The organism is Serratia sp. Sp408 (genome assembly GCF_057180665.1).
Map to the genome: position 1 here is coordinate 1,485,163 of NZ_JBXUFT010000001.1, position 56,736 is coordinate 1,541,898.

At 56.3% G+C, this 56,736-nt stretch carries 53 protein-coding genes (2 of these 53 cut by a window edge); 28 read left to right on the forward strand and 25 right to left on the reverse strand.

The genetic code is table 11. From position 1 onward, the window contains the following. Window positions 1-343, forward strand: partial view of a glycosyltransferase family protein gene (locus tag AC2AXP_RS06975; protein ID WP_004962766.1) — the 3' portion only. Its footprint begins 872 nt before the window's first position; only the last 343 of its 1,215 coding nucleotides appear in the window; its start codon lies off the left edge, out of view; the stop codon is at window positions 341-343. Between the two features lie 2 nt (window positions 344-345). On the opposite strand, the gene AC2AXP_RS06980 is transcribed toward AC2AXP_RS06975, so the two are convergent. After that, window positions 346-1,218 (reverse strand): helix-turn-helix domain-containing protein, encoded by an 873-nt coding sequence (locus tag AC2AXP_RS06980; protein ID WP_004962763.1) that lies wholly within the window; start codon window positions 1,216-1,218, stop codon window positions 346-348. A 168-nt stretch (window positions 1,219-1,386) separates the two neighbouring features. On the opposite strand from AC2AXP_RS06980, the gene AC2AXP_RS06985 reads away from it, so the two are divergent. Together AC2AXP_RS06985 and AC2AXP_RS06990 are read left to right on the forward strand one after the other, a co-directional pair. Beyond that, window positions 1,387-2,289, forward strand: a complete 903-nt coding sequence (locus AC2AXP_RS06985) for a DMT family transporter (protein ID WP_004962761.1) — start codon at window positions 1,387-1,389, stop codon at window positions 2,287-2,289. Between the two features lie 78 nt (window positions 2,290-2,367). Next, complete coding sequence (locus AC2AXP_RS06990; protein WP_198773059.1) at window positions 2,368-3,375, forward strand: alpha/beta fold hydrolase; 1,008 nt, start codon at window positions 2,368-2,370, stop codon at window positions 3,373-3,375. Window positions 3,376-3,389: 14 nt separating this feature from the next. Here AC2AXP_RS06990 and AC2AXP_RS06995 read toward each other — a convergent pair whose 3' ends face one another. Beyond that, window positions 3,390-3,911, reverse strand: coding sequence for a chromate transporter (locus tag AC2AXP_RS06995; protein ID WP_039992090.1), 522 nt, complete (start codon window positions 3,909-3,911; stop codon window positions 3,390-3,392). Further along, window positions 3,908-4,477, reverse strand: coding sequence for a chromate transporter (locus tag AC2AXP_RS07000; protein ID WP_484381521.1), 570 nt, complete (start codon window positions 4,475-4,477; stop codon window positions 3,908-3,910). Before AC2AXP_RS07000 ends, AC2AXP_RS06995 begins: the two co-directional genes overlap by 4 nt. A 100-nt stretch (window positions 4,478-4,577) precedes the next feature. On the opposite strand from AC2AXP_RS07000, the gene AC2AXP_RS07005 reads away from it, so the two are divergent. Both AC2AXP_RS07005 and pbpG read left to right on the forward strand, forming a co-directional pair. Continuing rightward, the gene (locus AC2AXP_RS07005; RefSeq protein ID WP_430299118.1) at window positions 4,578-5,507 is read left to right on the forward strand and encodes a LysR family transcriptional regulator; all 930 of its coding nucleotides are present in this window, start codon (window positions 4,578-4,580) and stop codon (window positions 5,505-5,507) included. 174 nt (window positions 5,508-5,681) lie between these two features. Continuing rightward, window positions 5,682-6,506: a D-alanyl-D-alanine endopeptidase gene (gene pbpG / locus AC2AXP_RS07010; RefSeq protein ID WP_004962749.1), complete on the forward strand. Its 825-nt coding sequence runs from the start codon at window positions 5,682-5,684 to the stop codon at window positions 6,504-6,506. Between the two features lie 37 nt (window positions 6,507-6,543). On the opposite strand, the gene AC2AXP_RS07015 is transcribed toward pbpG, so the two are convergent. Continuing rightward, window positions 6,544-7,845: an aminotransferase class I/II-fold pyridoxal phosphate-dependent enzyme gene (locus tag AC2AXP_RS07015; protein WP_371901625.1), complete on the reverse strand. Its 1,302-nt coding sequence runs from the start codon at window positions 7,843-7,845 to the stop codon at window positions 6,544-6,546. Between the two features lie 68 nt (window positions 7,846-7,913). Here AC2AXP_RS07015 and AC2AXP_RS07020 point away from each other — a divergent pair, with 68 nt between their 5' ends. From AC2AXP_RS07020 to AC2AXP_RS07030, 3 genes are read left to right on the forward strand one after another with little or no spacing between them, the layout of a single operon-like run. After that, window positions 7,914-8,168 carry a hypothetical protein gene (locus AC2AXP_RS07020; RefSeq protein WP_004962744.1) on the forward strand — a complete coding sequence of 85 codons (255 nt, stop codon included), beginning with the start codon at window positions 7,914-7,916 and terminating at the stop codon, window positions 8,166-8,168. Continuing rightward, complete coding sequence (locus AC2AXP_RS07025; RefSeq protein ID WP_088499699.1) at window positions 8,168-8,881, forward strand: glutamine amidotransferase; 714 nt, start codon at window positions 8,168-8,170, stop codon at window positions 8,879-8,881. Before AC2AXP_RS07020 ends, AC2AXP_RS07025 begins: the two co-directional genes overlap by 1 nt. 3 nt (window positions 8,882-8,884) lie before the next feature. Beyond that, window positions 8,885-9,724, forward strand: a complete 840-nt coding sequence (locus AC2AXP_RS07030) for a PfkB family carbohydrate kinase (protein WP_004962738.1) — start codon at window positions 8,885-8,887, stop codon at window positions 9,722-9,724. A 40-nt stretch (window positions 9,725-9,764) separates the two neighbouring features. On the opposite strand, the gene AC2AXP_RS07035 is transcribed toward AC2AXP_RS07030, so the two are convergent. The 3 genes from AC2AXP_RS07035 to olsF form a co-directional block, all read right to left on the reverse strand. Continuing rightward, window positions 9,765-10,481: a flagellar brake protein gene (locus tag AC2AXP_RS07035; protein ID WP_198773053.1), complete on the reverse strand. Its 717-nt coding sequence runs from the start codon at window positions 10,479-10,481 to the stop codon at window positions 9,765-9,767. A gap of 73 nt (window positions 10,482-10,554) precedes the next feature. Further along, window positions 10,555-11,337 carry an N-formylglutamate amidohydrolase gene (locus AC2AXP_RS07040; RefSeq protein ID WP_004962733.1) on the reverse strand — a complete coding sequence of 261 codons (783 nt, stop codon included), beginning with the start codon at window positions 11,335-11,337 and terminating at the stop codon, window positions 10,555-10,557. 93 nt (window positions 11,338-11,430) lie between these two features. After that, window positions 11,431-13,152, reverse strand: a complete 1,722-nt coding sequence (gene olsF, locus AC2AXP_RS07045) for a bifunctional ornithine lipid synthase OlsF (protein ID WP_004962730.1) — start codon at window positions 13,150-13,152, stop codon at window positions 11,431-11,433. Between the two features lie 274 nt (window positions 13,153-13,426). Here olsF and ogt point away from each other — a divergent pair, with 274 nt between their 5' ends. The 3 genes from ogt to uspE all read left to right on the forward strand — a co-directional run bounded on the left by ogt (window position 13,427) and on the right by uspE (window position 16,155). Further along, window positions 13,427-13,951 carry a methylated-DNA--[protein]-cysteine S-methyltransferase gene (gene ogt / locus AC2AXP_RS07050; protein ID WP_004962727.1) on the forward strand — a complete coding sequence of 175 codons (525 nt, stop codon included), beginning with the start codon at window positions 13,427-13,429 and terminating at the stop codon, window positions 13,949-13,951. A gap of 349 nt (window positions 13,952-14,300) precedes the next feature. After that, window positions 14,301-15,065: a fumarate/nitrate reduction transcriptional regulator Fnr gene (locus tag AC2AXP_RS07055; RefSeq protein WP_004962724.1), complete on the forward strand. Its 765-nt coding sequence runs from the start codon at window positions 14,301-14,303 to the stop codon at window positions 15,063-15,065. Between the two features lie 127 nt (window positions 15,066-15,192). After that, the gene (gene uspE / locus AC2AXP_RS07060) at window positions 15,193-16,155 is read left to right on the forward strand and encodes a universal stress protein UspE (protein WP_004962722.1); all 963 of its coding nucleotides are present in this window, start codon (window positions 15,193-15,195) and stop codon (window positions 16,153-16,155) included. Between the two features lie 92 nt (window positions 16,156-16,247). On the opposite strand, the gene fabV is transcribed toward uspE, so the two are convergent. From fabV to pntA, 3 genes are all read right to left on the reverse strand, one after another. Further along, window positions 16,248-17,441 (reverse strand): enoyl-ACP reductase FabV, encoded by a 1,194-nt coding sequence (fabV, locus tag AC2AXP_RS07065; RefSeq protein ID WP_004962719.1) that lies wholly within the window; start codon window positions 17,439-17,441, stop codon window positions 16,248-16,250. 238 nt (window positions 17,442-17,679) lie between these two features. Beyond that, window positions 17,680-19,068, reverse strand: a complete 1,389-nt coding sequence (gene pntB / locus AC2AXP_RS07070) for a Re/Si-specific NAD(P)(+) transhydrogenase subunit beta (protein ID WP_004962716.1) — start codon at window positions 19,066-19,068, stop codon at window positions 17,680-17,682. Between the two features lie 10 nt (window positions 19,069-19,078). Further along, on the reverse strand, window positions 19,079-20,608 hold the full coding sequence (pntA, locus tag AC2AXP_RS07075) for a Re/Si-specific NAD(P)(+) transhydrogenase subunit alpha (protein WP_484381522.1): 1,530 nt from the start codon (window positions 20,606-20,608) through the stop codon (window positions 19,079-19,081). Window positions 20,609-21,140: 532 nt separating this feature from the next. Between pntA and ydgH the strand changes: the two genes are divergently transcribed. Together ydgH and AC2AXP_RS07085 are read left to right on the forward strand one after the other, a co-directional pair. Continuing rightward, on the forward strand, window positions 21,141-22,091 hold the full coding sequence (ydgH, locus tag AC2AXP_RS07080; protein ID WP_004962706.1) for a DUF1471 family protein YdgH: 951 nt from the start codon (window positions 21,141-21,143) through the stop codon (window positions 22,089-22,091). A gap of 242 nt (window positions 22,092-22,333) precedes the next feature. Next, the gene (locus tag AC2AXP_RS07085) at window positions 22,334-23,725 is read left to right on the forward strand and encodes an amino acid permease (RefSeq protein WP_484381523.1); all 1,392 of its coding nucleotides are present in this window, start codon (window positions 22,334-22,336) and stop codon (window positions 23,723-23,725) included. 27 nt (window positions 23,726-23,752) lie between these two features. Here the strand turns inward: AC2AXP_RS07085 and AC2AXP_RS07090 are convergent, their stop codons facing one another. After that, window positions 23,753-24,160 (reverse strand): hypothetical protein, encoded by a 408-nt coding sequence (locus AC2AXP_RS07090; protein ID WP_004962699.1) that lies wholly within the window; start codon window positions 24,158-24,160, stop codon window positions 23,753-23,755. Window positions 24,161-24,291: 131 nt separating this feature from the next. Here AC2AXP_RS07090 and folM point away from each other — a divergent pair, with 131 nt between their 5' ends. From folM to AC2AXP_RS07110, 4 genes are read left to right on the forward strand one after another with little or no spacing between them, the layout of a single operon-like run. Then, window positions 24,292-25,014, forward strand: coding sequence for a dihydromonapterin reductase (folM, locus tag AC2AXP_RS07095; protein WP_004962696.1), 723 nt, complete (start codon window positions 24,292-24,294; stop codon window positions 25,012-25,014). Window positions 25,015-25,070: 56 nt separating this feature from the next. After that, complete coding sequence (gene rstA / locus AC2AXP_RS07100) at window positions 25,071-25,796, forward strand: two-component system response regulator RstA (protein ID WP_039992717.1); 726 nt, start codon at window positions 25,071-25,073, stop codon at window positions 25,794-25,796. Then, on the forward strand, window positions 25,793-27,103 hold the full coding sequence (rstB, locus tag AC2AXP_RS07105; protein WP_004962689.1) for a two-component system sensor histidine kinase RstB: 1,311 nt from the start codon (window positions 25,793-25,795) through the stop codon (window positions 27,101-27,103). The genes rstA and rstB overlap by 4 nt, the downstream gene beginning before the upstream one ends. A gap of 26 nt (window positions 27,104-27,129) precedes the next feature. After that, on the forward strand, window positions 27,130-28,626 hold the full coding sequence (locus AC2AXP_RS07110) for a carboxypeptidase M32 (protein ID WP_484381524.1): 1,497 nt from the start codon (window positions 27,130-27,132) through the stop codon (window positions 28,624-28,626). A 177-nt stretch (window positions 28,627-28,803) separates the two neighbouring features. Here AC2AXP_RS07110 and AC2AXP_RS07115 read toward each other — a convergent pair whose 3' ends face one another. Next, window positions 28,804-29,718: an alpha/beta fold hydrolase gene (locus AC2AXP_RS07115; RefSeq protein WP_198773050.1), complete on the reverse strand. Its 915-nt coding sequence runs from the start codon at window positions 29,716-29,718 to the stop codon at window positions 28,804-28,806. Between the two features lie 164 nt (window positions 29,719-29,882). Between AC2AXP_RS07115 and asr the strand changes: the two genes are divergently transcribed. From asr to AC2AXP_RS07130, 3 genes are all read left to right on the forward strand, one after another. After that, window positions 29,883-30,158 (forward strand): acid resistance repetitive basic protein Asr, encoded by a 276-nt coding sequence (gene asr, locus AC2AXP_RS07120; protein ID WP_088499701.1) that lies wholly within the window; start codon window positions 29,883-29,885, stop codon window positions 30,156-30,158. Window positions 30,159-30,229: 71 nt separating this feature from the next. Next, entirely contained in the window at window positions 30,230-30,310 is an 81-nt protein-coding gene (gene ydgU, locus AC2AXP_RS07125) for a small membrane protein YdgU (protein ID WP_458575476.1), read from the forward strand. Window positions 30,311-30,439: 129 nt separating this feature from the next. Beyond that, window positions 30,440-31,261, forward strand: a complete 822-nt coding sequence (locus tag AC2AXP_RS07130) for a trypsin-like serine peptidase (RefSeq protein ID WP_039992085.1) — start codon at window positions 30,440-30,442, stop codon at window positions 31,259-31,261. Between the two features lie 49 nt (window positions 31,262-31,310). Here the strand turns inward: AC2AXP_RS07130 and hrpA are convergent, their stop codons facing one another. Continuing rightward, entirely contained in the window at window positions 31,311-35,198 is a 3,888-nt protein-coding gene (hrpA, locus tag AC2AXP_RS07135) for an ATP-dependent RNA helicase HrpA (RefSeq protein ID WP_273868327.1), read from the reverse strand. 264 nt (window positions 35,199-35,462) lie between these two features. On the opposite strand from hrpA, the gene AC2AXP_RS07140 reads away from it, so the two are divergent. Then, window positions 35,463-36,068, forward strand: coding sequence for an FMN-dependent NADH-azoreductase (locus AC2AXP_RS07140; protein WP_039992084.1), 606 nt, complete (start codon window positions 35,463-35,465; stop codon window positions 36,066-36,068). Between the two features lie 143 nt (window positions 36,069-36,211). Here the strand turns inward: AC2AXP_RS07140 and AC2AXP_RS07145 are convergent, their stop codons facing one another. The 3 genes from AC2AXP_RS07145 to AC2AXP_RS07155 are packed head-to-tail and all read right to left on the reverse strand — an operon-like array spanning window position 36,212 to window position 39,353. Continuing rightward, complete coding sequence (locus tag AC2AXP_RS07145) at window positions 36,212-36,535, reverse strand: YdbL family probable chaperone protein (RefSeq protein ID WP_004962673.1); 324 nt, start codon at window positions 36,533-36,535, stop codon at window positions 36,212-36,214. 11 nt (window positions 36,536-36,546) lie between these two features. Beyond that, a complete protein-coding gene (locus tag AC2AXP_RS07150) occupies window positions 36,547-36,744 on the reverse strand; it encodes a YnbE family lipoprotein (RefSeq protein WP_004962669.1) in 198 nt (65 codons plus the stop codon). Beyond that, entirely contained in the window at window positions 36,741-39,353 is a 2,613-nt protein-coding gene (locus AC2AXP_RS07155; protein WP_004962667.1) for a YdbH family protein, read from the reverse strand. The genes AC2AXP_RS07150 and AC2AXP_RS07155 overlap by 4 nt, the downstream gene beginning before the upstream one ends. Window positions 39,354-39,872: 519 nt before the next feature. On the opposite strand from AC2AXP_RS07155, the gene AC2AXP_RS07160 reads away from it, so the two are divergent. Both AC2AXP_RS07160 and hslJ read left to right on the forward strand, forming a co-directional pair. Next, window positions 39,873-40,865 (forward strand): 2-hydroxyacid dehydrogenase, encoded by a 993-nt coding sequence (locus AC2AXP_RS07160; RefSeq protein ID WP_004962665.1) that lies wholly within the window; start codon window positions 39,873-39,875, stop codon window positions 40,863-40,865. Window positions 40,866-40,877: 12 nt separating this feature from the next. Then, window positions 40,878-41,321, forward strand: a complete 444-nt coding sequence (hslJ, locus tag AC2AXP_RS07165; protein ID WP_484381525.1) for a heat shock protein HslJ — start codon at window positions 40,878-40,880, stop codon at window positions 41,319-41,321. 35 nt (window positions 41,322-41,356) lie between these two features. On the opposite strand, the gene AC2AXP_RS07170 is transcribed toward hslJ, so the two are convergent. Continuing rightward, on the reverse strand, window positions 41,357-41,617 hold the full coding sequence (locus AC2AXP_RS07170; protein ID WP_004962659.1) for a putative hemolysin: 261 nt from the start codon (window positions 41,615-41,617) through the stop codon (window positions 41,357-41,359). A gap of 339 nt (window positions 41,618-41,956) precedes the next feature. Then, window positions 41,957-42,289 (reverse strand): SMR family transporter, encoded by a 333-nt coding sequence (locus tag AC2AXP_RS07175; protein ID WP_004962655.1) that lies wholly within the window; start codon window positions 42,287-42,289, stop codon window positions 41,957-41,959. A 230-nt stretch (window positions 42,290-42,519) separates the two neighbouring features. Between AC2AXP_RS07175 and nifJ the strand changes: the two genes are divergently transcribed. From nifJ to AC2AXP_RS07190, 3 genes are all read left to right on the forward strand, one after another. Further along, the gene (gene nifJ, locus AC2AXP_RS07180) at window positions 42,520-46,053 is read left to right on the forward strand and encodes a pyruvate:ferredoxin (flavodoxin) oxidoreductase (RefSeq protein WP_371901631.1); all 3,534 of its coding nucleotides are present in this window, start codon (window positions 42,520-42,522) and stop codon (window positions 46,051-46,053) included. Between the two features lie 234 nt (window positions 46,054-46,287). Continuing rightward, complete coding sequence (ttcA, locus tag AC2AXP_RS07185) at window positions 46,288-47,226, forward strand: tRNA 2-thiocytidine(32) synthetase TtcA (protein ID WP_004962649.1); 939 nt, start codon at window positions 46,288-46,290, stop codon at window positions 47,224-47,226. 145 nt (window positions 47,227-47,371) lie between these two features. After that, the gene (locus tag AC2AXP_RS07190) at window positions 47,372-47,770 is read left to right on the forward strand and encodes a VOC family protein (RefSeq protein ID WP_004962647.1); all 399 of its coding nucleotides are present in this window, start codon (window positions 47,372-47,374) and stop codon (window positions 47,768-47,770) included. A gap of 244 nt (window positions 47,771-48,014) precedes the next feature. Here the strand turns inward: AC2AXP_RS07190 and zntB are convergent, their stop codons facing one another. From zntB to AC2AXP_RS07210, 4 genes are all read right to left on the reverse strand, one after another. Then, window positions 48,015-48,998, reverse strand: coding sequence for a zinc transporter ZntB (zntB, locus tag AC2AXP_RS07195; protein ID WP_004962642.1), 984 nt, complete (start codon window positions 48,996-48,998; stop codon window positions 48,015-48,017). Window positions 48,999-49,055: 57 nt separating this feature from the next. After that, a complete protein-coding gene (locus AC2AXP_RS07200) occupies window positions 49,056-50,687 on the reverse strand; it encodes a peptide ABC transporter substrate-binding protein (protein ID WP_039992716.1) in 1,632 nt (543 codons plus the stop codon). Window positions 50,688-50,841: 154 nt separating this feature from the next. Then, window positions 50,842-51,192 (reverse strand): hypothetical protein, encoded by a 351-nt coding sequence (locus tag AC2AXP_RS07205; RefSeq protein WP_004962638.1) that lies wholly within the window; start codon window positions 51,190-51,192, stop codon window positions 50,842-50,844. Between the two features lie 64 nt (window positions 51,193-51,256). Continuing rightward, window positions 51,257-52,207, reverse strand: coding sequence for an NADP-dependent oxidoreductase (locus tag AC2AXP_RS07210; RefSeq protein ID WP_273868340.1), 951 nt, complete (start codon window positions 52,205-52,207; stop codon window positions 51,257-51,259). Window positions 52,208-52,382: 175 nt separating this feature from the next. Between AC2AXP_RS07210 and mpaA the strand changes: the two genes are divergently transcribed. Further along, window positions 52,383-53,090 carry a murein tripeptide amidase MpaA gene (gene mpaA, locus AC2AXP_RS07215; RefSeq protein ID WP_273868342.1) on the forward strand — a complete coding sequence of 236 codons (708 nt, stop codon included), beginning with the start codon at window positions 52,383-52,385 and terminating at the stop codon, window positions 53,088-53,090. Window positions 53,091-53,108: 18 nt separating this feature from the next. Here mpaA and ycjG read toward each other — a convergent pair whose 3' ends face one another. Next, window positions 53,109-54,083 carry an L-Ala-D/L-Glu epimerase gene (ycjG, locus tag AC2AXP_RS07220; protein ID WP_484381526.1) on the reverse strand — a complete coding sequence of 325 codons (975 nt, stop codon included), beginning with the start codon at window positions 54,081-54,083 and terminating at the stop codon, window positions 53,109-53,111. Between the two features lie 209 nt (window positions 54,084-54,292). Between ycjG and tpx the strand changes: the two genes are divergently transcribed. Continuing rightward, window positions 54,293-54,796 carry a thiol peroxidase gene (gene tpx, locus AC2AXP_RS07225; RefSeq protein ID WP_004962627.1) on the forward strand — a complete coding sequence of 168 codons (504 nt, stop codon included), beginning with the start codon at window positions 54,293-54,295 and terminating at the stop codon, window positions 54,794-54,796. A gap of 41 nt (window positions 54,797-54,837) precedes the next feature. On the opposite strand, the gene tyrR is transcribed toward tpx, so the two are convergent. Both tyrR and AC2AXP_RS07235 read right to left on the reverse strand, forming a co-directional pair. Then, entirely contained in the window at window positions 54,838-56,409 is a 1,572-nt protein-coding gene (gene tyrR / locus AC2AXP_RS07230) for a transcriptional regulator TyrR (RefSeq protein WP_039992082.1), read from the reverse strand. A gap of 312 nt (window positions 56,410-56,721) precedes the next feature. Next, window positions 56,722-56,736, reverse strand: partial view of a TIGR01620 family protein gene (locus tag AC2AXP_RS07235; RefSeq protein ID WP_484381527.1) — the 3' portion only. Its footprint extends 1,047 nt past the window's final position; the window shows 15 of its 1,062 coding nt (coding positions 1,048-1,062); its start codon lies off the right edge, out of view — the gene reads right to left on this strand; it ends in the stop codon at window positions 56,722-56,724.

Sequence of the window (56,736 nt, forward strand, 5' to 3'; positions counted from 1 at the left end):
GGCGGCGGATATCACCAAAGCGCTGTATCGCAAATTGGCCATTCAAGGCGTCAACGTAACTGCAGATTCATTCCGCGTGCTGCGCGCCACCTATTACCGCACCGCACTGGATATGATCGACGCCTTTGAACACGATGCCAAAATGAACGGACTTACCTTCGACCGCCATAGCGAAGAGTCGGCGGTCGAGTTGTTTTCGAACGTCATTTCCCATGCCGGTCAGGCATTTACCGAGAATCCCGGCGAGAACAAACCGTTTGTCCCGAGCTGGAACCGGGTACAATCGGCGTTTCCTGATATTCTGCAGCGGCTGTACGCGGCGGTGGAAGAGGATAATGCGTAACGCTAATCGCGTGCTCGGCGCAGCGATTGCGGCGTATGGCCGTAGGCCTGCTTGAAGCGGTTGCTGAAATGACTGGCGGAGCTGAAGCCGCATTCCAGCGCGATCTGTGTTAACGGCAACGGGCTGTGACGCAGCAGCTTTTCTGCCTGCTGCAGCCGCGCCCGCATCACATATTGATGCGGAGCCAGACCGGTATCGTGCTTGAACATCCGGGCGAAATGGAATTCGCTCAAGCCCGCCAGCGCCGCCAGATCGATTAACAGCAACGGTTGCTCCAGATGGCTGGCGATAAAATCGGTCACCCGCTTGAGCACCGCCGGCGCCAACCCGCCGCGCACCGTGGGCAACCGCCATTGCAGGTGGGTGTAATGCTGGATCACATGCGCCATCAGCATGCTGCTGGCGCTACTCAACGCCAGATGATTGGCTCGGTCCTGCCAATCCACATTGAGCAGAAACTGGCGGTACAGCAGCGTAATTTGCGCATCTTCGCCAAAGGCTTTTTGTTCGACGTTGATTGAGGACGGGCTGCGATCCCAGGTTTGTTCAACCAGTTGGCGCAGATGACGATCGGTGCAATAGAGATGCACGAATGACAGATCGCTGCGCACGTCCCAGGTCGATTCATACTGGCGCGGCATAATACAGAAGCGGTCCGGCCCGCCGCCATTGCGCCAACCGCCGGGCACTTTTTGGTAGCATTCATAACCGTCGGCCACGTACAGGCTCAACGTATGGTGATCGGCGCTCTCCTGCGTGATGCGATCGTCGCAATTCGACCAGGCCGCCAGTTCTACCCCTGACCCCAGCAGCAGATGCTGATGCAGCCGGGCCTTGTGTTGCCTTAGCGTTTCAAACGCCTGGTATTTCGACATAATCAGCCCCGCACGCAGTGAAAACCGTGTCAGTTTAAAGGCTGCCGCTCAGGCGCACCAGTCGACGGAGCCAAAAATGCGCAAGAATATGCAAGTGGCGCAACCCGTTGAAAGCCGCGGCCCCGGGCACGGTGGATAATCAGCACTCTTTATCCTGGAGTGTGAAACATGAACGCGTTGCTTTACCTTGCCGTGGTGCTGATCTGGGGCACCACCTGGATTGCCATTACCCTTCAGCAGGAGGGATCGGTCGCCATTGCGCTATCCATCAGCTACCGTTTCCTGCTGGCCGCGTTGACGATGTGGGCAGCGCTGTTGCTGCTGCGCCGGCTGCGTAGCATCAGCGTACGCGACCACCTGTTTTGCCTGCTGCAGGGGTGTTGTGTATTCGGCTTCAACTTTTACTGCTTCTATCAGGCCGCCGGCTACATCAGCAGCGGCTTGGCGTCGGTGATCTTTTCCATGGCGGTGCTGTTCAACGCACTCAACAGCATGATCTTCTTTCGCCAACGCCCCAGTGCGACGCTGCTGCCTGCCGCACTGCTGGGTCTGACCGGCATCATTGCCCTGTTCTGGCACGATCTGGCGGCCAATCAAATGGCGCCGGAACTGCTGAAGGGCATCGGTCTGAGCGCGTTGGGCACCTACGGATTTTCGCTGGGCAATATGATCAGCAGCCGGCACCAACGGCGCGGTCTGGATATACTGTCAACCAATACGTATGCCATGACTTACGGTGCGCTATTGATGGGCGCGGTCGCCGTCGCACAAGGATCATCGCTACAGATTAGCTGGGATATCCGCTACCTGGCTTCGTTATTCTATCTGGCCATCTTTGGCTCGGTAATCGCCTTCGCCGCCTATTTCAGCCTGCTGGGTCGTATCGGCTCCGGTGCCGCGGCCTACAGCACCCTGTTGTTCCCACTGGTGGCATTGACCATTTCCACCCTGTACGAAGGTTATCAATGGCGTCCGAACGCGGTGTTTGGACTGTGTCTGATCCTGCTGGGTAACCTGGTGATGTTTTCAAAACCGCGCCACTTTGCGCTATTGCGGCGAAAAAATGCCTGATAAGCCCTATACCGGCAGACAATCCGCCGTGAGGCATTATACTCAGGGTCTCGTTGGCTTTTTTATAAGGACTTCAGAATGCTGAGAATTTCCCGTTGCGCCCTGCTGTTGGGCGCGTTGATTTCCTTTGGCGCCGCCGCCGATGACGCCGCAAAATACGGTCAGGAGCTGGAAGGCTTCCACTACCCTTATCCGTTGCAAAAATTCACCTTCAGTTCGCAAAACCAATCGTTGAGCATGGGTTATATGGACGTGGCCCCCAGCGGGGAAGCGAACGGTCAGACGGTAGTACTGATGCACGGCAAGAATTTCTGCGGCGCAACCTGGGAAGACACCATCAAGGGGCTAAGCCGTGCTGGCTACCGGGTGATCGCGCCGGATCAGATCGGTTTTTGCACCTCCACCAAGCCTGCGTATTATCAGTACAGCTTCCAGCAACTGGCGCAAAATACCCACGCGCTACTGGAAAAACTGAAAATCGACAAGGTGACGGTGATTGGTCATTCAACGGGCGGCATGCTGGCGACCCGTTACGCACTGATGTACCCGCAAGCCACCCAGCGACTGGTGATGATCAATCCGATTGGGCTGGAAGACTGGAAAGCCAAAGGCGTGCCGTGGCGTAGCATTGACCAGTGGTACCAGCGTGAACTGAAAACCTCGGCCGAAGGCATCAAGCAGTACGAATTGAAAACCTACTACGTTGGCCGCTGGAAGCCGCAGTACGATCGCTGGGTGGATATGCTCGCCGGTCTGAACAACGGTCCGGGCAAACAGCGGGTGGCGTGGAACTCGGCGCTGATCTACGACATGATCTTTACCCAACCGGTCTATTATGAATTCAAGAACCTGCAGACGCCGACCACGCTGATGATTGGCACCGCCGATACCACTGCCATCGGCAGCGATATCGCACCACCGGAGGTCAAGGCGCAGCTCGGCCATTACAACGTGCTGGGCAAACAGGTAGCGCAGCTCATTCCACATGCCACCCTGGTCGAGTTCCCCGGCATGGGGCACGCGCCGCAGATGGAAGAACCGGAGAAATTCAACCAGGCACTGCTGAAGGCGCTGAGCGCCCGCTGACAAAAGCGCCTGGTTCAGGCGAACAGCAAGCCTAACACCGCCCCGCCGGCCAGCACCCACAACGGATGAATGCGTTTGTTGATGCCGGCGGCGGTGGCGATAACGATCAGCAGCGCCAGGTGCCAATCAGTGGCGGACGACTCGGCAATCAATACGCCGCTGGCTGCCACCAGTCCGACGGTCACCGGCACCAGCCCAGCCTGTACGTTGCGCCGCCATGGTCGATCCTTAAAGCGTTTCCAAACCCCCATCACCAGCAGCGTGACGATCGACGACGGGCCGAACTTGGCAATCGACGACACCAGCAGACCGGCCCAGCCGGCAACGTGCCAGCCGATCAGCGGTACAATCATCATATTGGGCCCAGGCGCGGCCTGCGCCATGGCAAACAGGGTGTTAAACTCCTGCGCATCCATCCACTGATGCACTTCGACCACCTGACGCTGCATTTCCGGCAAGATGGTAAAACCGCCGCCGAACGCCATCAGCGAGAGCTCGGTAAAGAGCAACGCCAAAGAAATCAATAGTGGAATCATAGCCATTTTCTCCACGCCAACAGGATGCTGAGCGGCGCCACTACCAGCATGGTCGGCAACAGCGGCAATCTCAGCCAGGCAATGGCCATCAGACAAAGCGCCACCACCGCCAATGCCAGCCAGCGCCCGCGCAGCGGTATCAGCATTTTCAGCGCGGTAGACAACAACAGACCGGCAGCCGCCGCCGCCAGCCCGGCGAACACGTGTTGTACCTCGGCATTATGCTGAAAGCGGCTATAAACCACTCCCAGCCCAACCACTATCGCAGTGGGAGCGCAAATCAGCCCCAACAGCGCACAGCAGGCGCCACGCAGGCCGCGAAACTCCATACCGACCGCCACCGAGAGATTAATGACGTTACCGCCAGGCAAAAACTGACACAGTCCCAGTACTTCAGTGAACTGCTCACCGCTCAGCCAGCGGCGATCGTCTACCAGCATCCGGTGCGCCAGCGGCAAGACGCCGCCAAAGCCGATCAGCCCAAGGGTTAAAAATCCGTAGAAAAGTTCAAGATTGCTCGGTGCTGCAGTTAGCTGACTGTTTTTTAACAGGTTTGATTGGGACATTGTCATTCTCACATCGCTATTTTTTGCTGACTGGTATGATGCGCGCGCACATGACATGATGTCTAATGCATTTCAAACACTATAACGATACCCTGTGAGTATGAATATGATCGAACTGCGCCGGCTGAAAGCGTTTGTTACCGTGATTGAGGAAGGCAATATTACCCGCGCCGCAGAGCGACTGTTTATCCAGCAGCCGCCACTGACCCGGTTATTGCAAGGTTTGGAGCAACAACTGGGCGTGCAGCTATTGCAGCGTTTGCCGCGCGGCGTGCGCCCCACCGAAGCCGGTAATGTGCTGTTCGATGAAGCCCGGACGCTGCTGGCGCGGGCGGAAAAACTCAGCGAGGCGGTACGCCGCGCGGCGCGTGGCGAGCAGGGGCATATCGCCGTCGGCTTCACCAGTTCGGCGGCGCTGCACCCGTTTGTCCCCAATCTGCTGCGCCGCTATCGGGAAATTTTGCCGGGCATTGCTACCGTACTGGAGGAAGCGGGCAGTGGCGAATTGATGGATGCGCTGATTGACCAGCGGCTTGATGCCGCATTCGTACGTTCACCGCTGCGCGATATTCCCGGCCTGAGTATTGAGCCGGTGCTGCAGGAAAACATGCTGGTGGCATTACCGCCCGGGCACCCTCTGGCGCTAGCTGATCCCTCGCCGTTGCCGTTGACGGCGCTGGCCAATGAAGCGTTTATTCTCTATCGACGCCCGGCAGGCCAGGGTTTGTATGATGCGATCCTCGCCGCCTGCCATCGCGCCGGATTCAGCCCGCATATCGTACAGGAAGCCCCGCGCCTACCGGCTACCCTCAGCCTGGTGGCCGCCGGGCTTGGATTGTCGATTGTGCCGGCGTCGATGCGGCGTCTGGGCGGCGATGGCATCGTATATCGCGCCATCAGCGACGCAGATGAACTTTGCGCCCCGCTGTATCTTGCGCTGCGCCATAACCAGCAATCACCGATCGTCAGCCGTTTCCGCGATCTGGTTACCGAGGCGCTCGACGAGGAGCAGCGGCTGGCAGCGCAGTAGGACCACCGGGAGCGGCAGTGCAAAGCCAGCCAGTGACGCAGGCCACTCCGCCACTGGCTGGCGACAGACATGATTTGACACAGAATCTGCCATGGCCGCCGTATTTTCTCCACATTTGCTGTTCAGACTCTTGGCGATAGTTTTTAACCACTTACAGTTGATATTACGGTTGCCATGTCATTGTTGAACGCCCTTTTTCGTCGCCCATTGGTTCTCTTCGCCCTCTTCAGCCAGCTGTGGCTGATTGGCGCTGCCCACGCCTCTGCCCCACAGGCACTGCATTCACGTGCCGTTTTGGTGGTTAATGCCAACAATGGCAAAACGCTATACCAGAAGCAGGCCAACCGTCGTATGCCGATCGCCTCGTTAAGCAAACTGATGACCGCAATGGTGGTGCTGGACAACAAACGCCCGATGGGCAACCGAGTGAAAGTCACCGCCGCAGACCGCGATTTATTGAAGAACACCCATTCGCGGCTAACGGTGGGTTCCACGCTCAGCCGCCGTGATATGCTGCATATCGCCCTGATGTCGTCGGAAAACCGCGCCGCCGCGGCGCTGAGCCGTTATTACCCCGGTGGCCGCAGGGCGTTTGTCGCCAAGATGAATCAGAAAGCCCGCGCCCTCGGCATGGCGCACACCCGCTTTTACGATCCGACCGGTTTAACACCACGCAATGTTTCGACCGCGCGCGATCTGCTGAAAATGGTCAACAATGCCTACCGCTATCAGAGCATTCGACACTTCAGCACCGACAAACAGCAGATCGTACGTCCCGGCCGCGGGCAGTTGGTTTACCGCAGTTCCAACGGTTTGATCAATAACCCAAGCTGGAAAATCCAGTTGCAAAAAACCGGCTTTACCAATGAAGCCGGCCATTGTCTGATAATGAGAACGGTGATCAAAGGCCAGCCGGTGATCATGATCCTGCTCGGTTCGCAACAGCGCTACGGTCACTATAGTGACGCCATTCGTCTGAAACAGTGGCTGGCATCTTGAGCCAACCGCTCACGCAGCGCAGGGATGGCGGCCGCGCTCAATTGACCTGAGCCTGGGCATTGACGGCAGCGCACAGATCCTGCGCCAGCGTATCCAGTTGCTGCTCTGTCACGTTAGCCAGGCTAACGCGGATAGCCGGGCTGCTTTTCAAGCGGAACGGCTCGCCGCTTTGTACCAGCCAGCCACGCTGTGCCATGATCTGGCTGGCGATAGCCTCGGAACGCACCGGCAGCCACAGGTGCAGCCCTTCTCCCTGCGGCAGGCGTAGGCCACAGCGTTGCTGCAACAGGGACGTCAGCCGGTCGCGCCGCCGTTGGTATTCACCCTGAGCGCGCGCCAGTACGCCCTGCACCTGCACCTGCCGCCACAATTTGGCGGCGATTTGCTGCAAGATATGACTCACCCAACGCTCGCGAATGTACTGATCGGCACGCATCGCCTGCAACAGCGTCACATTGCCACAGGCCAGCGCAATGCGCAGATCCGGGCCGAGATACTTGCTCACCGAGTGAATATACAGTCCGTCCTGGCCGTCAAACGGCAGGTGGAGCGGCTGTTGCGACAATGGGCCCCAGAAGTCGTCGACGATCGCCAGGCAATCCGGTTGCCGCGCCAGAAACGCCCGCCATTCGGCGGCTCGTGCCGCACTGAATGCAATGCCGGTGGGATTTTGCGCCCGCGGCGTCAAGATCACCGCGCAACCGCGTTCCGCTGCGGATCCCGGCAGGCAACAGCCCTGTTCGTCGAGCGGCAGTGGCAAGGGTTTCAAACGCAGATGACGCAACAGCGTCAGTAACGGTGGCCAACACGGATCCTCGATCCATACCGACGCACCGGGTGGAGCATGACAGCGCAACGCTTTTTCGATTGCATCCAGCGCGCCGGAAAACACCGCCAAATCGTCGGCCTTCATTCCTTGCCGTTCAATCCATTCCCCGGCTATTTGCAGCAACGCCGGAGAGTCCCCCTGCATGTCATATCCCTGCCGCTGTGGGAAAACCTCTTGCGTTGACAGCGTCAGCGTCGGCAGCAAGGCGGGGTCCAGATTGCCGCTGGCCAGATCCTGCATGCCCGGCGGCACCGCCATCGCCTGACGCACTGCCTGCAACGGCTGTTCCAGCACCACCGTTCCGGCACGTCCGCGGGTGGCTACCAGCCCGGCATCACGCAGTTTGCCATAGCCGCTGGCGACGGTATTGGGGTTTACGCCCAGCTGTTGCGCCAGTTGGCGTACCGGCGGCAGCAAATCCCCCGCTTGCAACGCCCCGGATTTGATGTACCCGGCAATCTGCTCGGCTATCTGGACAGCGTTGCTGCCTTTTGCATACAATAAGCTCATACATAACACCTTTTTGTATTAGTTCAAATCAGGATAGCAGTTTCCGATCATGAGGGTAAGGGGCATCAATGGAAAAACATTTCGTTCTCGATATTCAGCACGCCGGAAAGGCGTTCGCCCAGTTACACCTGATGACGCCGTGGGCCGCCAGTCAGTTACAACAGGCCTGCGCGCTATTCCCCGCAGAGCAAGGCTATCAGGTTCAGATCAATCAGGTTAAGGAACGCCGGATGCTGTATCAAAGCGGTAATCAGGGTATCACTCTGCTTGGCGAATCATTAATCCTGCAACCCTGTGTTGCCACCAGTAAGGTACAACCCTGATGAAAAAAGCCGTTGCTATTCGCCATGTCCATTTTGAAAATCTCGGTATCCTTGGCAATCTGCTTTCGCTGCGTGGGTATCAGATCGACTATTACGACGCCGGGCGCGACAATCTGCAGGCCATCGACAATGAAACCACCGATCTGCTGGTGATCCTCGGCGGGCCCGTTAGCGGCGCCAGCCACTTTGCCGGCCAGCACGATCATGATTTTCTTAATCATGAACTGACGCTGGCCAGCCAACGTTTGCAACAACGGCGGCCGACGCTGGGCGTATGCCTTGGCGCTCAGGTCATGGCCAAGGCGCTGGGCGCAGAGGTGGTGTCGTTGGGTATTAAAGAAATTGGCTATGCCCCACTGTCGCTGGCCAGCGGCGAAGATAACCTGCTGGCACCGCTGGCTGACACGCCGGTGCTGCATTGGCACGGCGATATGTTTATGATCCCTGAGGGGGCGCAATGCCTGGCAAGCACCGCGGCGTGTCGCCACCAGGCATTCAGCTATCAGGATTTCGCGCTTGGTTTACAATTCCATCTGGAAGCAGACCGCCACGATCTGGAGCGCTGGCTGATCGGCCACGCCTGTGAACTGGATCTTGCCGGTATCGCGCCGCAGCATATTCGCGATCAGGCCACACAATACGGTGTCGAACTCGAACGGCGCGCCCAACAGGTATTTACCCGTTGGTTGGATATCATAGAAAAAAGGAAATAACGCATGCAACACGTCTCCAAACTGCGTCCGCCGCTGATTGATGTCATCACCATTCAGTCGCAGGTGATCTATGGCAGCGTCGGCAACGGGATTGCCTATCGCGCCTTGTTGAAAAAAGGTCTGGAGGCGTTGCAGGTGCCCAGCGTGCTCTTCGGTTGCCCACCTTATTACGGTGCACCGAGCGGCGGTGCGATCCCCATCGATTGGTTCAGCGGCTTTCTGGACGATTTGCTTGCTCGCGGCGTCGCTCAACGCGCCAGAGCGGTGATCGTCGGCTATTTGGGTAGCGCCATGCAGTGCCAGGCGCTGGAAAACTGGCTGCTGCGTGTCCGCGAACTTAATCCGGCTATCATGCTGATTATCGACCCGGTGATGGGCGATTATGGTGAAGGGGTGTATGTCGATAAACCACTGGTAGACTGTTATCGCTCGCCGTTCCTGCATTTGGCTAACGGCATTACACCCAACGGTTTTGAACTGGAACAGCTGTGCGGTCAGCCGCTGCACAGCCGCGAACACGCCGTCGCTGCCGCGCAGGGTTTGCTGAACCAGCATACCCGCTGGGTATTGGTGACCAGCGCGCCGGGCATTGCACAACACGATCGCCAAGTGGGTTTGCTGCTGGTCACGCCACAGGAAACCCGCAGTTTTACCCACCCCAAGATCAATGCCAGCGTCAAAGGCACCGGCGATCTGTTCACTGCGTTATTGACCAGTCACCTGTTGGCCGGCGAGAATATAAGCTCCGCAGTGTTGTCAGCCAGCGCCGAGGTCTGCAAAGTGCTGACCGATGCGGCGCTCAACGGCTGGGAGGAAATCGGCAGCCTGCGCGCGCTGCAGTAATGACAGGCAGAGCCGGGCGTTAAAACGGCGCCCTTGCGCCTCAGCGCTTTTTCTTTTTGTTGAAATCCAGCTCAAAGGCGATCACCGCGCTGTGGATCTTGCGCGCGGTGAGAACGCTGATGCCCACAAAGCGGCAAGACAGACGGGTAAAGTGCTTTAGGTCCCCCGTCTCCTCACATTCAACGTTTTCATCACTGGCGGCGATCAGCTCCAGATTCACCTTGAAGTTGCCGTAATCGCCCAAATCCAGCTGCACCTTACTGAACACGAAGCCGGATTCAAGGCATGGCGGCACCGGACCGTCCAGCCGCAGCCCAACGCCCCCAGCGGACAGATCGTGAATGCGTAATTGAAACGGTGAACCATCGGGGTAGCTGCCGCTACACAGGAACTGGCGCCAATAAGGCGTGGTAATGCGGAATTGTCGGCGTCGTTGGATATAAACCAACTCTTTGGGTAAGCGTGCGGAAATAGCCTGCGCCTGCTGATGCTGCGTAATTTCCGCCTGGTCGAGCAAGAATTCTATTTTTGCGTCCTGGCTTTCGATGATTACGCGATATTCACCGGACGCACACAGGCTGTCATTGGCGCAATCAAACACGATGCTGTCAGCGCCAACGCTCAATATCTGGCTGTGGAAGCACTGTTGCTGGTTGGCGACGCGCAACGGGGTCCGTTGTTTATAGATATCGCGCAATATCGCCAGCACTTCAAACCGCTCCTGCTTGATAAACAATCCGTTATCAGTGTGCTCCATTCGTCTCTCCTGACTTGTTCCATTGGCGTTAACGATATCCTGACGGCAATAATCACTGGGAATAATCTTAAAGTCAAATACCCAGGCGTTGGCACGCAATTGGCAACAGGCGACCCAGCCGTTCAGCCCATGCTTGCTGGCCGTAAGCGTCACCGATCAGATCCTGGCGAATCTCAATGCCAACATAGGGTAAACCCCGCTGTTCGGCGTGTACCGGCAAGGTATAGTCGGTTTCATCGGTCATGACATAAGGCTCATTTAACCCAACCAGCAGGTTGCCCTCGTCGTGCAGCACCTCCGCCAACAGTTTGGCAAACACCGGCTGGCGATTATACAGCAGGCCAATTTGCCATTTGCGTGGGATGCCTTTATACACCGGCGTAAAACTGTGCATGGCAATCACAATCGTCGGTTGCTGGCGCGCCAGGCGACTCTCGATAACCTGTTCAATCGCCTGATGATAGGGGAAGAAAAACGCCTGCTGCCGCGCCAGGCTAGCCATCGGATCGAGACGCATATTACCCGGCACCGGCGTCAGCTCGGAAATCTGGGGAATCGAACTCTCCACCGCCGGCGAGCGGTTGCAGTCAATGACCAGCCGTGAATAACGTTGATGAACCAGTGTGGCATCGAGCGCGGCGCTCAGATGGGTTGAAACCCCCAAAGCCCCAATGTCCCAGCCAATATGGCGCTCGATTTCGCCGGGCGGCAGCCCCAGGTCACCCAGGCTATGCGGCAGCGAGTTGCAGGCATGGTCACACAGCAATAGAAACGGCGACGTACCCTGTTGATTGACGATGGCCGCCGGTGGCGGTTCATCGGCGGACAAGATGTTGGGAAAACACGGTTGTGTCATGCAAATCTCCAACGGTGGCAAAACATAAAGCGTAGCGTTTTCCCACCGTTAGCCCCAAATCTCGACTTATAACAAAATAATATAACAAGCCATTCAGGCCCGCGTGGATTCATCGGGTTGATGCACCGCGATATATCGCTGGTAGCGCGCCGGCTTCAAGCGCAGCAGATCCACCAATACCAGACCGTCGATACAGTTGTTGAATGCCGGATCGGTGCCAAAATCGATAAACTGCACGCCGCCCGGTTCGCATAATTCGGAATATTGTTTGTATAGCGTCGGAATTGAACAGCCGATATTGCTCAGCAGGCTTTTCAATCGCACCAGATCCGCCTGGTAATTATCGCCGGAAAATTGCGCCAGCACCTGCGGCAATGACGCCGGATACGGTTGTCGCGACTGTGCCAACGTGCTGTCGGAAGAGAAATACAACCGATAAAAGGCAATCAGCAGATCGCGTGCCGCCACCGGCATACCGCCAGAGATCGATACCGGGCCGAACAGATAGCGATACTGCGGATACGTCGCCAGATAGGCGCCGATCCCCAGCCATAGGTAATCCAGACCGCGCTTGCCCCAGTAGGCGGGTTGAATGAAGCTGCGCCCCAGTTCGATGCCCTGTTCCAGAATCGGCGCCATATCGCGATCGTAATGAAACAGGCTGTTGCTGTAGATGCCTTCCAGTCCCTTGTTCGCCAACTGCTCGGCGGTGGGAATAAAACGGTAGGCGCCAACGATGTCCAGCTCATCTTCATCCCACAGCACCAGGTGGTAATAGTCATCGTCATAACTGTCCAGATCGCGCCGCCGGCCAGAACCTTCACCCACGGCACGAAAGGCAATTTCACGCAGGCGGCCCAGTTCACGCAGGATCGGCGAGCGGGTTTCATCGTGACGGCGATAGAGGAAGATGATTTTACCGTCCGGCGTCTTGCCCAGTCGCTCGCAGGCCGACAGCGCTTTGCGCAGCTCCAGACGATTTTCCGGCAAAGCAATCGGCGATTCGCTGGCAAACAGCCCCGGTTTTCCCTGACCGAGCCGATAGACATGACGGCGGAAACGTTCGGCCAGCTCATGGGCGCTGGTATGGCCATCATGCCAACTGGCAAACGGAATACGCCCACCGATGCGTAGTTTGATGCGCCCCCCCTGCTGCTGAAACATTTCGCGCACCAACAGCAGCGTCGACAGCGGACGGTAAACCAGTGAGGCAAAATAGAACAGATTGCTGTTACGTGCGCTGATATGAATCGGCACGATAGGCGCTCGCGCCTTGGCCGCCAGCCGCACAAAGCCGGTATGCCAGTGGCCATCGCGGATACCCTGCGGGCTGATGCGCGACACTTCACCGGCCGGAAACACGATCAAGACGCCTTGATTATCCAACTGGGCCTGCATGGCTTCGATTTGCCGACGGTTGGTTTTGTATTCCACATTGTCGACCGGCACAAACAGGCTGCGCAGCGGTTCGATATAACTGAGGATTTGGCTGGCGACCACCTTGACGTCACGGCGCACGGCCGCCACCGCACGCAATAGCACCAGGCCGTCAAGCGAACCGATCGGATGATTGGCGACCAGCACCACCGGCCCCTGGCTGGGGATGTTTTCCAGGTCGCCGTCGACCAGTTCACAACTCAACTTGAAGTAATCCACCACTTGCTCAATCAGATCAAAGCCCTTCAGGTGTGGGTACTCGGCGGCAAATTGTTTGAATTCTTTTTCAAAAAGCAGATTTCTCAGCAGGCTACGCTGCCAGGCGGGGGGATTGCGATGTGGAAATGCGTCTTGCAACAAGGTGTCCAAACTAAACATCGTGTTCTCTCCTTGGCCTATTCGCAGAAAACTTAAGCCAGCGGCGTGACTGCGACATGTCAATCAGATGACAGAAAGATTAAACCTCATTGCATGACGTCGTTTGCCGGAGGGCAAAAGCATAAAGACACGATGATTATAGTTAAAGGTGCTGCATACGGCCTGATGTTGGCACATTGACCGGCCGCGCCACGACAGCTTGATGTCCGAAATCCGCCATCCATACGCCACTTTTCATGCAATAATCCGTGCATCAACATGAAGGAGTGATCACATGCAAACATTTTTAATTGACCATATGGCGACGCCGGTCGGTGAGCTGGTGTTGATAGCCGATGAACAGGGTCGCCTGCGCGCCGTTGATTGGACCGAGCATAAAGCGCGCCTGATGAAACTGTTGAATACCCATTACCGCGCCGATCGTTTCCAATTGCAAACCCAGCGCAATCCCGGTGGCCTGACCGATATCATGCAGCGCTACTTCGACGGCGAACTCGACGCGATTAATCAGGTACCGGTGATGACCGCTGGCACCGAGTTTCAGCGAACCGTCTGGCATCAGCTACGCCAGATCCCCTGCGGCGAGATCATCACCTACGGCGAGCTGGCAAAACGCATTGGCCGCCCCACCGCCTCCCGTGCCGTGGGCATGGCCAATGGATCCAACCCGATCAGCATCGTGGTGCCCTGTCACCGGGTGATTGGTTCACAAGGCGCGCTCACCGGCTATGCCGGCGGCGTGCAGCGCAAACAGTGGTTGTTGCAACATGAAGGCTATTTGCCGACGACGCTGCTCTAACCCGTCGACGGTGTCAAGATCGGTAAACCGCCGCCGTTTACTCATGGCCGGAGGGTATGGCGCCAGTTCTCCGGCCATGTCGCCAGAGTAAACGTGGCAACGGCGGATATTGATGCAGAACGCTTATCTCTCTGTCGAGGTTGTGGCAATTCATGCCCACCGCACAACGCCGCAGCGAATAGGCTGAATGACGGATAAATAAGCTTTTTCTTATTTACCTAAGAATAAAAATCGCTGTTTGGCGCTAAAATAGCGACACAATACCCCTATTCTTACTATTGTCACACTTATAACCTGCCGCAAAAGATGTTAAAATTGACGCATATCAATTACTGGATGAGCGTACTCTATGATCCCGGAAAAACGCGCGATACGTCGTATTCAGTCTGGTGGCTGTGCGATCCACTGCCAGGACTGTAGCATTAGCCAACTGTGTATTCCTTTCACTCTCAATGCACACGAGCTCGATCAGCTCGACAACATTATCGAAAGGAAAAAGCCGATTCAAAAAGGCCAAACGCTGTTCAAGGCCGGTGATGAATTGAAATCCCTGTACGCCATCCGCTCCGGAACCATAAAAAGCTACACCATCACCGAGCAAGGTGATGAGCAGATTACCGGTTTCCATCTGGCCGGCGATCTGGTGGGTTTTGATGCCATCGGTGGCTTAAAGCACCCAAGCTTTGCTCAGGCACTGGAAACCTCGATGGTGTGCGAGATCCCGTTCGAGACGCTGGACGATCTGTCAGGCAAAATGCCTAATTTGCGTCAACAAATCATGCGCTTGATGAGCGGCGAGATCAAAGGCGATCAGGACATGATTTTGCTGTTGTCGAAGAAAAACGCCGAAGAACGTCTGGCCGCATTTGTCTATAACCTTTCTCGACGCTTTGCCGAACGTGGATTTTCCCCCCGTGAGTTCCGCCTGACCATGACGCGCGGCGACATTGGCAATTACCTGGGTTTGACGGTTGAAACTATCAGTCGCCTGCTGGGGCGTTTCCAAAAAAGTGAAATCCTTAGCGTGAAAGGTAAATACATCACCATTGAAAACGTCGATGCGCTTTCAGTGCTGGCCGGTACGCCACGAATCAACGTTAGCGTTAGCGCCTAATCTCTCCGCCGGATCAACAATTAACTGAAATTATTGATCCGGCTCATCACTGCCGCTGTTCTGTTTTTCAATGTTGGGTTACTCTGTAAATTAACAGACTGTTAATTTGCAGCTGTAAGGAGGCCCTATGGCGAAGTATCAGAATCTTCTGGTGGCTATTGACCCCAACCAGGATGACCAGCCGGCGTTGCGCCGCGCGGTGTATCTGGTGAAGCGGAATGGCGGGCGGATTAAAGCCTTCCTGCCAATCTATGATTTCTCTTACGAAATGACCACCCTGCTTTCCCCGGATGAACGAACGGCGATGCGGCAAGGCGTCATTAGCCAACGTGCCGCGTGGATAAATGAGCAATGCCGCTTCTATCTCGAAGAAGGCATTCCTATTGAAGTCAAAGTGGTGTGGCATAACCGGCCGTTTGAAGCCATTATTCAGGAAGTGTTAAGCGGACAACATGATTTACTGCTGAAAATGGCACACCAGCACGATCGGCTGGAGTCGGTGATTTTTACCCCGACCGATTGGCATCTGCTGCGCAAATGTCCGTGCCCGGTGTGGATGGTGAAAGACCAGCCCTGGCCGGAGGGCGGTAAAGCGGTGGTGGCGGTTAACCTGTCGAGTGAAGAACCCTACCACGACCCACTTAATCTCAAATTGGTACAGGAAACGGTCGAACTGGCGCAAAACGTCAACCAAACCGAGGTTCATCTGGTCGGCGCCTACCCGGTCACTCCCATCAATATCGCAATCGAACTGCCAGACTTTGATCCCAGCGTCTATAACGACGCCATTCGCGGTCAACATCTGATCGCCATGAAAGCCCTCAGACAGAAATTCGGCATCAACGAAGAATTTACCCACGTAGAAAAAGGCCTGCCGGAAGAGGTTATCCCGGACCTGGCCGAGCATCTGCAAGCCGGCGTGGTGGTGTTGGGTACCCTTGGGCGCACCGGTATTTCCGCCGCCTTTATCGGCAATACGGCTGAACATGTGATCGACCATCTGAAATGTGATTTACTGGTGATCAAACCGGCGGACTTCAACTGCCCCATCGAGGCCGATGAAGACGACGAGCACGATGATGAAGACTGAGCCGCAGGACAGTCATAGCACGCTTCGCCAATAACAATAAAAACAGGGCCGTTAAAGGCCCTGTTTTTTTATTGCTGTTACGACCGGCTGAATTACAGCTCGACTACGTCGAAACGCACGTCCGGATTGACATCCGCGTCGTAATCCACCTCTTCCAGGCCGAAACCGAACAAACGCAGGAATTCCTGTTTGTAGGCGGTGTAGTCGGTCAGCTGGCTGAGGTTTTCCGAGGTGATTAACGGCCACAGATCCTTGCAGGCCTGTTGCACGTCGTCGCGCAGCTCCCAATCATCCATGCGGATACGGGCGTGGTCGTCCAGCGCCAGGTCGTCGCCGTACAGGCGGGTACGCATCATGCGGTAGACCTGTTCCATGCAACCTTCGTGGATCCCCTTTTCCTTCATGATCTTGAAGGCCATCGAGATATACAGCGGCATGACCGGGATTGCAGAAGAAGCCTGAGTTACCACTGACTTCAACACCGCGACGTGTGCAGTGCCGCCTTTGGCTGCCAGATCGCCACGAATGGCGGTAGCGGCGCGATCCAGATCTTCTTTGGCGCGCCCCAGCGTGCCGTGCCAATAGATTGGCCAGGTCAAATCGGTGCCGATATAGGAATATGCTACGGACTTGGCGCCTTCAGACAGCACGTTGGCTTCTTCCAGTGCGGACATCCACAATTCCCAGTCCTGGCCGCCCATCACGGTAATGGTGTTCTGAATTTCTTCTTCGTTGGCAGGCTCAACCGTTGCGGTAACGATTTGGTCTTTATTGGTGTCGATCGCCGTAGTGGTGTACACCTCGCCAATCGGTTTCAGCGCTGAACGCACTACTTCGCCAGTGTCCGGCATTTTACGGACCGGCGATGCCAGGGAATACACCACCAGATCGATCTGGCCGAGATCCTGCTTGATCAGTTCGATAACCTTGGCGCGACATTCGTTGGAGAAAGCATCACCATTGACGCTCTTGGCGTACAGACCTTCTTCTTTGGCTGCTTTATCAAACGCGGCGGAATTGTACCAGCCGGCGGTAGCCGGTTTGCTTTCGGTACCGGCCTTTTCAAAGAATACGCCGATGGTGGCCGCGCCGCTGCCGAAAGCGGCAGCAATACGGGAGGCCAGGCCATAACCGGTAGAAGCACCGATAACCAGCACGCGTTTAGGGCCATTGGCGATGGCGCCCTGTTGCTTGGTATAGGCAATCTGACGACGTACATTGGCTTCACAGCCCACCGGATGTGTGGTGGTGCAGATAAAACCGCGAACCTTAGGTTTGATAATCATAGTGGGTCTAGGATCCGTTAAATGGATGAAATCGGGACATAAGATACCGCATTACGGCTCAAAATTGTCATCTGATGTGTTGGCTTGCATAATTTATAGCCTATTTTGCGTGATATTCCGCACAATTTACCCGGCAGTTGAGGCACCAGCGCTAAAATTACTCAACCAAAAGCAAAATAAAAATGCCGTTCAGCGTTAACTGAACGGCATTGGCGACCCGCGTTGGCAAGCGCGGTGTTTACAACGCGTTCTTGATTGCCTCGACGCTAGCCTTGGCATCGCCAAACAGCATCTGGGTGTTTTCTTTAAAGAACAGCGGATTCTGAACGCCGGCATAGCCGGTATTCATCGAGCGTTTAAAGGCGATCACATTCTGTGCTTTCCATACTTCCAGCACCGGCATGCCGGCAATCGGACTGCGAGGATCTTCCAGCGCCGCCGGGTTGACCGTGTCGTTGGCACCAATCACCAGCACGGTATCGGTATCGGCGAAATCGTCGTTGATTTCGTCCATTTCCAATACCACGTCATACGGCACCTTGGCCTCTGCCAGCAATACGTTCATATGACCCGGCAAGCGCCCGGCCACCGGGTGGATACCAAAGCGCACCTTGATGCCGCGCGCACGCAGTTTTTCGGTAATTTCCGCCACCGGATATTGCGCCTGCGCCACCGCCATGCCATACCCTGGCGTGATGATCACCGAAGAGGAATTGCGCAGCAGCTCGGCCACCTCTTCCGCCGTGGTTTCACGGTATTCTCCCATTTCTTCGGCATCGCCGGTTGAAGAACCGTCAGTGCCGAAACCGCCGGCTATCACGCTGATAAACGAACGGTTCATTGCCTTGCACATGATATAGGACAGGATGGCGCCGGAGGAACCGACCAGCGCGCCGGTGACGATCAGCAGATCGTTGCTCAGCATGAAACCGGCCGCCGCTGCCGCCCAACCGGAGTATGAGTTGAGCATTGACACCACCACCGGCATATCGGCACCGCCGATAGACGCCACCAGATGCCAGCCGAAGGCCAGGGCAATCACCGTCATCAGCAACAAGGCCATGACTTCCAGCCCAAGGCTGTCGGTACGCACGAACACCACCAGCAACAGGAAGGAAATCACCAGCGCCGCCAGGTTCAATTTATGGCGGTTCGGCAGCATCAACGGCTTGGAAGAAATAATGCCGCGCAGTTTGCCAAACGCCACGATCGAGCCGGTAAAGGTGACCGCACCGATGAAGATACCGAGGAACACTTCGGTCAGATGGATATTTTCCATCACCGGATCCATCGCGGTACCATGATCCAGATAGCTGTTGAAGCCAACCAGCACCGCCGCCAGACCGACGAAGCTGTGCAGCATCGCCACCAGTTCTGGCATTTCGGTCATTTCTACCTTTTTCGCCAGATAGATGCCGATCGAGCCGCCGATAATCATCGCAATGATAATCCAGCCAACGTTACCGGAGTCCGGCCCGAGAATGGTCGCGATCAGCGCGATCGCCATACCGGCAACGCCGAACAGGTTGCCCTGCTTCGAGGTTTCATGGCGAGACAGCCCGGCAAGGCTGAAAATAAACAGGATAGCGGCAACAATGTATGCAGCTGTAACCAATCCTCCAGACATGTGTTACCCCTTAGTTTTTACGGAACATCTTCAGCATGCGCTGAGTGACGGTGAATCCACCGAAAATATTGATGCTGGCGATCAGCACGGCGATAAAGGAGAAGAAGCTCACCCAGCCGCCATGGCCAATCTGCAATAACGCACCGACGACGATAATCCCTGAAATCGCGTTGGTGACCGACATCAAAGGGGTATGTAATGCATGGCTGACGTTCCATACCACGTAGTAGCCAACCACGCAGGCCAGCGCAAACACCGTAAAGTGCGACAGGAACTCTTTTGGCGCAGCATCCGCCAGCCAGCCGAACAGGATGATGGCCAGCGCGATCAGGCCGTACTTGAGCCACGGCGACAGCGGTTTTTTCTCTTCTTTAACCATCGGCGCCGCCGGCTGTGCCTGCTTCGGCTGGGCAGAAACCTGGATTGGCGGCGCCGGCCAGGTCACTTCGCCTTCGCGCACCACGGTAACGCCGCGAATGACGGTATCGTCGAAATCGATGTCGATTTCGCCGTTTTTCTCTTTTGACAGCAGTTTAAGCAGGTTAACCAGGTTGGTGCCGTACAACTGCGAGGATTGGGTCGGCAAGCGGCTTGGCAAGTCGGTATAACCGATGATTTTCACGCCGTTGTCGGTCACGGTAACCCGATCGGCCACGGTCAGTTCGCAGTTGCCGCCGGTTTGCGCCGCCAGGTCGACGATTACGCTACCGGGCTTCATGGAGGCCATCATCTCTTTGGTGATCAGCACCGGTGCCGGTTTGCCAGGGATCAGTGCGGTGGTGACGATGATATCAACCTCTTCCGCCTGCGCGGCGAACAGCGCCATTTCCGCCTTGATAAACGCCTCGGACATCACTTTGGCATAGCCATCGCCGCTGCCGGCTTCCTCTTCGAAATCCAGCTCGAGGAATTCGGCACCCATGCTCTGTACCTGCTCCTTGACTTCCGGGCGGGTATCGAAGGCGCGCACGATCGCCCCCAGGCTGCCAGCGGCACCAATAGCCGCCAGGCCGGCCACCCCGGCACCAATGATCATCACCTTGGCCGGCGGTACCTTGCCGGCGGCGGTGATCTGGCCGGTAAAGAAGCGGCCAAATTCGTGTGCCGCTTCGACAATCGCGCGATAGCCGGCAATGTTGGCCATTGAACTCAGCGCGTCCATCGATTGCGCGCGCGAAATACGCGGCACGGAATCCATCGCCAGCGCCGTCACGTTACGCGCCGCGAGTTTTTCGATCAGCTCCGGATTTTGCGCCGGCCAGATAAAGCTTACCAGGGTGCTGCCTTCGCGCATCAGGACGATTTCATCATCCTGCGGTGCGTTGACCTTCAAAATCAGATCCGATTGCCAGACGTCGGCGTTATCGGTAATCGTCGCCCCAGCCGCTTCATAAGCGACGTCGTCAAAGCTTGCCAATTTACCCGCATCGCGTTCAATCGCGACGCTAAAGCCCAGTTTCAGCAACTGCTCTACCGTTTTCGGCGTTGCAGCAACGCGGGCTTCATTGGCCAACCGTTCTCTTGGTACACCAATACGCATAATGTTCCCTTCCGAATTATGTTTTTTTATCGTCCTACCCCATAGCGATAGCGCCGGCCGACAGGGCGTGAGCCGCCGTTGTTGGCAAATAATTGACAGCGCTATCTATAACCTACTGAAAATAGAATCGATGATCCATTGTTGCTTGGGCCAATCCGTCAGTTTTTACATAAAAATTCACTCCAGACCATGACGCACCGCAATTTTTCGTCAGAGACTGCTCTTGAAAGCGTGGAAAATCACATTATTTCTGTTGGCTACGGCTGGCAGAGTTGCGGTAGCCACGCGCCACCGGCGCATAAAAGTTATGGAATTGTGAATAATTAACGCTTATCTCGCTAAACGCTTTATTATCGAAACTTATGGAATTTATTTGCCAAAGCGACCCTGGTGGAGTAAACAGATTTGTCGCACGCTATGACATAAATTGCTGAGACACCTGCCAAGAATACATGTAATAATCAACGGCTGAATGACACATCAACAGTTCAGCACGTTATAAACGTTAATGCGCTAGGCGAAAGGATTTTTTATGAAGCTGAAGACCACGATCATCGCGTCAGCCTTGTTTACACTCACTGCGCTCTCTGCTCATGCGGCGCAAGAGTTGACACCTGAAAAAGCAGCGGCAATCAAGCCGTTTGATCGCATCACGATTACCGGGCGCTTTATTGCCATCAATGAAGCCGCCGACGCAGTATCCCGCCGTGCAGACAAACTGGGCGCCGACGCCTTCTATATTCAAGACATCAACAACGCCAACAATGGCGGCAACTGGCGCGTCACCGCAGACATCTATCATAAAGATGCGCCGGAAGTGAGCAAAGACACCAATTATCGCGAGTTCAACGGCGTTAAAGAACTGCCGAAAGATCAGGCCTATCTGCTGGAACCTTATGATACCGTCAGCGTTAGCGGTTTCTTCCGCAGCCAGCCTGACGTCAACGACGCCATTTCAAAAGCAGCCAGCAAAAAAGGCGCTGCGTCCTTCTTTATCGTACGCCAGGTTGATGCCAACCAGGGCGGCAACCAATACGTCACCGCGTATATCTACAAGGCCGACGCGCCGAAACGCGTGGTACAGAGCCCGGATGCCATTCCTGCCGACTCTGAAGCCGGCAAGGCCGCGCTGGCCGCTGGCGGTGCCGCTGCTGCGCAGGTGGAAATCCCTGGCGTCGCCTCTTCCGGTTCGCCAAGCCGCGACGTGGGCCGTTTCTTTGAAACCCAGTCGTCGACCGGTCAACGCTACACTGTAACGCTGCCTGACGGTACCAAGATTCAGGAAGTGAACAACGTGACTGCCGCGCAAATGCAGCCGTTTGATTCAGTGACCTTTACCGGCCACTTCAACAGCATGACCGACGTTTCGACCGAAGTCGCCAAACGCGCAGCGGCCAAAGGCGCCAAGTACTATCACGTCACGCGCCAATGGCAGAACAAGAGCGGCGGCAATCTGACCGTCAGCGCCGATTTGTTCAAATAATCCGCACGGTATCGAGTCACTACGGGCAGCCATCGCGCTGCCCGCTTTTTTTGCGCTATTTTCAGAATCGACTGAATAATTTTTTGCCAATTACGCATATTCAATCATTGCATCCCGCAGCTTCCATCCGTAAAATTCGCGCCAAATTCAGGGCTATTGTCTCTGTTCGCAATTAATCTCATTGCGTTCTTGCTGTTCAATAGGCGCTCGCCAGCTGTTTATTCTGTATTCGGGAACCGTCATTGGAAAAAAAATTAGGTCTAACCGCGTTAACCGCTCTGGTGCTCAGCTCAATGCTTGGCGCCGGCGTGTTCAGCCTGCCACAGAATATGGCGGAGGTGGCCAGCCCGGCGGCGTTGCTGCTTGGTTGGGGTATCACCGGCGTTGGCATTTTATTCCTGGCTTTCGCCATGCTGCTGCTGACGCGACTGCGTCCCGATCTTGATGGCGGTATTTTTACCTATGCCAAAGAAGGTTTTGGCGAACTGGTGGGCTTCTGTTCCGCCTGGGGTTATTGGCTGTGTGCGGTCATCGCCAACGTTTCCTATCTGGTGATCGTCTTTGCCGCATTGAGCATTTTCACCGATCGCGGCGGTGAGGTGATTCTCGGCGATGGCAACACCTGGCAGGCGCTGATTGGCGAATCGCTATTGCTGTGGGTGGTTCACGCCCTGGTACTGCGTGGGGTACAGACCGCAGCCAGCATCAACCTGGCCGCAACCCTCGCCAAGCTATTACCGCTGGGGCTATTCGCGGTACTGGCGGCAATGGCTTTCAAAATGGATATCTTCACCCTCGACTTCCATGGCATCGCGCTCGGTAAACCAGTATGGGAACAGGTCAAGGACACCATGCTGATTACCCTGTGGGTGTTTATTGGCGTAGAGGGCGCGGTGGTAGTTTCCGCACGGGCGCGGCATAAAAAAGACGTGGGCCTCGCCACCATGCTGGCGGTGGTTTCGGCGTTGGGGGTTTACCTGCTGGTAACCTTGCTGGCGCTCGGCGTGGTGCCGCGCAGCGAGCTGGCGCAGATGCGCAATCCGTCGATGGCAGTGCTGATGGTCGATCTGATCGGCCCCTGGGGTGACGTGATTATCGCCGCCGGCCTGATTATTTCCGTTTGTGGCGCTTACCTGAGCTGGACCATCATGGCGGCGGAAGTGCCACTGCTGGCAGCGCAACACGGTGCGTTTCCAAAAATCTTTTGCAAGCAAAACAAGAACCATGCCCCTTCGGCGTCATTATGGCTGACCAACGGTGCGGTACAGGCGGCGTTGGTGCTGATCTGGCTGACCGGCAGTAATTATAATTCGCTGCTGACCATCGCCTCCGAAATGATCCTGGTCCCCTATTTCCTGGTTGGCGCATTTCTGTTTAAAGTCGCGCTCAAGCGCAATGACAAACGACTGATATTTGCCGCCTGCGGTGCCTGTCTTTATGGGATCTGGTTGCTGTACGCATCGGGGTTGATGCATCTGCTGATGTCGGTATTGCTGTATGCGCCGGGTCTGTTGGTGTTTATCTACGCCCGACGCGGGCATGACGGCGCCAAGCTGTTGAGCAGACTGGAGAAAAGCAGCATTTTCCTGCTGCTGATAGCCACGGTGCCCGCCAGTTGGTTTATGATGCAATAAGATAAAAAAGGCCGGGTGAATACCCGGTCATTTTTTTTGCGCAGCAATGGTAATGCGCTCACCCACCTGCGTCACCACCACCCGTTCGGCGCATTCCTGCTGAATCGCCGCCAGCTGATTTTTGTCTAACGCATACGGCAGCTGGATATCAAATACCGCCAACCCCTGCTGTTGCGCCAGATCGATAAGACGAATGATGTTGGTTTCATCGCTGACCTGCGTGGAAACTACCTGTAAAGCCAGCTCTTTCAAATGCTCTTTGCGCGTCTGCGTGGTGGCCACGCGCGATTTCAATACCATGCCAAAAATAGGCATCACACCATAAATTGCATCTATGAAGCGCCAGTGCTTCTTGCACGATGATGACAGAAAATCCATGTAATCAAAGCAGATTTTCTCACTGTGCGCGACGGATGCAAGGTGGCTGTTGCTCATCCCCTCAATTCCTCTGTTGGCCAGTGTATAACATCCTGAAATGGATAATCGATGCGAAGCTATAACGACTTTCTGCCGTATAATGGCATAATTCCCCTATTGTTTGCCAGCCTGTGCAGGAGCTTTAAACGATGGAACATACACACTCGGCGCCGGTACTGATCACGGGCGGCGCCCGCCGGATTGGTCTGGCGCTGGCCAAATCCTTTTTGCAACGCGATGTGCCGGTGATTATTGCCTACCGTAGCGATTATCCGGCGTTGGCAGAACTGAAGGCGCTGGGAGCGATGTGCATTCAGGGCGATTTTTCCAGCCACGACGGCATTTATCAGTTTGCCGATCGGGTGAAGCAAACCACGGAAAAATTGCGCGCGGTGATCCACAACGCCAGCGCCTGGCTGGCCGAATCGCCGCAAACGCCGCCGGAACACACCATGGCCGCAATGCTGCAAATACACGTGTATACCCCCTATCTGCTCAATCAGTTACTGGAATCCTGCCTGCGAGGGCAAGGCCAGGCCGGGGCGGATATCATTCACCTGACGGATTACGTGGTGGAAAAAGGCAGCGATAAACACATCGCCTACGCCGCCAGCAAGGCAGCGCTGGATAATATGACGCGCTCGTTTGCCCGCAAGCTGGCACCTGAAGTCAAGGTCAACGCCATCGCCCCCTCGCTGATCATATTCAATCCGGGCGATGATGAAGCCTATCGCCAGCAGGCGCTGCAGAAGTCATTGATGAAGGTTGCCCCCGGCGAAAGTGAAGTGGTCGAACTGGTCAATTACCTGCTGGCCAGTCGCTACGTCACCGGCCGTACCCATGGCGTGGATGGCGGACGTCCACTACGTTGATCCCTATGGTCCGGCACGGCGCGTGGCGCCGTACCCGTCTGGTTGATAAGCAAAAAATGCACAAAATTGTTTTTGTAGAAGACGACGAGGAGGTCGGCAAACTGATTGCCGCCTATCTGGGTAAACATGATATCGACGTGCTGGTGGAGCCGCGCGGCGACACCGCTCAGGCGCGGATTGAACAGGAGCAGCCGGATCTGGTGCTGCTGGACATCATGCTACCCGGCAAAGACGGCATGACGCTGTGCCGCGATCTGCGGCCAATCTTCCCGGGCCCCATCGTGCTGCTCACCTCGCTCGACAGCGACATGAACCATATTCTATCGCTGGAGATGGGCGCCAATGATTACATACTGAAAACCACGCCGCCGGCGGTGCTGTTGGCGCGCTTGCGTCTGCACCTGCGCCAGCATGGCGGGCAGAGCAAAGAGGACGGCGTGCCGCCGTTGACGCAGCATAACGCGCTGCATTTTGGCCTGCTGTGCATCGACCCGGTCAACCGCCAGGTAACGCTGGCAGAGGAAAGCGTCACCCTGTCTACCTCCGACTTCGATTTGCTGTGGGAACTGGCAACCCACGCCGGGCAAATCATGGATCGCGAAGCGTTGCTGAAAAGCCTGCGCGGCGTAAGCTATGACGGTATGGATCGCAGCATTGACGTGGCGATCTCCCGTCTGCGCCGCAAACTTTATGACAACGCGCTGGAACCGTTTCGGATTAAAACGGTGCGCAACAAAGGCTATCTGTTCGCCCCCAATGCCTGGGAGTCGGCGCAACAATGAGGAAACTCTTCGTTCAGTTCTTTCTGTTGCTGTTCGTCTGCTTTCTGGTGATGGCGATGCTGGTCGGGCTGGTATACAAAGTGACCGCAGAACGCGCCGGACGCCAGTCGATGGATGACCTGATGAAAAGTTCGCTGTATCTGATGCGTAGCGAACTGCGTGAGATCCCGCTGAAGGACTGGAACAAAACCATCGATACGCTGGATTTGAACCTGTCATTCCAACTGCACATCGAACCGCTTGGCAAGCAGAAACTCAGCGAAGAGATGCAAAAAAGGCTGCGGCTGGGCGAGATCATCGCGCTGGACGATCAATACACCTTCATGCAGCGCATCCCACGCAGCCACTATGTTTTGGTCGTCGGCCCGATCCCCTATCTGTTCTACCTGCACCAGATGCGATTACTCGATTTGGCATTGCTGCTGTTTATCGGCCTGTCGCTGGCGCTGCCAGTATTCCTGTGGATGCGCCCGCACTGGCAGGATTTACTCAAATTGGAGAACGCCGCACAGCGGCTCGGCGCCGGTCACCTGGATGAGCGTACCCATTTTGATCCTACATCCAGCCTCAATCGACTGGGGGTGGCGTTCAATCAGATGGCGGACAACATCAACACCCTGATCGCCAGCAAAAAACAGTTGATCGACGGCATCGCCCATGAACTGCGCACCCCGCTGGTACGCTTACGCTACCGGTTGGCCATGAGCGATAACCTGGCCGAGGCCGAGCAACAAGCGCTCAACCGTGATATCGGCCAGCTGGAGTCGCTGATTGACGAATTGCTGACTTATGCGCGCCTCGATCGCCCGCAGGTAGCCCTCAATATCGAGCCACTGGATCTGCCCGGCTGGTTGCAGGACAAGGTCGAGGATATCCGCGTGATACACCCGCAGCGCGATATCGAGCTGGATATACCGCATCGCGGCGACTTTGGCGGCGTCGATCTGCGCCTGATGGAGCGCGTGCTGGACAATCTGGTCAACAATGCGCTGCGCTATTCGCAGCAGCGGTTACGCATCGGTTTGTGGTTCGACGGTGATATCGCCTGCCTGCAGGTCGAGGATGACGGCCCTGGGATCCCGCCGGACGAGCGTCTGCGGGTATTCGAACCGTTTGTTCGCCTCGATCCCAGCCGCGATCGCGCCACCGGCGGCTGCGGCCTGGGGCTGGCGATTGTACATTCCATTGCGTTGGCCTACCAGGGCCAGGTACAGGTAGACGCCAGCCCGCTCGGCGGCGCCCGCTTCCGTTTCTGTTGGCCAGTCAAATATTCGTTATTACTCAAAGCCGATCCGCAGTTAAGCTGACCGGATCGCTATTCAGGAGCTGAGACATGACATCTGCACATACTTCATCCGCCTATCACCAGTTACGTAGCCTATTCAGCCGTCTGTCGCGTTTCGGCCATCTCTCGGCCATTGCCGGCTGGGATATGCAAACCATGATGCCGCCCGGTGGCAGCAAGGCGCGTTCACAAGCGCTGGCGGAGCTGAGCGTACTGCAACACCAGCTGTTGACCGCTGAAAAAACCGGCCAGTTGCTCGAGCAGGCGCAGCAGGAGTCCCTGGACGATACCGACCGCGCCAACCTGCTGGAAATGCGCCGTCACTACGACAACGCCGTGCTGATGCCTGAGTGGCTGGTCGAAGCCAAGTCGCTGGCCGGCGCCCGTTGCGAGCACGCCTGGCGCTCACAGCGCCCGGCCAATGATTGGCCGGGATTTGCCGACAATCTGCGCGAGGTGGTAAAACTCAGCCGCGAAGAAGCGCAGATTCGTGCTCAGGCCGCCGGCAGCAGCCGTTACGATGCGCTGCTCAATCTGTTCGAACCTGGCATGCGCAGCAGCGATCTGGAACGTATTTTTGGCGACTTGAAAACCTGGCTGCCGGATTTACTGCAAAAAGTGGTCGCCAAACAGGCGCAGCAACCGTGCCTGATGCCGCAAGGCCCGTTCGATGTCGACACCCAGCGCAAACTGAGCCTGAGCGTCATGAAATTGCTGGGGTTCAACTTTGACGCAGGCCGGGTCGACGTCAGCGCGCACCCTTTCTGCGGTGGCGTACCTGAAGACGTGCGTATCACGACCCGCTACAACGACCAGGAATTCCTCACCGCGCTGCTGGGCATCGTTCATGAAACCGGCCACGCCCGTTATGAACAAAATCTGCCGCGCGACTGGCTGGGACAACCCATAGCGCAGGCGCGCTCCACCGCGATTCATGAATCGCAGAGCCTGCTGTTTGAAATGCAGCTGGCGCGCAGTAGCGACTTCCTGAAGATCCTGCGGCCGTTGGTTGTCGCGCAGTTTGGCGATCAGCCGGCGCTGGAAGAAGGCAATTTCATCCGCCTCAACCAGCGGGTAAAACCAGGCTTGATCCGCGTTGATGCGGATGAAGTCAGCTACCCGGCCCACGTGATTCTGCGCTACGAAATCGAAAAGGCGTTGATTGAGGGCGATATCGAGGTCAACGACATTCCGGCGTTGTGGAATGAGAAAATGCAGCAGTATCTCGGGCTGGACACCGTTGGCGATTACCGCAACGGCTGCATGCAGGATATTCATTGGACCGACGGTGCGTTTGGCTATTTCCCTACCTATACGCTGGGTGCCATGTACGCCGCACAGCTGTTCGCCACCATTGGCAATGCGTTGCCGAATTTGAGCGATGACATTGCACGCGGCGACCTCAGCGCTCTGTTCCACTGGCTGCAACAACATATCTGGCGTCACGGCAGCCGTTACCCGACGGAAACGCTGATTGTCAATGCCACTGGTGAGTCGCTTAATCCGCACTATTTCCGTCAGCATCTGGAAAACCGTTACCTGTAAGTTCTCCGGCGCGGAAAACCCGCGCCATTTCTCCCCTGTTTGGCCGACAGGGTTTCATGACCCACGGCGGTGACCTTGTTCGCCATAGTCACAGATGGCTGGCGGGGTGTTCTCCATATGTATGTTGTAACTAAAATAGCCGACAAGCGCCGATAATCCCTCTGGCGCATCGGTGAATCAACGCTGGATGGGCGTAGCGTGTTCGGCTATCAGCGTTGCCAGTAGCGGCCTTAACGGCTGCGGCAGATCGTGTCCCATCTCGGGGATCAGCTGTAATTTTGCCGCCGGTATCGCACCTGCGACCGCCAGTCCACCGGCCTTGCGCACCATGCGATCGGCGCTGCCATGAATCACCAGCGTAGGCGCCTGGATGCGACGGCTATAACGCCGCAGATCGCCACTGCCCAGTAAAGCGGAAAGCTGACGCTGCAAGCCTTCGTTATCCACCCCCCGCTCCAGCAAGCGCGTGACCAAATCATCCAGTTCCTGCGCGTCCATCGGATAGCTTTTACTGGCCAACATCGCCAGACGCTGCTTGAGAAACGCATGCTGCTGCGGCGGCGTGGCGTTGGTCGGCGGGCGCCGCAATAGATGGAGCAACAGCGACGGCGCCGGCGGAGGCAGCAGCGGTTGGTTGGTGCTGGAAAACAGAATGGTCAGCGTCTGTATGCGATCTGGATGCTCGGCGGCCAGCACTTGCGCTATCATCCCTCCCATTGAGCCGCCGACCACGTGCGCCTGCGCTATCTGCAGGTAATCGAGCAGCGACACCGCGTCGGCCGCCATGTCTTCCAGACAGTAAGGCACTTCGCTTTGCCAGCCCAGTTGCGCGCGTATCATCAGCCACCACAACGGTTGGCGGCGGCGCTGCTGGGTTTTACCGGAAAGTCCAACGTCGCGGTTATCAAAACGAATCACCCGAAACCCTTTCTCTACCAGATCGCGGCAAAACGCATCCGGCCACAGCAGCATCTGCGCCCCGATCCCCATAATCAACAGTAGCGGCGGATGAGAAGGATCTCCCCAATCTTCATAGGCGATCGGCAGTTCGCCGTTGTCCGTCAGCCCTTTTCGTAGCGCTATCTGCTGCATAAACAGTCCTTTATCATGGTCATCGAGCCACTATTGTAGCGCACGTACATAAGGTTACACGCCGAAACCAATCACTCACGGAACGCACTGAGGCATTGCTCTATGATTTTTTCACCGGCCCCGCTGTGGGGTTGATAGATAAACCATCATTTGAGGATGTAATCATGAAGAAAGTATTCGCTCTGGTTGTTGCTGCGGCAATGGGTTTGTCTTCGGTTGCGTTTGCTGCCGACGCTGCCACCACCGCGCATAGCGCACCGGTTAAATCGTCGCACGTCACCAAACACCATGCCAAGAAAACCACCGAACAGAAGGCCCAGGCCGCCAAGAAACAGGTGAAGGCCAGCGCTAAAAAAGCGCCAGCTCAGAAAGCCCAGGCGGCCAAAAAGCAGCATAAAAAAGCCAGCCATAAGAAAGCGTCCAGCACACCGGCAGCCTGATTGCGGCCTAACCTCAGCCACCTTGTGTCACACCCGGTTCTCCGGGTGTTTTTTATCGGGGGTTCTCATTGATGCTGCGTCGTTATTTATTCGAAATCATCCTGATCGCCCTGATTGCCTGCGGGCTGATCGCCACGATTTTTTATCTGTGATTTTCCTGGCGTAACGCATAAAAATTTATCGAAAAATCAATTACCGACCATCCCCAGAATGATGATTTCAGTCTATAGTGAACATTCAATGAGTTTATGGATGACCCGTATTTATCAGGCGAAAGATCTATGCGCAGATCCGTGTTAATGTTGTTGTGCTCATTTCCGCTTGTGATGACCTGGCCTGCGTGGCCAGATAGCCCTTCCGATACCTTAATGGCCGAGCAAACCCGGCTGTTTTTCGGCAAAGATGATCGTATCAAAGTCAGCGATACTGACGGTTGGCCCTGGCAGGCCATTGGCCAGCTAGAAACCGCCAGCGGTAACCTGTGTACCGCGACGCTGATTTCCGCGCATTTGGCGTTGACCGCAGGACACTGCGTGCTGGCGCCGCCTGGAGCCCTGGACAAGGCAATAGCGCTACGCTTTATCGCTCGGCATAACGGCTGGGCCTATCAAACCGAAAATATCGAAACGCTGGTTGACCCTCGACTGGGCAAAAAACTCAAACCGGATGGTGACGGCTGGATTGTGCCACCCTCGGCGGCTGCCTATGATTTTGCTCTTATCCGTCTGAAAGATCCCGCACCGCTGCCGGTCAGGCCGCTACCGCTGTGGCAAGGTGACAGCAAAGCCCTGACGCAAGCGATGAAACAGGCCAGGCGGCTGATTACCCAGGCCGGTTATCCGGAGGATCATCTGGACGATTTGTACAGCCATCAGAATTGCAAGGTTACCGGCTGGGCGCAGCAAGGGGTGTTGTCGCACCAGTGCGACACGCTGCCGGGCGACAGTGGTTCCCCGTTATTGCTGAAAACCGCTGACGGCTGGCGACTGATCGCCATCCAAAGCTCGGCACCGGCGGCGAAAGACCGCTACCGCGCCGATAACCGGGCATTGGCGGTCACCGCCATTTATCAACAGTTACGCAACCTGGCGGCAAAAAAATAGCCCGCAGCCGGTAATTTGCTCCCGGCGGCGGGCTATTCGCCCTGTCGGGCTAGCCCGACAGCTGTTCGATGGTCTGCAAAATACGCTTGTCGGAAATCGGGTACGGTGTCCCTAGCTGCTGGGCAAACAGACTAACGCGCAGTTCCTCAATCATCCAGCGCACCTCCCTCACCTCGTCATCGTCACGGCGCTTTGGCGGCAGTTTGTTCAGCCATTGCTGCCAGGCCTGCTGTACCTGCTCAACCCGCAGCATCTGCGCACGGTCGCGATGTGGATCGATCGCCAGCTTCTCCAATCGACGTTCGATGGCCTGCAGATAACGCAGCGTGTCCGGCAAACGCTTCCAGCCGTTCTGGGTGACGAAGCCGCGATAGATCAATCCATTCAACTGGGTTTTAATATCCGACAGCGCCAGGGCCAGCGACATGTCTACCCGCCCTTTCAGCCGCTTGTTGATGTTGAACACCGTGGTCAGAATCTGCTCCACCTGCTTGGCAACGTTAACCACCGTCTCGTTCAAATCGGCACGGATCCGCTCCTGCAAGCGGGCAAAATCCTGCTCCTGCCACACCGGACCGCCGTTTTCGGCGATCAGTTTGTCGATACCGCAGGAAATGCAGTCGTCGATCAAATCCAGCACTTTACCATACGGGTTAAAATACAGCCCCAGCTTGGCCTTGTTCGGCAGTTTTTCGTGCAGATACTTGATGGGCGACGGAACGTTAAGCAGCAGCAGGCGGCGTGTACCGCGCCACATGGCCTGCCGTTGTTCCTGTTCACTGTCGAACAGGCGGATCGCCACGCTGTCTTTTTCATCGACCAGCGCCGGGTAGGCTTTTACCGAATAACCGCCGCGTTTCTGCTCATAAAACTCTGGCAGTTTGCCAAAGCTCCAGATATGCAGATCGCTTTGCTCCAGCCCGTCATCCGCCACCGCCGACAGCGTTTCCTGCACTTTTTCTTTCAGTTGCAGCTTCAACGCCGCCAGATCCTTGCCTTCACGCAGCGTCTGGTGTTTGTCACCCACCACGCGGAAGGTCATTTTTAAATGATCCGCGACCTGATCCCATTGCCAATCATCACGTGACACCGTCACTCCAGTCATACGCCGCAGCTCACGCTCCAGAGAGTCCAGCAGCGGCATTTCCAGCGGCGTGGCACGGCCGAGGAAGGCTTCGGCATAGTTTGGCGCGGGGACAAAGTTACGGCGAACCGGCTTGGGCAGCGATTTGATCAACGCAATCACCAGCTCGCGCCGAATACCGGGGATTTGCCATTCAAAGCCCGCGTCGTCGACCTGATTGAGGATCGCCAACGGGATGTGCACCGTGACGCCATCCGCATCGGTGCCCGGTTCAAACTGATAGGTCAGCCGCAGCTTGAGGTTGCCCTGATGCCAGAAGTTCGGGTAATCCAACGCGCTGATCTGATTGGCACCCTGCTTGATCAGCATCTCTTTTTCAAAATTCAGCAGCTCCGGCTGCTGCCGTGCCGTCTGTTTCCACCAGCGATCAAAGTGACGTCCCGACACCACGTCCGACGGAATACGCCGGTCGTAGAAGCTGAATAACGTCTCATCATCCACCAGAATGTCACGCCGGCGTGATTTATGTTCCAGTTCTTCCACTTCGGCGCGCAGCTTGAGGTTGGCGCTGAAGAATGCGTGGCGCGTCTGCCAATCGCCCTCAACCAGTGCATGGCGGATAAACAGCTCACGGCATAGCAATGGATCGAGGTTGCTGTAATTGACCTGCCGCGCGGCGACGATCGGCAGGCCGAATAGCGTCACTTTTTCGCTGGCCATCACCGCCCCTTGCGATTTCGACCAGTGTGGCTCACTGTAGTGGTGCTTGACCAGATGCTGTGCCAGCGGTTCGATCCATTCCGGTTCGATGCGAGCGGCAATGCGCCCCCACAATTTGCTGGTTTCCACCAGTTCCGCCACCATCACCCATTTCGGCGGCTTCTTGAACAGTCCAGAACCGGGGAAGATGGCAAAACGCGCGTTGCGCGCCCCGCTGTATTCCTGTTTGTCGGCATCTTTCTGGCCGATATGCGACAGTAAACCGGTCAATAGCGCCAGATGCACGCTGCGGTAATCAGACGGCTCGCTGTTGATCGGCAAACCCAGTTCCTTCACCACCTGGCGAAGCTGGGTATAGATGTCCTGCCATTCGCGCACCCGCAAATAGTTGAGATAATCCGTACGACACAACCGGCGGAACTGGCTGGATGACAGCGCTTTCTGCTGTTCTTGCAGGTAGTTCCACAGGTTGACGAAGGCGATGAAATCCGAATCCTTGTCGGCAAAGCGCCGGTGCTTTTCGTCGGAGGCCTGCTGTTTGTCCATCGGCCGTTCACGCGGATCCTGAATCGACAGCGCGGCGGTGATGATCATTATTTCGCGTACGCTGCCGCTGTTACGCGCCTCCAGCACCATGCGCGCCAGACGCGGATCGATCGGCAACTGCGCCAGCTGTCGCCCCTGCGGCGTCAGTTGGTAATGGCCATTTTCCAGCGTGTTGATCGCACCGAGCTCTTCCAGCAGCCGGACGCCATCCTGGATGTTGCGCTTATCCGGCGCTTCAACGAACGGGAATGCGGCAATATCGCCAAGACCCAGCGACGTCATCTGCAAAATGACCGAAGCCAGGTTGGTTCGCAGGATTTCCGGGTCGGTAAACGCCGGTCGCGACAGGAAATCCTGCTCCGAATACAGACGAATGCAAATCCCTTCCGAAACGCGACCGCAACGCCCTTTACGCTGGTTGGCCGACGCCTGGGATATCGGTTCTATCGGCAGGCGCTGTACTTTGGTGCGGAAGCTGTAGCGGCTGATGCGCGCAGTGCCGGGATCGATCACGTATTTGATGCCCGGTACGGTGAGCGAAGTTTCCGCTACGTTGGTCGCCAGCACGATGCGACGACCGTGGTGCGACTGGAATACCCGGTTCTGCTCACTGTTCGACAGCCGTGCATACAGCGGTAACACCTCGGTGTGCGGCAGATTGAGCCGGCTGAGCGCATCGGCGGTGTCGCGAATTTCACGCTCACCGCTCATAAAGATCAGGATATCTCCCGGCCCGGCGCGCCCCAGTTCGTCTACCGCATCGAAAATCGCCTGCAGCTGATCGCGCTCGCCATCATCGGCGTCGTCAACCACCGGTCGATAACGCACTTCAACCGGATAGGTACGCCCGGAAACCTCGACGATCGGCGCATTGTTGAAGTGGCGGGAAAAACGCTGGGGATCGATGGTTGCCGAGGTTATGATCACCTTTAAATCCGGGCGCTTGGGCAACAGTTCGCGCAGATAACCAAGAATGAAATCAATATTCAGACTGCGTTCATGCGCTTCATCGATAATCAGCGTGTCGTATTGCATCAGCAGCCGATCCTGCTGGATTTCCGCCAGCAGGATGCCGTCTGTCATCAGTTTGACCAGCGACTGCTCACCTACCTGATCGTTAAAACGCACTTTATAGCCGACGCTGCCACCGAGCGGTGTGTCCAGCTCATCGGCAATGCGGTTGGCGACGGTACGCGCCGCCAGCCGGCGCGGCTGGGTATGGCCGATCAACCCTTTGACCCCACGCCCGAGTTCCAGGCACATCTTCGGTAACTGGGTGGTTTTGCCCGAGCCGGTTTCCCCGGCAACGATCACCACCTGATGGTCGCGGATCGCCTTGAGGATCTCCTGTTTTTTCTGGCTGACCGGCAGGTTCGCCGGATAGCGGATATCTGGACATGAGGCGGCACGCGATTGCACTTTCTGCAACGCGGCGGCGATGTCGTGTTCGATCTCGGCGGCGACGGCCTGCAGAGCTTCGGGATTTTTGACTTTTCGTGCGCCAAGCAGCCGACGCTGGAGACGCTGTTGATCACGGAGCATCAGATCATCCAATTGCGATGACAATGCCGCGAGCGAAGATTTCACGTTCGGTATTCCTTGTTTCACGCTGCCGGACGCGCTGCCGGTAACGGTATAGAATGATTTTAGCTATTTTTCAGCAATAGACGTACAGGGTATCACACGCTGTTTTCTGCCCATAATTCCTCTGCTTAGCGCGCGGAAAGTTGTTCAATAAAATCGAACAAAGGTCTCGAAATATTCCGCTATCCCTGTTGGAAAAAGATGCCTAGAGTGTAATCCATGCGAGGGACACCGAGTCCTGATTTCACTGTCATTAAGGAATTACCGATGAGCAACGTACTGGTACTCAAATCAAGCATCCTGGCGACCTACTCTCAGTCTAACCAACTGGCCGACTTTTTCATCGAGCAATGGAGCCAAACCCACGGCGGCGACACCATCACCGTGCGTGATCTGGCTGCCAACCCGATTCCAGTGCTGGATGGCGAACTGGTTGGCGCACTGCGCCCTTCCGATGCACCGTTGACGCCACGTCAGCAGGAAGCGCTGGCGTTGTCCGACGCACTGATCGCCGAACTGCAGGCCAACGACACCATCGTTATGGCGGCGCCGATGTATAATTTCAACATCCCGACCCAGTTGAAGAACTATTTTGACCTGATTGCCCGCGCCGGCGTGACCTTCCGTTACACCGAAAACGGTCCGGAAGGCCTGGTGAAAGGCAAACGCGCCATCATCCTGACCAGCCGCGGTGGCATTCACAAAGGTACGCCGACCGATCTGGTTGAGCCATACCTGCGCCTGTTCCTGGGCTTTATCGGCATTACCGAGGTTGAGTTCGTGTTTGCCGAAGGCATCGCCTACGGCCCGGACGTGGCAACCAAAGCACAGGAAGATGCCAAAGCGTTACTGGCGCAAGTGGTTACCGCCTAATATTGGCCCGGGCGCCAGCGCCACAGATTGCCGCCAGATCCCCGCCGTTCAGCCAAGCCTGAGCGGCTTTTTTTTACCCGCTATCGCATCACCTGGTGGGGTATTGCCGCTGTGCTGTTACGCAGCAGCGTGCACGGATTGGGTTACTTTTTCAGCCACTGGCCATTGATGCCACGGACATATTCCCCTGGCTGCGCGCGCGCCACCAGTTTCTGCCCGGCCATGCGCGCCACCTGGTCAATGGTGATGTGATTGGCCTGCGCCACTTGCTGATACTGTTCGCTACGTCCGTTATTGATACGGCTGACCAGTTCCAGCGTTTGCGCGTCCTGCTTTACCGGTGCGACATAACCGCTCAGCGTTTCGCCCAGTCGCCCCTGGGTTTTGGCTTCATCCAGCGTTAACGCCATCGCCATGCTGCTGAATAACCCACCGATAGCCATCAGCCATAACACTCTTTTTTTCATTCTGTCGGCTCCTAGAACAGATCGCTGCGGTTTTTCAGCATGGTTTCCACGTCTTTGTCCACTTTAATGTGGATTTCATGTTCTATCTTGACGTTCATGTTGATGGTAATCGGCTCTTTCGGCGTCGCCACTTCAATGCGCGGCACGCAACCGTTAAGCAAAAACGCGCTGACCACGGCAGCCAATACTGGCCCGGTGATGATTCTCATGGTTGTTCCCCAGGTTCTGCGAGTGCCTGCTCCAGCCACTCCTGTAGATTGTCGCCAAAGCGCAGGCTGCGCCACAGCTGAAACACGTTTTCCTGATGGCTATAGTTCAGAATAACCTCTCGTTTGGCACTTTTCAGCGGATTGACCCCGTCGATTTTCGCGTGCAGGCTCAGCTCGCCCAGATTATCCAGATCGACCCGAGCCTGCGAACGGTTGATTTCCATATAGCGCAACCAGTCGATCGCCGCGCCGGTCGCCAGATTGTTACTGGCGATGGCATCCGCCATATCCTTGTCCAGTCGCAGTGTCAGAGTGCCGGCATTGGCGATCCAACCGTTGCGCACCAGCCATTTGGGATGGTTAAGGTACAACGGCAGTTCGCCGTCGACCCGCCCGGACATGGCGAACTGCTTGGGCTTCAATACCGTAAACAGCGCGCTGAGATCGACATTGTCCAGTTTCAGCACCGCGGCGTCATGCTGCGGAAAACGCAATGCAGACAGGCTGATACGGCCATTGAGCATATCAACGCCAAGGTTGCTGAGCGTCAGCGGCATCCGTTCGCTGTAAGGGTATGTTCCCTGCAGATCGGCGGTAATGTTCTGCATCTCAAACAGGTTGCTCAGCGATTTAATCCGCAACGTCACTGGCTGTTTGGCGCCAAGCTGCCACAGATGATTTTTAAGCCGATAGGACATGACGAAATCCAGTCCGCTCATTTCGCCGTCTTTCAGCCACATACCGCCATTGCTGACCACCCAGTGGCCACCGGCCTCAAAGCCTTGCACGCGTGCAGCAGAAAACGCCGTCTGGGCATAAAACTCGCCGTCACGCAGAGCAATATTCAGATCCGGTGAAATCAGCGGTTGGAACACCGCCAAGCGCTGCTTTGGCCACCAGCCTTCGCCACGCAGTCGCTCGCCGTCCCAACGGCCGCGCAGCGCGATTGGCCCTATTTCCTGCGCATCCAGCTTGCCCTGCCACTGGAAATTATTCGGATCGCTGCCCTGCAGTTGCAGGTTGAGGGTCGACGGCGGTAAATGCCCACCGTCGGTGAATCTGACGCTGTCAGCCACCAGTTTCAAATCGCCATCAAATGCCGGCTGCGTCTGGTCACGCTGCCAGCGTAGCGGTTTATTCAGCGTCAAACGTGGCGCATTGACCGTGACCATGCCGTATTTCAGCTTGTCGAATCCGGTAGAAAGGCGCTCAAGGGTCAGCGTACTGTCATGCCAACTGCCGTTACCGGCCACGTCCCACGCCGCCAGCAGCGGTGGCATGTCGCCGCGGCCCCAGTAGCGCCATTGCCAGTGACCGTGGTCGGGCCAGAAATCCTGCGCCTTACCGTCCAGATGCAGCTTGACCTGCCCCCAATAGTCATCGCTGGCGCGGATAATCGCCTGCAAACGACCGGTGATGCCGGCGGCGGTCACCTTCACCCCGGCCAGCGGCAGGCGCGCCTCTTCGAGCCGCATTTCCGGCGTAGCGTTACCCCAGGCACGCAATAGCGAACCTGGTTGCAGCACCAGCGTCGGATTGAGGATCGAGCCGCTGAGGATCCCAGGGATTGATGCAGTCAATGAATAATCCGCCAAATTGGCCTGGCCGGTCAGTTGGAAACCGAGATCGCTCTGCGTCAGACCAATGGTGCCCGGCCCGAGCGTCAGTACCGCATTGCCTTTGCCGTTGTGACCGGCGGTGATGACGTTGAGTCGCGCGCTGATCTGGGTTTCATCGAACCCCTTGCTCCAATCGTGCAGCGCAACGCTGATGCCGCCATTCAGCGGTTGGTCGATATACGGCCAACGCCATTCCCCCTTGGAAATGCTGATCTGATGAGCATCAACCGCCCACGGCAGCGTCGCCAACGGCCGATCGTCGCCCTTTTCGGTTAGCGTTACCACACCCTGACGCTGTTGCCAGTGCACCGCCATCAACAACGGCTGATCCAGGTAGCCGGTCTGCATTTCACCCTGTAGCGTCCCTTGCTGTGGCATGCTGTGCAGATCGAGCGGAATGGCGATTTGCCCGCTAAGGCGTAATGGTTCACTGCTATTGGGGGGCACCACAATCAGTTGACGTACGCTGAGCCGTTGTTGCCGATCCAAGACGGCGTCGACGCTAAGATTTTTGCCGGTGTAATGCAACTGCTGGCCATTAGCACTGGAGCCTAGTTGCAGTTTGCCAGCGTAGCGTTGCCACGGCAGCAGCTTCAGTTCGCCAACGGTCATCTCCAACTGCGGCAATTGCTGCTGCAGTTTATCCAGCGTCAGCGTGGCGTCACTGGCATCGCCGCCAGGCAGCGAGGACAGGCAGGCGCTATCGACGCTGAGCTGGTCGCTGACCAGTTGCCATCGGCCAGCGCTATAGCGCAGGCGTGTCGGCCCGATGTCGGCCAACAGGCAGTCCTGCGCCTTGAACTGCGCCCCTGCCAGCGACAAACCGCCCTGCTGCCATTGCAACGGCCCTTTCATTACTAGTTGGCTACCGGACGGCAGCCAATGAGCCACCACCCGTGGCAACCAGTGTGGCAGCGTTTGCCATAGGGTGAACGGCAGGATCACCATGCAAGCCACAATCCCTATGAATACTTTCAATCGCTTAGTCATTAAATGATTGTTTCAGTCCTGAGTACGGCACGCCCGCGGTTAAGTGTATGCCAGAAAGGACGATAATGATGGCATGAATTTGCGGTAGCGGGAAGGCAACCCGCCGCTCCGGCGGTGAATTCGGCGTATTTGACCGATGACTATCCTGCTTTGGTGGTTTTTTCTTACAGATTATCCGTTTGCGCCACCGTCGTTTCAGACTTTTATTATTGTGGTTACGCACAATGATTAATAGTCTTGCAATGATTATTATAAGTAAGTTGTATATTCGCGCACCTCACTGCGGCGGGTATATGTGAAGAAGCCTATTCCCCCACCGGTTACGTGGGGATTTTTTTGCCTTTCATCCGGTTCATCCTGACGCTGCCATCCGTCGTGGCCGTTGCTACGCTTACTATTACCAAGGCGATCGCCATTGGGCGCGCTGCCGCTCAACGCCAGCGGACAATGCCGCTAAGTGATTGTCAAAAATGGAAAATCCCTTTAAACTTAGCGTAAATCAACGGTGGAGAAACCACGATGAAACTGGCGATATACAGCACTAAACAGTATGACCGTAAATATCTTGAGCTGGTAAACCAGCAGTTTGGTTTCGAGCTGGAATTTTTTGACTTTCTGCTCAGCAAAAAAACCGCAAAAACCGCCACTGGCTGCAAAGCGGTTTGCATCTTCGTTAATGACGATGGCAGCCGCGAAGTGCTGGAAGAGCTGGCAGCCCAGGGCGTCAAAATCCTTGCACTGCGCTGTGCCGGTTTTAACAATGTCGATCTGGACGCAGCGAAAGCGCTGGGCATCGATGTGGTGCGCGTGCCGGCCTATTCGCCAGAAGCGGTGGCCGAACATGCCGTCGGCCTGATGATGTGCCTGAATCGCCGTATTCATCGCGCCTACCAGCGCACCCGAGACGCCAACTTCTCGCTGGAAGGCCTGATCGGTTTCAATATGCATAACCGCACCGCCGGCGTGATCGGTACCGGCAAAATCGGCGTAGCGACCATGCGCATCCTGAAAGGCTTCGGCATGAAGCTGCTGGCCTACGATCCCTACCCTAGCGCCCAGGCGCTGGAGCTGGGCGCCGAGTATGTCGATCTGAAAACGCTGTACGCCCAGTCCGACGTCATTACCCTGCACTGTCCGTTGACGGCGGAAAACCATCACTTGCTCGACGCCGAGGCGTTTTCGATGATGAAAGACGGCGTGATGGTGATCAATACCAGCCGCGGTGGATTGGTTGACTCCTCGGCGGCCATCGATGCGCTGAAGCAGCAGAAAATTGGTGCACTGGGGATGGACGTGTATGAGAACGAGCGGGATCTGTTCTTTGAAGACAAATCCAACGACGTGATTCAGGATGACGTTTTCCGCCGTCTCTCGGCCTGCCATAACGTGCTGTTTACCGGCCATCAGGCGTTCCTGACAGAAGAAGCGCTGACCAGCATTTCTGAAACCACGCTTAAAAATGTCGATCAACTGGCGCGTGGTGAACCCTGCGCCAACCAGTTGAATGCCTGAAAGGAGAGCAGAATGACCCGGTTATTACCTCTGGCACTGGCCAGCGTGTTATTGGGCGGTTGTGCCATGCAAACGACAGAATCAGCGCAGCCGGTGGTGGTCGCCAGCGATCTGCAACATCACAACTTTGTGTTGCAAAGCGTTGACGGTGTGACGGCCAACGCCACACAGGGCCGGGGACCGAGCCTTGAATTCGGCGAACGGCTGCATGTGTCGGGCGTCATGTGCAACCGTTTTTCCGGCTTCGGGCAATTGCAACACGGCGTGCTGACGGTCAAAAACCTGGCGATGACACGCATGCTGTGCAGCGATGCGCAGCGTAACCAATGGGACGGCATCATTACTCAAGTGCTGCACAATGGCGCGCAGGTCACACTGCAACAGCAACAGCAACAGCTGACGCTGAGCGACGGCACGCATACGCTGGTGTATACCCTGAAAGACTGGGTGCAATGATCACCCACCCAGGCTGGATTCAGCCTGGGTTAGCCTCACCCGGCTCCCGAACAGGCTCCCTGGCCTAGTGCCCACTCCTCGCATTGCTTGCCGTCCGGCATTTGACACATTCTAACCGTTTCGCCATTGAGCAGATGGGCAATCGTGGTGGTGCCGCCCACGTTCGCGCAGTGCGCACTGGTAGGTAAATGATTGATTTTGGCGCTAGTCCCCTGCTGTTGCGGTTCATCATTATTGCTGCTGCATGCAGCCAATACCAGAACGGCGCCAGCCAGCCACCCGTTATGCATTGCCATTGTTTTCTCCTGAATCCGTTATTGTGCTGTGGTAACCTGCGAGCCTCTTGGTGGACACGTATATTAAATGTTGCAACAAACTTATTTAATCTAGCCTGTTGGTTAAATAATGAGAATATAAATCGGCAATTATCAGATTAATTTTTCACCGCACGGCAACCGGCCATGACGGCGTATCCGGCCATTGAGCACACCGCCGGTACCGCCCCCCGCTACCGGCCGACGCCGCCACTCGCCGTCGGGCATCGCTCGGCTCGCCACCAGACCAGCTTCAGGGGCAACCCGCCGTGCGCCAACGGCCCCCACTTAATTCAACGCCGTTGGAATAGAAAATAATCTTCAATGCGCGCTGGTTTTTGATAACAAATTAATGACCAAAACGCCGGCGATTATTAACCCCATGCCAATAATTGCCGGCCAATCCAATTTCTGGTTATAAACAAACACCGCGGCAATCGACACCAGCACAATTCCCATTCCCGACCAGATGGCATAAACGATACCCAATGGCATGGTTTTCACCACCATCGACAAGCCCCAGAAAGCCACGCCATAGCCGACCACCACCACCAACGACGGCCACAATCGGGTAAATCCCTCAGAAGCCTTGAGCATGGTGGTGGCAATCACTTCGGCGATAATCGCCATGGTTAAGTAGATAAATCCGTTCATTGTTGTGCTCTTGCGTTAATTGCGGTCTGCCTATTATGACAGTGTTTAAATATATTGGCGTTAACCGGCGATGACATTTATCGATAAAATAATCCTCTGACGCTGAGAAATATAAATTTACAACTGCAGCTGAGCACTAAAAGCCACGTCACACAATCGTGATAAAGTGAGCCAAATAGCCTCTGCTAGACTTTGCCGATGACTACGACGTTATTTATATAGGCAATGAAATGATCACTACAGATGGCAACAATGCCGTTGCGTCGGTGGCTTATCGCACCAATGAAGTTATCGCAATCTACCCTATCACCCCCAGCTCCACCATGGCCGAACAGGCCGACGCCTGGTCTGGCGATCGGCGCAAAAACATTTGGGGCGACGTACCGCGGGTGGTGGAAATGCAGTCCGAAGGTGGAGCGATCGCCACCGTACACGGTGCCTTGCAAACCGGGGCATTGTCGACGTCGTTCACCTCATCGCAGGGGTTGCTGCTCATGATCCCCACGCTGTATAAACTGGCGGGTGAACTCACGCCGTTTGTACTGCACGTGGCAGCCCGTACCGTAGCCACCCACGCGCTGTCGATCTTTGGCGATCACTCCGACGTGATGGCGGTTCGGCAAACCGGCTGCGCCATGTTGTGCGCCAGCTCGGTGCAGGAAGCGCAGGATTTTGCGCTGATCGCCCAGACGGCGACCCTCAATAGCCGCATTCCGTTTATTCATTTCTTTGATGGTTTCCGCACCTCTCACGAAATCAACAAGATCGTGCCGTTAAGTGACGATACGCTGCGCCAGATGCTGCCGCAGAATGCCATTGATGACCACCGCCATCGGGCGCTGTCGCCGGAACGTCCGGTGGTGCGCGGCACCTCCGCCAACCCGGATACCTATTTCCAGGCACGTGAAGCCACCAATCCATGGTACAGCCAAACTCGCGAACACGTTGGCGACGCCATGCAAAAGTTCGCCGAACTGACCGGCCGCCACTACCAGCCGTTTGACTATTACGGCCATCCGCAGGCCGAGCGCGTGGTGGTGTTGATGGGCTCCGCCATCGGCACCTGCGAAGAAGCGATCGATACCCTGCTGGCGCGCGGCGAAAAAGTCGGCATGGTGAAGGTACGGCTGTATCGGCCGTTCTACGCCGCCGATCTGCTTGAGGCGCTGCCCGCCAGCGCGCAAAACATTGCGGTACTGGATCGCACCAAAGAGCCCGGCGCCCTGGCCGAACCGCTGTATCTGGACGTCATGACCGCATTGGCCGAGGCCTTCAGTCGCGGTGAACGCCCTACGCTGCCGCGGGTCATCGGCGGGCGTTATGGCCTATCGTCAAAAGAATTTGGTCCGGACTGCGCGCTGGCGGTGTTTACCGAATTGGCGCTAACCGATCCGCGGCCGCGCTTCACGGTCGGTATTTTCGACGACATCAGCGGCCTGTCGCTGCCCATCGGCGATCCACTGCCGCCCTCGCACGCCACGCTGGAAGCGCTGTTCTACGGCCTGGGCAGCGATGGTAGCGTGTCAGCGACCAAAAACAACATCAAAATCATCGGCAACGCGACCCCGATGTTTGCCCAGGGCTATTTCGTCTATGACTCGAAAAAGGCCGGCGGTCTGACGGTGTCGCATCTGCGGGTCAGCGAACGGCCAATAAATTCCGCTTATCTGGTTGCGCAGGCCGATTTCATCGGTTGTCATCAGGCGCAATTTATTGACAAATACCAGATGGTGGAACGGCTCAAACCTGGCGGCATTTTCTTGCTGAATACGCCCTACGATGCCGATGAGGTATGGGCGCGGCTGCCCCAGGAAGTACAGGCGCTGCTGTGTCAGCGTCAGGCGCGTTTCTATATTGTCAATGCTGCCAGGCTGGCGCGAGAATGCCGACTCGGCGCCCGTATCAATACCGTGATGCAAATGGCGTTCTTCCAACTGACACAAATTCTGCCGAACGACGTCGCGCTGCAGCAACTGCAGGATGCTATTGCTCACAGCTACGCCAGCAAGGGGGCGGATATTGTCGAACGCAACTGGCAGGCGCTGGCGGCAACGCGTCTGGCGCTGCAGGAAATCCCGCTGCAGTCGGTCGACCCACACAGCGCGATGCGCCCGCCGGTGGTTGCCGACACCGCACCAGACTTTGTCAAAACGGTCACTGCCGCCATGCTGGCCGGGCTGGGTGACAGCCTGCCGGTTTCCGCCTTCCCGCCAGACGGTACCTGGCCGGTCGGCACCACCCAGTGGGAAAAGCGCAACATTGCCGAACAGGTGCCGATCTGGCAAGCCGAACTGTGCACTCAGTGCAACCACTGCGTCGCCGCCTGCCCGCACTCCGCCATTCGCGCCAAAGTGGTCGCACCCGAGGCCATCGCCGATGCGCCAGCCGGCCTGCAATCGCTGGACGTCAAGGCGCGCGACATGCGTGGCCAGAAGTATCTTTTGCAAGTCGCGCCGGAAGACTGCACCGGCTGTAACCTGTGCGTGGAGGTCTGCCCGGCCAAGGATCGGCAGGATCCGTCGATTAAAGCGATCAATATGGCCTCGCGACTGGACAACCTGGCGGTCGAAAAAGCCAATTATGATTTCTTCCTGCAACTGCCGGAAATCGATCCGGCGCAGCTTGAACGTATCGACATTCGTACATCGCAGCTGATTACCCCGCTGTTCGAATATTCCGGCGCCTGCTCCGGCTGCGGCGAAACCCCCTATATCAAACTGCTGACCCAGCTGTACGGCGATCGGCTGCTGATTGCCAACGCCACCGGCTGCTCATCGATCTACGGCGGCAATCTGCCGACCACGCCATATACCACCAATGCACAAGGGCGTGGGCCGGCATGGGCCAACTCGTTATTTGAAGACAACGCCGAATTCGGTCTGGGCTTCCGCCTGACGGTCGACCAGCATCGCCAACGCGTGCTGCGGCTGCTGGAAACGCTGGCGCCGCAGTTGCCGGTTGAACTGGTCAACGGTTTGCAACTGACCGACGTCGCGCCAGAGCCACGCCGTCAGCAAATTGCCACCTTGCGCAGCCTGCTGGCTGACGTCGAGGGCGAAGACGCGCGGCAGTTGGCCTGCGATGCCGATTATCTGGTGGACAAATCCATCTGGCTTATCGGCGGAGACGGTTGGGCTTATGACATCGGCTTCGGTGGCCTGGACCACGTGCTGAGCCTGACGGAAAACGTCAATGTGCTGGTGCTGGATACCCAATGCTATTCCAACACCGGCGGCCAGCAGTCGAAAGCCACGCCACTCGGTGCGGTAACCAAGTTCGGCGAGCACGGCAAACGCAAGGCACGCAAAGATCTGGGGATCAGCATGATGATGTATGGTCATGTCTACGTGGCGCAAATCTCGCTCGGCGCGCAGCTCAACCAAACGGTAAAAGCCATTCAGGAGGCGGAATCCTATCCCGGACCGTCATTGATCATTGCCTACAGTCCCTGCGAAGAACACGGCTATGACCTGGCGCTCAGTCACGATCAGATGAAGCAGTTGACCGCCACCGGTTTCTGGCCGCTGTATCGGTTCGATCCGCGACGCGCAGATGCAGGTAAGGCGGCGCTGGCTCTAGATTCGCGCCCGCCGAACAGCGAATTGAGCGCTACCCTGCTTAAGGAGCAGCGCTTCCGTCGCCTGAACAGCCAGCAGCCGGAGGTCGCCGATGCGTTGTACCAACAGGCGGAACAACAACTGAAGGAAAAATACGACTTTCTCAGTCTGCTGGCCGGCAAGGCGGAAAAATCCGCCGCCGAATGACCGCCGCCTTGGCGTGCTACCGAGCGCGTCAAGGCAATCGCTGACAAGGATAAAGCAGCACGTCAGTTAAAACGGCTGGCATTCGTCCGTACAATCCGTACCATACACGCCACATCTCTATGGCGTGTTGATTGATGCAATGAATCATGAACCAGTTACTGATAAATGCTAAACTTGCCAACGAAAAAAATGCTGCGCCAATAGAGCCCCAACATGAGAACGAGCACGATTTAAATGTCAGATAAACAATCAGTTAGTCAAAAAGAGCAGTACAACCTCAACAAGTTGCAAAAACGCCTGCGCCGCAACGTCGGCGAAGCGATTGCCGATTACAATATGATTGAAGAAGGCGACCGCATCATGGTTTGCCTGTCCGGCGGTAAAGACAGCTACACCATGTTGGAAATTCTGCGCAACCTTCAGCAAAGCGCGCCGATCAATTTCTCGCTGATTGCGGTTAACCTCGATCAGAAACAGCCAGGGTTCCCGGAACACATTTTGCCGGCCTATCTGGACGGCCTGGGCGTCGAATATAAAATCGTCGAAGAAAACACCTACGGCATCGTGAAAGAGAAAATCCCTGAAGGCAAAACCACCTGTTCACTGTGTTCGCGCCTGCGCCGCGGCATTCTGTACCGCACCGCCAGCGAACTTGGTGCGACAAAAATCGCGCTTGGCCACCACCGCGATGACATTTTGCAAACGCTGTTCCTCAACATGTTCTACGGCGGGAAGATGAAAGGCATGCCGCCGAAGTTGATGAGCGACGACGGTAAACACGTGGTGATCCGCCCGTTGGCCTATTGCCGTGAAAAAGACATCGAGCGTTTCGCCATCGCCAAAGAGTATCCGATTATCCCCTGCAACCTGTGTGGTTCGCAGCCGAACCTGCAACGCCAGGTGGTTGGCGATATGCTGCGCGATTGGGACAAGCGTTATCCTGGCCGCATCGAAACCATGTTCAGCGCCATGCAGAACCTGGTGCCGTCACACCTGTGTGATACCGAACTGTTCGATTTCAAGGGCATTCGTCACGGCAGCGAAGTGGTCAACGGCGGCGATCTGGCGTTCGATCGTGAAGACCTGCCAATGCAGCCCATCGGCTGGCAGCCGGAAGAGTCCGATGACGCCAGCGTGGTGCCACAACGGCTTAACGTGTTGGAAATCAAATAATTACCCTGCTCCATCGGCGGTGCGTCGATGGAGTTCCCCCCCTGCCGAGCTGTTTTCGAGCTCGCTCACAATTCAAGCAAAAATCATCTGACATTGTCAGTGTCCGGGTGTACTGTTTATTTGTACAGTTAACTGGAGATTGACGATGAACATCACCCCTTGCTTGTCCCACGTTTCGTTGGGAACCAACGCCTTTGACCAGGCTGCAGAGTTTTACGATCGGGTGCTTGGCGCACTAGGCTGCCGACGCGTATTGGAACACCCTGGTGCCATCGGTTACGGTCGCGATTACCCGGAGTTCTGGTTGCAAACGCCAATCAATGGTAAACCGGCCGCCATCGGCAACGGCATTCACGTCGGTTTCTTCGCCACCAGCAAACAGCAGGTTGACGAGTTTTATCGACAGGCGCTGCAGGCCGGCGCACAAGATGACGGCGCACCGGGCTCGCGGCCGCATTATGGTGCCCAATATTACGGCTGTTTCGTGCGCGATCTGGACGGACACAAGATAGAAGCCAGCTTCTGGGATGAATCTGCCGGCTGATTTGCCGCACGACAGACAAAAAAATGCCGGTGTTTAAACCGGCATGGTATGAATCAAATATGCTATGCAGTAATTCTAAAATAAGAAAGTAAGACAATTATGGAGCGCAACGCCCATCGCTTGACGTTGCATTCACCTGCGAGAGAGATCATGCCGCACTTTGTCCCGGCAAATGTTGATATCGCTCAATGTTGTCAGGGTTTACCTCGTTTTTTGCCAGACAAACTGTCCAGACGACCTGGTGCTACAGCCAACGACTGCGCCTGAGCCACCAGGCCACGCCAAGCACCAGCGCCACCAGCATCAGGCAAAATGCCGCAAAACCCAGCGGATCGCTACCGCCTGGAATGCCGCCAAGGTTGACGCCGAACAGGCCGGTGAGGAAGGTTGTCGGCAGAAACACCATCGCCAGCAATGACATGGTATAGGTGCGCCGGTTCATGGCATCCGCCATAACGGTAGTGATTTCATCCGACAGGATCGCGGTGCGTGCAATGCTGCCATCCAGATCGTCAAGCCCACGGCCAAGACGGTCGGCAATGTCCTGCATCCGCCGCCGGTCGTCGTCGCTCATCCACGGCAAACGCTCGCTGGCCAGGCGCGAAAACACATCTCGCTGGGGTGCCATATAACGCCGCAGCACAATCAATTGTTTGCGAATCAACGCCAGTTGGCCGCGTTCGGGGATTTGCTGCTCCAGCAACGCGTCTTCCAGATCGATAATCTTGTCGTGCAGATCTTCAATAAATTCACTGGCGTGGTCGGTCAGCCCGTCGGAAATCTCCACCAGCCAACTGCCACTGTTGGTCGGCCCTACGCCGGACTGTAAATCATTGACCACTTCATCAATCGAATACACCTTGCGATGACGCGTCGAGATAATCATTTTGTCGGTAATGTATACCCGAAACGTCACCAACTGATCGGGTCGCGAATTGGCGTTAAAGTTGATACCGCGCAAGGTGATCATGGTGCCGTCCCCCTGCCGCGTTACCCGCGGTCGTGTGCTGTCCCCAGACAGCGCTTCGCGTACGCTATCCGGTAGCAGCGGCGTGGTGGCCAACCACTGCGCACTGGCAGGATGCGCATAATCCAGATGCAGCCAGCTCGGCGCGGTACAGGTAATATTATCGTCGGGTTCAATCGGCGTTACACCGCCTTTGCCGTCCAGCTGAAAAGCATAGACCGCGTCAGAAACTTGCAGCGCATTGCCGGCAATGACATCCATTGCATCTCCTCTCGTCGTCTTCTACTCGCGTTAAGCTGCGCATTGGCGCGTGGTCAATCAATGTTTGATGATATACATCGTTTGGCTGTAAGCCACGTCTTCCGGGTTGGTGATCGGGTAGCCTTTCACCCAGGGTTTGATCAGCCGACCATTGGTGTATTGATATATCGGCGCAATCGGCGCCTGGTCGGCAATGATCTGCTCTGCCTTGTTGTAATCGGCATTCAGCGCAGACGGTTGAGTCTGGCGGCTGGCCTGTTCCAGTACGCGATCGTAATCGGCGTTGCGGAATTTGGCGATGTTGCCGCTATGGCTGGAACCGAGCAGCGAAAGGAAGGTCGAGGCTTCGTTGTAATCACCGACCCAGGACGCGCGCACCACGTCGAAGTTGCCGGTATTGCGGCTGTCGATATAGGTTTTCCACTCCTGGTTTTGCAATTTCACCTCTACGCCGAGCTTCTTCTTCCACATCGAGGCCACCGCGATGGCAATCTTCTGATGGCTTTCCGAGGTGTTATACAGCAACGTCAACGTTAGCGGCTTGCCTGGACCGTAACCCGCTGCCTGCATCAGCGCTTTGGCCTGCGCATCCAGTTCATCCTGCGACTGTTGCTGCAACAGGCTTTGCTGTGGCTTAAACCCGGCGGTAACGTCCGGCGTAAAGTGATAAGCCGGTTTTTCACCGGTACCCAGCACTTTTTCGGCAATGATCTTGCGGTCGATGGCATAGGACAAGGCCTTGCGCACCCGCAGATCGTTAGTTGGCGCGCGCTGAGTATTGAAGGCGTAATAATAGGTGCCGAGCTGATCCGGCGTGTACACCTGCCCCGGGATGTCCTTCAGCAGCTTCTGGTACATATTTTTCGGGAATGATTCTGTGATATCAATATCCCCCGCCAGATAACGCTTGGTGGCGTTGGATTCCTGATTAATCGGCACAAAAGTGACTTGATTCAACACGGTATGTGCATGGTCCCAATAGTGCTGGTTTGGCACCAGCACCAGTTTTTCATTGACCACCCGCTGCTGTAGCGTGAAGGCACCATTGCCCACCAGATTGCCGACTCGAGTCCAGTCATTACCATATTTTTCTACTACCGCTTTCGGTACCGGGAACAAACTGAAGTTGGCCGTCAGACTGACAAAATATGGCACCGGCTTATTCAACTGCACCTTCAGCGTGTATTTATCCACTGCCGTCACACCCAATTGGTCGGCGGGCATTTTGCCGGCGATGATCGCCTCGGCGTTTTGTATAGCAGCCAGCTGTGCGAACCAGGCAAAAGGCGACAGACTGGCAGGATCGACCAACCGTCGCCAGCTGTAAACGAAATCCTCAGCCGTGACAGGGTCACCGTTGGACCAACGCGCATCTTTACGCAGGGTGAAAATGTAGGTTTGATTGTCGCTGCTTTTCCAGCCGGTGGCGACGCCGGGTATCACTTTGCCCTGTGCGTCCTGATTGACCAATCCCTCGAATAAGTCGCGAGCAACCTGCGCTTCTGGCAGACCCACCGCTTTGATGGGATCGAGTGAGGCCGGCTCGTCTTTGATGTGGCGAACAATTTCCTGTTTTTCGGCCAACGCGGTGCCGGCCGGTACCTGTGCGGCTGTGGCGCTAAAGCTGGTGCTGACCGCTACGGCACAACACGCCAAACGAAAACGCCGTTGAATTATTTTTATCGCCATCATCAATCATCCCGAGTTAACCATCTGAATTATTTATCATATAGCACAAGATCGCGCAGACCTATAGCCAGAGAGCAACTAGATTTAAAAACTGGGCGACAAACGATAAAAAATACCCGCGACAGGCGCGGGTATCGGTATAACGGCAGGATAATCAATCGTACAAATGCACGCTGGTAATCTGATAACTGAACTCTTCACCCTCTTCTTCATCGAAAATGGTAAATACACCTTTTTCCGCCAACGGGCGTTGATGAATGTCGGTATTTTGCAGTTGACGCGCGTCCACGTCGTCATAGCCGTAATCGAGATAGAACGCGTCCCGTTGGTAATCCACGTGCAGGGTAAACGGATAGTTGGATTCATCACCACGACCGTCGTCATTCTTCACAACGCCGAACCACTCGCCCTGGCGGATCTGGTTTTCATCATCGACGCCGCACAGCAGGGTAATAGTATCCTGGGTATTTTCACTGTAATGGGCAATTACTCGGGCAACTGGCATATAACATCCTCTTTCTGGTTATCGGCTTGGCATGACATCAGTATATCAAGCCTCGATGCCGGCGCTACCAGTCAATATTCAGCACGGTTTTACCACGCGCGCCGCCGGCCTTGCTGGCAGCCAGCATTGCCGGCGCCTGGCGGATGGACACCATGCGCTCGAGCGGGATCTGCAATTCGCCACGCGCCACTTTTTCTACCAATAACGCCAGTTCTTCGGCGTTGATCTGCGCGTTGAGATTGCCGCCGTGCAATCCGCGCGGCCTGAGTCGATCGGGTAGTGCCGCCCCCAGGGTGCTAACCGCCGCGCCGCCATGATGTACGCTGACCAATAACGCGCTGAAGCCGTCGACGTCGCTTGCCAGATCGATGATGCCATCAACGCCCTGCGGATAACGTTGTAACAACTGCTGCGCCAGCGGTGCCTGGTGGTGATCGATTACCACGTCGGCCCCCAGCGTATGTAGGCTGGCGCGGCTATCCGCTGCGCCGGTGGCGATAACCGTCAGCCCCTGCAATTTGGCCAACTGCACGGCAAAGCGCCCTACGCCGCCGCTAGCACCGACGATAACCACCTGAGAACCTGCCGGTAATGCCAGTTTTTCCAGCGCTTTCAACGCCGCGCCGGCGGCCACCGGCAACGCGGCAGCAGCGTTCAGGCTAACGGCATCCGGTACCTGCGCCAACGCCGCATGCTGATCGATGGCCGCATATTGCGCATAACTGCCGGCGCCCACCACGCCGAACAGAAAGCTGCCGACCAGGCGTTCGCCGGGCCGGAAACGCGTAACGTCTGGCGCGATGGCTTCCACCTCGCCGGCGCCGTCAACGCCCAGCACCAAGGGGAAAATATGCGGCAGCTTACCCTCCAGCAAACCCTCCGCCACCCGCCAGTCGAACGGATTCAACCCGGCCGCCGCCAGCTTCACCAGGATCTGACCTGGTTTGACAACCGGCTTGGCCAGCTCGATTTCCTGTGGTTCTGCGCCGATTTTTGTCACGGCTATCGCTTTCATCAACGCTCCTGAGTCTCGGTGAGTGATAACGCTGTCAGCAAATTGACACTGTTTACATTATGGACAAGGATTTCCAGCAGGGTGAAACATTGCGCTGGGAAAGTTGCACCAAAGCGTAATACACTGAATAAAATAACAATCGTCTTAACTTACATTGGCACTACGGGACCACACCATGATTCAACAGCGACCACGCAGTGAACGTGGCCAATTGGCCGTTGCAGGAGAAAGTTACGGGAAATCGTTGTTAGGCGCACCGCTGCTGTATTTTCCGGCTGCGGTCAGCGGCCCGGAAACAGGACTGGTGATCGCCGGAACGCATGGCGATGAGAATGCCGCCGTGGTTACGCTGTCTTGCGCGCTACGCAGCATTTCGCCGGCCAGGTTACGCCATCACGTCATTTTGGCGGTCAATCCGGACGGTTGCCAGTTGGGTCTGCGGGCCAATGCCAACGGCGTCGATCTCAACCGTAACTTCCCCGCCGCCAACTGGCGCTCCGGGGATACGGTTTATCGCTGGAACAGCGCGGCGTCTAGCCGTGACGTCAAGCTTTCTACCGGCGGTCGCCCCGGTTCCGAGCCGGAAACTCAGGCGTTATGCCATTTGATCCACCGCTTGAAACCGCGCTGGGTGGTGTCTTTTCATGAGCCTTTGGCCTGTATCGAAGATCCTGACAGCTCACATCTTGGCGTATGGTTGTCACATAAATTCGCCCTGCCGCTGGTCAGCAGCGTCGGTTACGAAACCCCCGGTTCGTTTGGCAGTTGGTGCGCCGATCTGTCATTGCCCTGTATCACCGCCGAATTCCCGCCCATTTCGGCCGATGAAGCCAGCGAAAAATACCTGGACGCCATGATCGAACTGCTGGTTTATCCGGATTAACGGCGGCCTACGGCGGCGTTATTCACTCTCCAGCCGAATAGCGCCGCAGGCAAAATCCAGCCCCGGTTCAACGTCCTGCGCCAACCAGGTCGGCCCGTCAAGATCGACAAAACGCGTGCCCGGCACCAACGGTAGCGCGGCGCTTATCGCCCGCGAGGTGCATAACATGCAGCCAAGCATGATAGCCAGTCCCTGTTGACGCGCCTGTGCCGCCAACGCCAGTGCTTCGGTCAACCCTCCGGTTTTATCCAGCTTGATATTCACCATTTCATAGCGACCGGCCAGCGTCGGCAGGTCGTCGCGGGTATGGCAACTTTCATCAGCACAGATCGGCAACGGGTGAATAAAGTTTTCCAAGGCCTGGTCTTCGTGGGTCGCCAGCGGCTGCTCGAGCATCGCCACCTGCAGATCTGCCAGCAGTTGGCAACGCGCCGCCAGCCCTTCTGCCTGCCACGACTCGTTGGCATCGACGATCAGCGTCGCCTTCGGCACCGCGCCGCGAATGGCCACCAACCGCTCGCTGATTAAATGGTCGTCCAGCTTGATTTTTAACAGCGTGGCGCCTTGGTGATACAGCTCCAAGGCGGCAAAGGCCATCGCCTCCGGCGTCGCGATACTGACGGTTTGTGCCATGGTAATATGTTGCGGCGCGCTGATACCGCTGCGTTGCCACAGACTTTCGCCCTGCTGCCGACACTCCAGATCCCACAATGCCGAATCCAGCGCGTTGCGCGCCGCGCCGGCCGGCATCAGCTGTTGCAGTTGAGCGCGCGTAACACCGCCTTCGATCGCCGACACCATCGCCGCCAGTTGCGCCATCACGGAACCTTCACTTTCACCGTAGCGCGGATATGGCGTACATTCACCAATACCGCACACGCCCTGCTGCTCGATTTCCACCACCACTACGTCGGCCTGCGTGCGGCTGCCGCGCGCGATAACGAACGCGCTACGCAATGGCCAGGATTGAGGATAAAAATGCATGCTTCTCATCGTGGCTCCTGAATGAAAAAACGCACCCTGTGACGCCAGTACGCGGATGTATTCTAATATATACAACTATTTAGCCAATTTTATATATCCAAGTAGCCATTGTTGACTTAAACTGTCGACAGGGTGTGAACCTAATGTTAAATGCCAACCTGATGGCCGCTCAATTAGGTTAATACCTTTGTATCAAACCCCTTAAAAGGAACCAAGTCATGACTCAGACAGTACATTTTCAAGGTAACCCGGTAGCCGTTGCCGGCCAACTGCCGCAGGCTGGCGATCGCGCCAAGGCGTTTTCACTGGTTGCCAAAGACCTTTCAGACGTGACGCTGAGCAGCTTCGCCGGCAAACGCAAAGTGCTGAACATTTTCCCGAGCATCGACACCGGCGTCTGCGCCACTTCAGTGCGTAAGTTCAACCAGTTTGCCAGCGAAATGGACAATACCGTGGTGCTGTGCATTTCTGCCGATTTGCCGTTTGCCCAGTCCCGTTTCTGCGGCGCGGAAGGCCTGAGCAACGTGGTGATGCTGTCGACCCTGCGTGGCGCTGAATTCAAACAGGCTTACGGCGTAGAAATCAGCGACGGTCCGCTGGCCGGCCTGACCGCGCGCGCGGTGGTGGTGCTCGATGGTCAGGACAATGTCCTGTACAGCGAACTGGTCAACGAAATTACCACCGAACCGAATTACCAAGCCGCGCTGGCGACGCTGAAGTAACGCCAAATAAAAAAGCCCGATGCTCATATCGGGCTTTTTTTTTACTCTTCGCCGTCTTCCACCGGCTTGCGGCTGCTGAGGCCGTATTCACGCAGCTTGTTGGCGATGGCGGTATGTGATACTCCCAACCGTTTAGCCAATTTACGCGTGCTTGGATAGGTGCGATAAAGGCGTGTCAGCACCGAACGTTCGAAACGCTTGCTGATATCGTCGAGCGAACCGTCGAGCACTTCGTCGCCCAATGACATTTCCACTTCAAATTCCGGCAGAACGATATCTTGCGGCCGCAGCTCGAAGCCTTCGGTTTGCGTCAACGCACGGTAAATGGCGTTCTTCAACTGACGGACGTTGCCGGGCCAACCGTATTTGCTGAGGAAACCACCAAGATCGCTCGCCAGCTTCGGCCGCGCCACGCCCTGTTCGTCAGCAAAGCGCGCCACAAACAGTTCGGTGAGCGGCATGATGTCTTGCGGCCGTTCGCGCAGCGGTGGAATGGTAATGGTCAGCACGTTCAGGCGGTAATACAGGTCTTCGCGGAACTCGCCGCGCTGTACCAGTTCGATCAGGTTCTTCTGGGTGGCGCAGATCACGCGAACATCGACATGCACTTCGTGATCTTCGCCGACGCGTCGGAAGGTACCGTCGTTAAGAAAGCGCAGCAGTTTGGTTTGCATGCGTGGCGACATCTCGCCGATTTCATCCAGCAGCACCGAGCCGCCGTTCGCCTGCTCAAAAAAGCCTTTCTTGCTGGCGGTCGCGCCGGGATAGGCGCCCGCGGCATGGCCGAACAGTTCGCTTTCCGCGACGTCATCCGGCAGTGCCGCGCAGTTAAGCGCCAGAAACGGCAGCTTGCCGCGCGGGCTACGCAAATGGCAGGCGCGCGCCAGAATGTCCTTGCCGGTACCGGTGTCGCCGATAATCAGCAGCGGTGCGTCAAGCATCGCCAGCTTGCGTGCCTGCTCCAGTACCTGGCGCATTTTCGGACTGACGGCGATGATATGATCAAACTCGGTATCATCATTCACCGACAGATTTTGCAACTGCCGCCCCATGCGCGCGGTTGATTTCAACATCACCACCGCACCCACGGTATCGTGCTGATGGTTTTCATCTTCGAGGTGGATTGGCGTAATATCCATCAGGAAGTCCTGACTGCGGATCACCACCCGCTCAGAGTGCGGCGCCGCGTGTTCATTTTCCAACCAGCGGGTAAAGTTATAGCCGCCAATCAGCTGACCGGCTGTCTGATTGCGGATCTTGTCTTCGTTCAGGCTGAACAGCGCCAGTGCGGCGGGGTTGGCCAGTTCGACCTTGCCCTTCATGTCGATGGAGAACACCGGCTCCGGCATCGACTCCAGCAGCGCGCGCAATGCGCGATGTTCACGCTCGGACGGCATGAAATTGACGGTACGTACGTCGGTAACGCCGTCAATGCGGCGGATTTCGGCCATTAACGCGCGAAATGTATCGAAATCAAGCTGTGAGAAATTGAGATAAATGCGGCCGATAGGATCGATTTCGATGCCACGTAAATCAATGCTGCGCGATACCAAAAGATCGAGTAGTTCTCGAGTGAGACCGAGCCGGTCTTCGCAAAATACTTCCAAACGCATCAGTAGTGGCCTTATTTTTGCAGGTTTTACGTACGCGGGATGATTGGCGACCATGATACTCTCTCATCCCGGACGGAAGAAGCGATCTGTCAGCAAAAGTTGACAGGGCTCTGATTTATCGTTGTCATTGATGAGTTTAAACGCAACCGAATAACACCATCGGCGTCATTTTAGCTTACTCTTGGTGGATTATCATAGTCAGCAGGGATTTTTTGGATAATTATCAACAAATCACAGCGGGAAATGCTTTCGTCAAGCGCGGCTTACGCCTTGAGATAATTGGCCGCACCGGGAGCGATGCGGCCAGCAGGATTATTTTTCTTTCTT

What these genes read in the sequence shown, in the direction of transcription:
- AC2AXP_RS06980 (WP_004962763.1), bottom strand. Translation starts at nt 1,218, where the DNA reads ATGTCGAAATACCAGGCGTTTGAAACGCTAAGGCAACACAAGGCCCGG.
- AC2AXP_RS06985 (WP_004962761.1), top strand. Translation starts at nt 1,387, where the DNA reads ATGAACGCGTTGCTTTACCTTGCCGTGGTGCTGATCTGGGGCACCACC.
- AC2AXP_RS06990 (WP_198773059.1), top strand. Translation starts at nt 2,368, where the DNA reads ATGCTGAGAATTTCCCGTTGCGCCCTGCTGTTGGGCGCGTTGATTTCC.
- AC2AXP_RS06995 (WP_039992090.1), bottom strand. Translation starts at nt 3,911, where the DNA reads ATGATTCCACTATTGATTTCTTTGGCGTTGCTCTTTACCGAGCTCTCG.
- AC2AXP_RS07000 (WP_484381521.1), bottom strand. Translation starts at nt 4,477, where the DNA reads ATGTCCCAATCAAACCTGTTAAAAAACAGTCAGCTAACTGCAGCACCG.
- AC2AXP_RS07005 (WP_430299118.1), top strand. Translation starts at nt 4,578, where the DNA reads ATGAATATGATCGAACTGCGCCGGCTGAAAGCGTTTGTTACCGTGATT.
- pbpG (WP_004962749.1), top strand. Translation starts at nt 5,682, where the DNA reads ATGTCATTGTTGAACGCCCTTTTTCGTCGCCCATTGGTTCTCTTCGCC.
- AC2AXP_RS07015 (WP_371901625.1), bottom strand. Translation starts at nt 7,845, where the DNA reads ATGAGCTTATTGTATGCAAAAGGCAGCAACGCTGTCCAGATAGCCGAG.
- AC2AXP_RS07020 (WP_004962744.1), top strand. Translation starts at nt 7,914, where the DNA reads ATGGAAAAACATTTCGTTCTCGATATTCAGCACGCCGGAAAGGCGTTC.
- AC2AXP_RS07025 (WP_088499699.1), top strand. Translation starts at nt 8,168, where the DNA reads ATGAAAAAAGCCGTTGCTATTCGCCATGTCCATTTTGAAAATCTCGGT.
- AC2AXP_RS07030 (WP_004962738.1), top strand. Translation starts at nt 8,885, where the DNA reads ATGCAACACGTCTCCAAACTGCGTCCGCCGCTGATTGATGTCATCACC.
- AC2AXP_RS07035 (WP_198773053.1), bottom strand. Translation starts at nt 10,481, where the DNA reads ATGGAGCACACTGATAACGGATTGTTTATCAAGCAGGAGCGGTTTGAA.
- AC2AXP_RS07040 (WP_004962733.1), bottom strand. Translation starts at nt 11,337, where the DNA reads ATGACACAACCGTGTTTTCCCAACATCTTGTCCGCCGATGAACCGCCA.
- olsF (WP_004962730.1), bottom strand. Translation starts at nt 13,152, where the DNA reads ATGTTTAGTTTGGACACCTTGTTGCAAGACGCATTTCCACATCGCAAT.
- ogt (WP_004962727.1), top strand. Translation starts at nt 13,427, where the DNA reads ATGCAAACATTTTTAATTGACCATATGGCGACGCCGGTCGGTGAGCTG.
- AC2AXP_RS07055 (WP_004962724.1), top strand. Translation starts at nt 14,301, where the DNA reads ATGATCCCGGAAAAACGCGCGATACGTCGTATTCAGTCTGGTGGCTGT.
- uspE (WP_004962722.1), top strand. Translation starts at nt 15,193, where the DNA reads ATGGCGAAGTATCAGAATCTTCTGGTGGCTATTGACCCCAACCAGGAT.
- fabV (WP_004962719.1), bottom strand. Translation starts at nt 17,441, where the DNA reads ATGATTATCAAACCTAAGGTTCGCGGTTTTATCTGCACCACCACACAT.
- pntB (WP_004962716.1), bottom strand. Translation starts at nt 19,068, where the DNA reads ATGTCTGGAGGATTGGTTACAGCTGCATACATTGTTGCCGCTATCCTG.
- pntA (WP_484381522.1), bottom strand. Translation starts at nt 20,608, where the DNA reads ATGCGTATTGGTGTACCAAGAGAACGGTTGGCCAATGAAGCCCGCGTT.
- ydgH (WP_004962706.1), top strand. Translation starts at nt 21,141, where the DNA reads ATGAAGCTGAAGACCACGATCATCGCGTCAGCCTTGTTTACACTCACT.
- AC2AXP_RS07090 (WP_004962699.1), bottom strand. Translation starts at nt 24,160, where the DNA reads ATGAGCAACAGCCACCTTGCATCCGTCGCGCACAGTGAGAAAATCTGC.
- folM (WP_004962696.1), top strand. Translation starts at nt 24,292, where the DNA reads ATGGAACATACACACTCGGCGCCGGTACTGATCACGGGCGGCGCCCGC.
- rstA (WP_039992717.1), top strand. Translation starts at nt 25,071, where the DNA reads ATGCACAAAATTGTTTTTGTAGAAGACGACGAGGAGGTCGGCAAACTG.
- rstB (WP_004962689.1), top strand. Translation starts at nt 25,793, where the DNA reads ATGAGGAAACTCTTCGTTCAGTTCTTTCTGTTGCTGTTCGTCTGCTTT.
- AC2AXP_RS07110 (WP_484381524.1), top strand. Translation starts at nt 27,130, where the DNA reads ATGACATCTGCACATACTTCATCCGCCTATCACCAGTTACGTAGCCTA.
- AC2AXP_RS07115 (WP_198773050.1), bottom strand. Translation starts at nt 29,718, where the DNA reads ATGCAGCAGATAGCGCTACGAAAAGGGCTGACGGACAACGGCGAACTG.
- asr (WP_088499701.1), top strand. Translation starts at nt 29,883, where the DNA reads ATGAAGAAAGTATTCGCTCTGGTTGTTGCTGCGGCAATGGGTTTGTCT.
- ydgU (WP_458575476.1), top strand. Translation starts at nt 30,230, where the DNA reads ATGCTGCGTCGTTATTTATTCGAAATCATCCTGATCGCCCTGATTGCC.
- AC2AXP_RS07130 (WP_039992085.1), top strand. Translation starts at nt 30,440, where the DNA reads ATGCGCAGATCCGTGTTAATGTTGTTGTGCTCATTTCCGCTTGTGATG.
- AC2AXP_RS07140 (WP_039992084.1), top strand. Translation starts at nt 35,463, where the DNA reads ATGAGCAACGTACTGGTACTCAAATCAAGCATCCTGGCGACCTACTCT.
- AC2AXP_RS07145 (WP_004962673.1), bottom strand. Translation starts at nt 36,535, where the DNA reads ATGAAAAAAAGAGTGTTATGGCTGATGGCTATCGGTGGGTTATTCAGC.
- AC2AXP_RS07150 (WP_004962669.1), bottom strand. Translation starts at nt 36,744, where the DNA reads ATGAGAATCATCACCGGGCCAGTATTGGCTGCCGTGGTCAGCGCGTTT.
- AC2AXP_RS07155 (WP_004962667.1), bottom strand. Translation starts at nt 39,353, where the DNA reads ATGACTAAGCGATTGAAAGTATTCATAGGGATTGTGGCTTGCATGGTG.
- AC2AXP_RS07160 (WP_004962665.1), top strand. Translation starts at nt 39,873, where the DNA reads ATGAAACTGGCGATATACAGCACTAAACAGTATGACCGTAAATATCTT.
- hslJ (WP_484381525.1), top strand. Translation starts at nt 40,878, where the DNA reads ATGACCCGGTTATTACCTCTGGCACTGGCCAGCGTGTTATTGGGCGGT.
- AC2AXP_RS07170 (WP_004962659.1), bottom strand. Translation starts at nt 41,617, where the DNA reads ATGGCAATGCATAACGGGTGGCTGGCTGGCGCCGTTCTGGTATTGGCT.
- AC2AXP_RS07175 (WP_004962655.1), bottom strand. Translation starts at nt 42,289, where the DNA reads ATGAACGGATTTATCTACTTAACCATGGCGATTATCGCCGAAGTGATT.
- nifJ (WP_371901631.1), top strand. Translation starts at nt 42,520, where the DNA reads ATGATCACTACAGATGGCAACAATGCCGTTGCGTCGGTGGCTTATCGC.
- ttcA (WP_004962649.1), top strand. Translation starts at nt 46,288, where the DNA reads ATGTCAGATAAACAATCAGTTAGTCAAAAAGAGCAGTACAACCTCAAC.
- AC2AXP_RS07190 (WP_004962647.1), top strand. Translation starts at nt 47,372, where the DNA reads ATGAACATCACCCCTTGCTTGTCCCACGTTTCGTTGGGAACCAACGCC.
- zntB (WP_004962642.1), bottom strand. Translation starts at nt 48,998, where the DNA reads ATGGATGTCATTGCCGGCAATGCGCTGCAAGTTTCTGACGCGGTCTAT.
- AC2AXP_RS07200 (WP_039992716.1), bottom strand. Translation starts at nt 50,687, where the DNA reads ATGGCGATAAAAATAATTCAACGGCGTTTTCGTTTGGCGTGTTGTGCC.
- AC2AXP_RS07205 (WP_004962638.1), bottom strand. Translation starts at nt 51,192, where the DNA reads ATGCCAGTTGCCCGAGTAATTGCCCATTACAGTGAAAATACCCAGGAT.
- AC2AXP_RS07210 (WP_273868340.1), bottom strand. Translation starts at nt 52,207, where the DNA reads ATGAAAGCGATAGCCGTGACAAAAATCGGCGCAGAACCACAGGAAATC.
- mpaA (WP_273868342.1), top strand. Translation starts at nt 52,383, where the DNA reads ATGATTCAACAGCGACCACGCAGTGAACGTGGCCAATTGGCCGTTGCA.
- ycjG (WP_484381526.1), bottom strand. Translation starts at nt 54,083, where the DNA reads ATGAGAAGCATGCATTTTTATCCTCAATCCTGGCCATTGCGTAGCGCG.
- tpx (WP_004962627.1), top strand. Translation starts at nt 54,293, where the DNA reads ATGACTCAGACAGTACATTTTCAAGGTAACCCGGTAGCCGTTGCCGGC.
- tyrR (WP_039992082.1), bottom strand. Translation starts at nt 56,409, where the DNA reads ATGCGTTTGGAAGTATTTTGCGAAGACCGGCTCGGTCTCACTCGAGAA.